General features: G+C 46.4%; 55 protein-coding genes, 3 tRNA genes, 1 other RNA gene and 2 pseudogenes (2 of these 61 running past the window's edge). 37 read left to right on the forward strand and 24 right to left on the reverse strand.

Annotation, left to right across the window (positions count from 1 at the left end):
* Together H3V12_RS09755 and H3V12_RS09760 are read right to left on the reverse strand one after the other, a co-directional pair.
* Window positions 1-455 carry the 5' portion of an FAD-binding oxidoreductase gene (locus H3V12_RS09755; RefSeq protein WP_246787546.1) on the reverse strand. Its footprint begins 982 nt before the window's first position, so the window shows 455 of its 1437 coding nt (coding positions 1-455); it begins with the start codon at window positions 453-455; its stop codon lies off the left edge, out of view.
* The gene (locus tag H3V12_RS09760) at window positions 391-2184 is read right to left on the reverse strand and encodes an ABC transporter transmembrane domain-containing protein (protein ID WP_246787547.1); all 1794 of its coding nucleotides are present in this window, start codon (window positions 2182-2184) and stop codon (window positions 391-393) included. Before H3V12_RS09760 ends, H3V12_RS09755 begins: the two co-directional genes overlap by 65 nt.
* 168 nt (window positions 2185-2352) lie before the next feature.
* Between H3V12_RS09760 and rpmE the strand changes: the two genes are divergently transcribed.
* Window positions 2353-2574: a 50S ribosomal protein L31 gene (gene rpmE, locus H3V12_RS09765; protein WP_075869314.1), complete on the forward strand. Its 222-nt coding sequence runs from the start codon at window positions 2353-2355 to the stop codon at window positions 2572-2574.
* Window positions 2575-2963: 389 nt separating this feature from the next.
* Here rpmE and H3V12_RS09770 read toward each other — a convergent pair whose 3' ends face one another.
* The 9 genes from H3V12_RS09770 to H3V12_RS09810 form a co-directional block, all read right to left on the reverse strand.
* Window positions 2964-3713, reverse strand: coding sequence for a YebC/PmpR family DNA-binding transcriptional regulator (locus H3V12_RS09770; RefSeq protein ID WP_075869313.1), 750 nt, complete (start codon window positions 3711-3713; stop codon window positions 2964-2966).
* A 133-nt stretch (window positions 3714-3846) separates the two neighbouring features.
* Window positions 3847-4668: a TIGR00282 family metallophosphoesterase gene (locus H3V12_RS09775; RefSeq protein ID WP_198214501.1), complete on the reverse strand. Its 822-nt coding sequence runs from the start codon at window positions 4666-4668 to the stop codon at window positions 3847-3849.
* A gap of 20 nt (window positions 4669-4688) precedes the next feature.
* The gene (locus tag H3V12_RS09780) at window positions 4689-5255 is read right to left on the reverse strand and encodes a 5-formyltetrahydrofolate cyclo-ligase (protein WP_198214502.1); all 567 of its coding nucleotides are present in this window, start codon (window positions 5253-5255) and stop codon (window positions 4689-4691) included.
* A gap of 608 nt (window positions 5256-5863) precedes the next feature.
* A non-coding RNA gene (gene ssrS, locus H3V12_RS09785) (6S RNA) lies at window positions 5864-6025 on the reverse strand.
* Between the two features lie 103 nt (window positions 6026-6128).
* The gene (locus H3V12_RS09790) at window positions 6129-6830 is read right to left on the reverse strand and encodes a tetratricopeptide repeat protein (RefSeq protein ID WP_246787548.1); all 702 of its coding nucleotides are present in this window, start codon (window positions 6828-6830) and stop codon (window positions 6129-6131) included.
* A 206-nt stretch (window positions 6831-7036) separates the two neighbouring features.
* Complete coding sequence (gene ykgO, locus H3V12_RS09795; RefSeq protein WP_075869311.1) at window positions 7037-7162, reverse strand: type B 50S ribosomal protein L36; 126 nt, start codon at window positions 7160-7162, stop codon at window positions 7037-7039.
* A gap of 193 nt (window positions 7163-7355) precedes the next feature.
* Entirely contained in the window at window positions 7356-8435 is a 1080-nt protein-coding gene (locus H3V12_RS09800; protein WP_198214503.1) for a 5-(carboxyamino)imidazole ribonucleotide synthase, read from the reverse strand.
* Window positions 8432-8935, reverse strand: coding sequence for a 5-(carboxyamino)imidazole ribonucleotide mutase (purE, locus tag H3V12_RS09805; RefSeq protein ID WP_198214504.1), 504 nt, complete (start codon window positions 8933-8935; stop codon window positions 8432-8434). The genes H3V12_RS09800 and purE overlap by 4 nt, the downstream gene beginning before the upstream one ends.
* Window positions 8936-8956: 21 nt before the next feature.
* On the reverse strand, window positions 8957-9160 hold the full coding sequence (locus H3V12_RS09810) for a DUF465 domain-containing protein (protein WP_077993980.1): 204 nt from the start codon (window positions 9158-9160) through the stop codon (window positions 8957-8959).
* A 237-nt stretch (window positions 9161-9397) separates the two neighbouring features.
* On the opposite strand from H3V12_RS09810, the gene H3V12_RS09815 reads away from it, so the two are divergent.
* The 14 genes and pseudogenes from H3V12_RS09815 to H3V12_RS09875 all read left to right on the forward strand — a co-directional run bounded on the left by H3V12_RS09815 (window position 9398) and on the right by H3V12_RS09875 (window position 24796).
* Window positions 9398-9565, forward strand: a complete 168-nt coding sequence (locus H3V12_RS09815) for a DUF465 domain-containing protein (protein WP_075869888.1) — start codon at window positions 9398-9400, stop codon at window positions 9563-9565.
* Window positions 9566-9997: 432 nt separating this feature from the next.
* Window positions 9998-10999, forward strand: a complete 1002-nt coding sequence (locus H3V12_RS09820) for an NAD(P)H-quinone oxidoreductase (RefSeq protein ID WP_246787549.1) — start codon at window positions 9998-10000, stop codon at window positions 10997-10999.
* 131 nt (window positions 11000-11130) lie between these two features.
* Window positions 11131-11826, forward strand: a complete 696-nt coding sequence (locus tag H3V12_RS09825) for a DUF1013 domain-containing protein (RefSeq protein WP_198214505.1) — start codon at window positions 11131-11133, stop codon at window positions 11824-11826.
* 811 nt (window positions 11827-12637) lie between these two features.
* Window positions 12638-13351: a protein TolQ gene (gene tolQ, locus H3V12_RS09830; protein ID WP_075913894.1), complete on the forward strand. Its 714-nt coding sequence runs from the start codon at window positions 12638-12640 to the stop codon at window positions 13349-13351.
* Window positions 13352-13364: 13 nt separating this feature from the next.
* Window positions 13365-13826, forward strand: a complete 462-nt coding sequence (gene tolR / locus H3V12_RS09835; protein ID WP_075869306.1) for a protein TolR — start codon at window positions 13365-13367, stop codon at window positions 13824-13826.
* Window positions 13827-13847: 21 nt separating this feature from the next.
* Window positions 13848-14900: a hypothetical protein gene (locus H3V12_RS09840; protein ID WP_198214506.1), complete on the forward strand. Its 1053-nt coding sequence runs from the start codon at window positions 13848-13850 to the stop codon at window positions 14898-14900.
* 124 nt (window positions 14901-15024) lie between these two features.
* Complete coding sequence (locus H3V12_RS11285) at window positions 15025-15159, forward strand: hypothetical protein (protein WP_255520363.1); 135 nt, start codon at window positions 15025-15027, stop codon at window positions 15157-15159.
* 232 nt (window positions 15160-15391) lie between these two features.
* Window positions 15392-16633: pseudogene (tolB, locus tag H3V12_RS09845) on the forward strand (Tol-Pal system beta propeller repeat protein TolB); the annotation flags it as partial.
* A gap of 381 nt (window positions 16634-17014) precedes the next feature.
* Entirely contained in the window at window positions 17015-17506 is a 492-nt protein-coding gene (pal, locus tag H3V12_RS09850; protein WP_075869304.1) for a peptidoglycan-associated lipoprotein Pal, read from the forward strand.
* 122 nt (window positions 17507-17628) lie between these two features.
* Complete coding sequence (gene ybgF / locus H3V12_RS09855) at window positions 17629-18684, forward strand: tol-pal system protein YbgF (RefSeq protein WP_198214507.1); 1056 nt, start codon at window positions 17629-17631, stop codon at window positions 18682-18684.
* The gene (gene tilS, locus H3V12_RS09860) at window positions 18675-20024 is read left to right on the forward strand and encodes a tRNA lysidine(34) synthetase TilS (protein WP_198214508.1); all 1350 of its coding nucleotides are present in this window, start codon (window positions 18675-18677) and stop codon (window positions 20022-20024) included. Before ybgF ends, tilS begins: the two co-directional genes overlap by 10 nt.
* Window positions 20025-20124: 100 nt before the next feature.
* Window positions 20125-22266: an ATP-dependent zinc metalloprotease FtsH gene (gene ftsH / locus H3V12_RS09865; RefSeq protein WP_198214509.1), complete on the forward strand. Its 2142-nt coding sequence runs from the start codon at window positions 20125-20127 to the stop codon at window positions 22264-22266.
* A 231-nt stretch (window positions 22267-22497) separates the two neighbouring features.
* Window positions 22498-23850: a phosphoglucosamine mutase gene (glmM, locus tag H3V12_RS09870; protein ID WP_198214510.1), complete on the forward strand. Its 1353-nt coding sequence runs from the start codon at window positions 22498-22500 to the stop codon at window positions 23848-23850.
* Between the two features lie 217 nt (window positions 23851-24067).
* Window positions 24068-24796: an outer membrane beta-barrel protein gene (locus H3V12_RS09875; RefSeq protein ID WP_198214511.1), complete on the forward strand. Its 729-nt coding sequence runs from the start codon at window positions 24068-24070 to the stop codon at window positions 24794-24796.
* A 72-nt stretch (window positions 24797-24868) separates the two neighbouring features.
* Here the strand turns inward: H3V12_RS09875 and H3V12_RS09880 are convergent, their stop codons facing one another.
* Both H3V12_RS09880 and H3V12_RS09885 read right to left on the reverse strand, forming a co-directional pair.
* Window positions 24869-25306, reverse strand: a complete 438-nt coding sequence (locus tag H3V12_RS09880) for a phage holin family protein (RefSeq protein WP_198214512.1) — start codon at window positions 25304-25306, stop codon at window positions 24869-24871.
* A gap of 3 nt (window positions 25307-25309) precedes the next feature.
* Window positions 25310-25621, reverse strand: coding sequence for a DUF883 family protein (locus H3V12_RS09885; protein WP_198214513.1), 312 nt, complete (start codon window positions 25619-25621; stop codon window positions 25310-25312).
* 183 nt (window positions 25622-25804) lie between these two features.
* On the opposite strand from H3V12_RS09885, the gene H3V12_RS09890 reads away from it, so the two are divergent.
* From H3V12_RS09890 to H3V12_RS09920, 7 genes are all read left to right on the forward strand, one after another.
* Window positions 25805-27085: a glycerate kinase gene (locus tag H3V12_RS09890; protein ID WP_198214514.1), complete on the forward strand. Its 1281-nt coding sequence runs from the start codon at window positions 25805-25807 to the stop codon at window positions 27083-27085.
* A 142-nt stretch (window positions 27086-27227) separates the two neighbouring features.
* Window positions 27228-28250, forward strand: a complete 1023-nt coding sequence (exbB, locus tag H3V12_RS09895) for a tonB-system energizer ExbB (RefSeq protein WP_246787550.1) — start codon at window positions 27228-27230, stop codon at window positions 28248-28250.
* A 6-nt stretch (window positions 28251-28256) separates the two neighbouring features.
* Window positions 28257-28688, forward strand: a complete 432-nt coding sequence (gene exbD / locus H3V12_RS09900) for a TonB system transport protein ExbD (RefSeq protein WP_075869294.1) — start codon at window positions 28257-28259, stop codon at window positions 28686-28688.
* A 285-nt stretch (window positions 28689-28973) separates the two neighbouring features.
* A complete protein-coding gene (fdhE, locus tag H3V12_RS09905; RefSeq protein WP_198214515.1) occupies window positions 28974-29888 on the forward strand; it encodes a formate dehydrogenase accessory protein FdhE in 915 nt (304 codons plus the stop codon).
* A complete protein-coding gene (selA, locus tag H3V12_RS09910) occupies window positions 29888-31270 on the forward strand; it encodes an L-seryl-tRNA(Sec) selenium transferase (protein WP_198214516.1) in 1383 nt (460 codons plus the stop codon). Before fdhE ends, selA begins: the two co-directional genes overlap by 1 nt.
* Window positions 31267-33195: a selenocysteine-specific translation elongation factor gene (selB, locus tag H3V12_RS09915; RefSeq protein WP_198214517.1), complete on the forward strand. Its 1929-nt coding sequence runs from the start codon at window positions 31267-31269 to the stop codon at window positions 33193-33195. The genes selA and selB overlap by 4 nt, the downstream gene beginning before the upstream one ends.
* A gap of 37 nt (window positions 33196-33232) precedes the next feature.
* Window positions 33233-33328: transfer RNA gene (locus tag H3V12_RS09920), tRNA-Sec, on the forward strand.
* A gap of 490 nt (window positions 33329-33818) precedes the next feature.
* On the opposite strand, the pseudogene H3V12_RS09925 reads toward H3V12_RS09920, so the two are convergent.
* A pseudogene (locus H3V12_RS09925) lies at window positions 33819-34379 on the reverse strand (DUF4167 domain-containing protein); the annotation flags it as partial.
* Window positions 34380-34750: 371 nt separating this feature from the next.
* Window positions 34751-35794 (reverse strand): selenide, water dikinase SelD, encoded by a 1044-nt coding sequence (selD, locus tag H3V12_RS09930; protein ID WP_198214518.1) that lies wholly within the window; start codon window positions 35792-35794, stop codon window positions 34751-34753.
* Window positions 35795-36140: 346 nt separating this feature from the next.
* Here selD and fdnG point away from each other — a divergent pair, with 346 nt between their 5' ends.
* The 3 genes from fdnG to H3V12_RS09945 are packed head-to-tail and all read left to right on the forward strand — an operon-like array spanning window position 36141 to window position 40850.
* Entirely contained in the window at window positions 36141-39239 is a 3099-nt protein-coding gene (fdnG, locus tag H3V12_RS09935) for a formate dehydrogenase-N subunit alpha (RefSeq protein ID WP_198214519.1), read from the forward strand.
* Window positions 39236-40180 carry a formate dehydrogenase subunit beta gene (gene fdxH, locus H3V12_RS09940; RefSeq protein ID WP_198214520.1) on the forward strand — a complete coding sequence of 315 codons (945 nt, stop codon included), beginning with the start codon at window positions 39236-39238 and terminating at the stop codon, window positions 40178-40180. Before fdnG ends, fdxH begins: the two co-directional genes overlap by 4 nt.
* Window positions 40170-40850: a formate dehydrogenase subunit gamma gene (locus H3V12_RS09945; RefSeq protein ID WP_075913908.1), complete on the forward strand. Its 681-nt coding sequence runs from the start codon at window positions 40170-40172 to the stop codon at window positions 40848-40850. The genes fdxH and H3V12_RS09945 overlap by 11 nt, the downstream gene beginning before the upstream one ends.
* Window positions 40851-41064: 214 nt before the next feature.
* On the opposite strand, the gene dut is transcribed toward H3V12_RS09945, so the two are convergent.
* The 6 genes from dut to H3V12_RS09975 form a co-directional block, all read right to left on the reverse strand.
* A complete protein-coding gene (gene dut, locus H3V12_RS09950) occupies window positions 41065-41535 on the reverse strand; it encodes a dUTP diphosphatase (protein WP_198214521.1) in 471 nt (156 codons plus the stop codon).
* Between the two features lie 86 nt (window positions 41536-41621).
* Entirely contained in the window at window positions 41622-42608 is a 987-nt protein-coding gene (gene mbfA, locus H3V12_RS09955; protein WP_198214522.1) for an iron exporter MbfA, read from the reverse strand.
* A 631-nt stretch (window positions 42609-43239) separates the two neighbouring features.
* Window positions 43240-43731, reverse strand: a complete 492-nt coding sequence (locus H3V12_RS09960; protein WP_198214523.1) for a GNAT family N-acetyltransferase — start codon at window positions 43729-43731, stop codon at window positions 43240-43242.
* Between the two features lie 81 nt (window positions 43732-43812).
* Window positions 43813-44688, reverse strand: a complete 876-nt coding sequence (gene gluQRS, locus H3V12_RS09965; protein WP_343211723.1) for a tRNA glutamyl-Q(34) synthetase GluQRS — start codon at window positions 44686-44688, stop codon at window positions 43813-43815.
* A complete protein-coding gene (locus tag H3V12_RS09970) occupies window positions 44678-45157 on the reverse strand; it encodes a disulfide bond formation protein B (RefSeq protein ID WP_198214562.1) in 480 nt (159 codons plus the stop codon). Before H3V12_RS09970 ends, gluQRS begins: the two co-directional genes overlap by 11 nt.
* Before the next feature lie 74 nt (window positions 45158-45231).
* Window positions 45232-45819: a YqaA family protein gene (locus H3V12_RS09975; RefSeq protein WP_198214525.1), complete on the reverse strand. Its 588-nt coding sequence runs from the start codon at window positions 45817-45819 to the stop codon at window positions 45232-45234.
* Window positions 45820-45987: 168 nt separating this feature from the next.
* Here H3V12_RS09975 and H3V12_RS09980 point away from each other — a divergent pair.
* Together H3V12_RS09980 and arsC are read left to right on the forward strand one after the other, a co-directional pair.
* Window positions 45988-46073, forward strand: a tRNA-Leu gene (locus H3V12_RS09980).
* Between the two features lie 447 nt (window positions 46074-46520).
* Window positions 46521-46892 (forward strand): arsenate reductase (glutaredoxin), encoded by a 372-nt coding sequence (arsC, locus tag H3V12_RS09985; RefSeq protein WP_075869282.1) that lies wholly within the window; start codon window positions 46521-46523, stop codon window positions 46890-46892.
* Window positions 46893-47192: 300 nt separating this feature from the next.
* On the opposite strand, the gene H3V12_RS09990 is transcribed toward arsC, so the two are convergent.
* The gene (locus H3V12_RS09990) at window positions 47193-47909 is read right to left on the reverse strand and encodes an NAD-dependent deacylase (RefSeq protein WP_198214526.1); all 717 of its coding nucleotides are present in this window, start codon (window positions 47907-47909) and stop codon (window positions 47193-47195) included.
* 85 nt (window positions 47910-47994) lie between these two features.
* On the opposite strand from H3V12_RS09990, the gene H3V12_RS09995 reads away from it, so the two are divergent.
* Window positions 47995-49992, forward strand: coding sequence for a hypothetical protein (locus H3V12_RS09995; RefSeq protein WP_198214527.1), 1998 nt, complete (start codon window positions 47995-47997; stop codon window positions 49990-49992).
* A gap of 47 nt (window positions 49993-50039) precedes the next feature.
* Here the strand turns inward: H3V12_RS09995 and H3V12_RS10000 are convergent, their stop codons facing one another.
* Together H3V12_RS10000 and H3V12_RS10005 are read right to left on the reverse strand one after the other, a co-directional pair.
* Complete coding sequence (locus H3V12_RS10000) at window positions 50040-51356, reverse strand: L,D-transpeptidase (protein WP_198214528.1); 1317 nt, start codon at window positions 51354-51356, stop codon at window positions 50040-50042.
* 466 nt (window positions 51357-51822) lie between these two features.
* Window positions 51823-51897, reverse strand: a tRNA-Thr gene (locus H3V12_RS10005).
* A gap of 168 nt (window positions 51898-52065) precedes the next feature.
* On the opposite strand from H3V12_RS10005, the gene H3V12_RS10010 reads away from it, so the two are divergent.
* The 9 genes from H3V12_RS10010 to yacG all read left to right on the forward strand — a co-directional run.
* Complete coding sequence (locus H3V12_RS10010) at window positions 52066-52227, forward strand: hypothetical protein (RefSeq protein WP_198214529.1); 162 nt, start codon at window positions 52066-52068, stop codon at window positions 52225-52227.
* Window positions 52228-52407: 180 nt separating this feature from the next.
* On the forward strand, window positions 52408-53697 hold the full coding sequence (gene murA, locus H3V12_RS10015; protein ID WP_198214530.1) for a UDP-N-acetylglucosamine 1-carboxyvinyltransferase: 1290 nt from the start codon (window positions 52408-52410) through the stop codon (window positions 53695-53697).
* Window positions 53698-53753: 56 nt separating this feature from the next.
* Complete coding sequence (locus H3V12_RS10020; protein ID WP_075913918.1) at window positions 53754-54197, forward strand: DUF2948 family protein; 444 nt, start codon at window positions 53754-53756, stop codon at window positions 54195-54197.
* 19 nt (window positions 54198-54216) lie between these two features.
* Window positions 54217-55509: a histidinol dehydrogenase gene (gene hisD, locus H3V12_RS10025; RefSeq protein WP_198214531.1), complete on the forward strand. Its 1293-nt coding sequence runs from the start codon at window positions 54217-54219 to the stop codon at window positions 55507-55509.
* A gap of 1 nt (window position 55510) precedes the next feature.
* Window positions 55511-55999 (forward strand): UPF0262 family protein, encoded by a 489-nt coding sequence (locus tag H3V12_RS10030; RefSeq protein WP_198214532.1) that lies wholly within the window; start codon window positions 55511-55513, stop codon window positions 55997-55999.
* Between the two features lie 2 nt (window positions 56000-56001).
* Window positions 56002-56448 (forward strand): low molecular weight phosphatase family protein, encoded by a 447-nt coding sequence (locus H3V12_RS10035; RefSeq protein WP_075869274.1) that lies wholly within the window; start codon window positions 56002-56004, stop codon window positions 56446-56448.
* 158 nt (window positions 56449-56606) lie between these two features.
* Window positions 56607-56825, forward strand: coding sequence for a translation initiation factor IF-1 (gene infA / locus H3V12_RS10040; protein ID WP_075869273.1), 219 nt, complete (start codon window positions 56607-56609; stop codon window positions 56823-56825).
* Window positions 56826-56829: 4 nt separating this feature from the next.
* Window positions 56830-57486, forward strand: a complete 657-nt coding sequence (locus H3V12_RS10045) for a Maf family nucleotide pyrophosphatase (protein ID WP_246787555.1) — start codon at window positions 56830-56832, stop codon at window positions 57484-57486.
* A gap of 2 nt (window positions 57487-57488) precedes the next feature.
* A protein-coding gene (yacG, locus tag H3V12_RS10050) for a DNA gyrase inhibitor YacG (protein WP_075869272.1) crosses the window boundary here: on the forward strand, window positions 57489-57671 show its 5' portion. Its footprint extends 30 nt past the window's final position; the window shows 183 of its 213 coding nt (coding positions 1-183); its start codon is at window positions 57489-57491; its stop codon lies beyond the right edge, outside the window.

Genomic DNA, 57671 nt, shown 5'->3' on the forward strand with positions numbered 1-57671 from the left:
CGCTTTATGGCAAATTTATTCAATGCATAAAGCCGCCGGTCATGATCGGGGGTTGTTTTGCCGCCATCCACATTGTGTGGAACATCAATGATAAAGCCGGCATTTCGTCCCGAAGTTCCTTCGCCGATTCTGAGTGCATCAATGACAGCAATTTTTGCATCGGGTTGCCGTTCGGAGAGCCGATGAGCCAATGAAAGGCCGATAAAGCCCGCTCCGATAATCACAAAATCAAAGTTTTTATCTTCTTCAAAATTTTTGCCAATTGTTATTCCATGATCGGGCGATGTGGCAAACCAACCTGAAACGCCGTCGATTTTCGGCTCCACGCGAATCTGAACCATAGTCTGGCCTGTTTTTAAATTCCTGTATTTTCTTTTCCCGTAATTGTCGTCAATGCGAGAATTGGAGTTTCGCCAAGCGCGCATAAAGGCCGTTTTGAGCAACGAGCTCGTCATGCGTGCCTTCTTCGACAATAGCACCTTTATCAAGAACAACAATTCTGTCAGCTTTCAAAACTGTTGCCAAACGGTGCGCAATAACCAGTGTTGTGCGATTTTTCATTAAGCCTTCAAGTGCTCTTTGTACAAGCATTTCGTTTTCCGCGTCGAGTGCGGATGTTGCTTCGTCAAGAAGCAGAAGTGGTGCATTGCGCAAAATTGCACGTGCAATGGCTATGCGTTGTTTTTGTCCGCCTGAAAGGGTAATGCCACGCTCGCCAACTTGCGTGTCAAAACCATCTTTCAAATTGTGGATGAAGTCGAGTGCATGGGCAGCCTCTGCCGCTTCTTCGATAGCTTTATTATCGGCCAAAGGATTACCAAAAGCGATATTTTCCCGCAACGTTCCATCAAAAATGGCGACATCCTGCGGTACATAGGCAATGCGTGAGCGTAAATCCTCGAGCTTGACTTTGGAAATTTCTGTATCATCAAAAGTAACATTGCCGCTATCAGGATCATAAAAGCGCAAGATCAATGAAAAAATTGTACTTTTGCCGCCGCCGGACGGGCCAACAAAAGCTACCGTCTCTCCGGCTTTGATGGAAAATGTCAAATTGTGTAAGACAGGTTGGGATTTTCTGGTCGGATAGGCAAAATCGACATGATTGAAGTCGATCGCACCCCGTGCCGGTTCCGGCAGTTTCAACGGGGCGGCGGGAACAGTAATTGTAGTTTTTTCAACAAGCAATTCGGCAAGTCTTTCGGCAGCCCCTGTTGCCTGTGCAAGTTCTGCACCAACTTCCGATAACTGACCGAATGCACTTGCACCGAAAACCGCATAAAGAACGAATTGCCCTAATGTTCCGGCAGTCATGGTTTTGTCCAGAACATCATTCGAGCCAATCCACAACACGGCTACAACACTACCAAAGACAAGAAAAATAGCAAAAGCGGTTAAAAATGCACGCGATAAAATCGACCCGCGTGCCGATTGGAAAGCGCGTTCGATCAATTGGGAAAACCGTTTATTGACATTTTGTTCAGCCGTAAAAGCCTGAATGGTGCGGATAGCGCTTACCTGTTCGGAAGCAAGTGCTGTCGCGTCGGCAAGACGGTCTTGTGCAAGGCGGGTTCTTTTGCGCACTTTGCGACCGAAAACAATGAGCGGAATAACAACAATGGGAATTGCCACAAGCACCATTGCCGACAGTTTCGGACTGGTTACAATCATCATGATAATGGCGCCAACAGCCATGATAATATTGCGTAAGAAAACCGAAGCTGTAGCACCGACAGCCGATTTTACTTGTGTTGTATCGGCTGACAAGCGCGAGATAATTTCACCGGAACGGGATTTATCAAAAAATTCCGGTGACAGACTGATAATATGGGAAAAAACATCACGCCGGAGATCCGCCACCACATGTTCACCCAAAGTAATCACCGAATAATAACGACCGGCTGAAGCAAGAGCCAGAATTGCAGCAAGCAGAAAGAGCACCGCAAAATAGGAATTGATCATGGTGCCGTTGCTTAAACTAAAGCCATGATCGAGCATACGGCGGATTGCAATGGGAAGCGCCAGCATGACAAGGGCAGCAACAATCAAAGAAACAGCAGCCGAAAAGGCAAGTTTTTTATAGCGGAATACATAAGGTTGCAGTGCTGATAATGGACGCAAACTATGTTTTTTCGGGGCAGATAGTCTTTTTTCGCCATTTTCCATGCTGTTCTTCTTATCCATATTCTATTGTGCCCTTGTGCTATCGTTCGTGCTGTTGTATAGGCAACACCAGATTTTTATCGAAGTCCGGCCACGCCCGGGCTTTGTTTACCAAATTGAAGAACGGATGGCATCATGAAAATACACCATGTAACCGTTCGTTACCGTTAGAAGCAGGAAGTTCGCGTCATGAAAGCTGATATTCATCCCGATTACCACACCATCAAGGTTGTGATGACAGATGGCACCGAGTATTTCACCCGCTCCACTTGGGGCAAAGAGGGTGATACCATGAATCTTGATATTGATCCGAGAACACATCCGGCTTGGACTGGTGGTTCACAGACTCTCGTTGATCGCGGTGGTCGTGTTTCCAAGTTCAAAAACCGTTTTGGCAATCTCGGCCTTTAATAAGTTTCTATTTCCCTTTAAAACCCGCCAATCCGGCGGGTTTTTTATTTTTTTAAACATCACAGTTATTCTGATAGTTACGGTATTGTCTAACTGCACATCTGAAACGGTTGTTGAAAGACTTGGTTGTCACCGCAAACAAGAAGCTAAAGGTCGAGAAAAATTATAACTATCTTGAGGTAAAAATCTGCCCTCGAAAAGAAGCTACTTTTTAAAAAGCAACTGACTTTTGAGCAGGAGATAAATCCGACGATTGGAAGATAAATTCACCGTCTCAATAAAATCCTGTGAACGGGAGATAAATCCGTCGCCTCAATAAAAAACCGGCTTTCAGGGGGTACCCCCCCCGAAAGCCGGTACAATTCAGTTTGAAAAACTTAAAGAATAATTTATTCGGCGGCAAGCTTTGCCATGACTTCGTCACTGACCTCGAAATTGGCATAGACGTTTTGAACGTCATCATCTTCTTCCAAAGTGGAAATCAGACGAAGAACCGATTCGGCTTTTTCTTCATCAATCGGCGTTGTTGTTGTCGGCTTCCAGACAACTTTGACCGATTCGGCTTCGCCAAGTGCGGCTTCAAGTGCTTTGGAAACTTCGCCGACATTTTCAAAAGCACAGGTAATGACGTGGCCATCTTCATCAGACTGGACATCATCGGCACCGGCTTCAATAGCGGCTTCCATAACTTTATCCGCGTCACCGGCTTCCGGTTTATAAACAATTTCGCCAACGCGATTGAACATGAAGCCGACCGAACCTGTTTCACCCAACGCACCACCTGCTTTGGTGAAAGCGGCACGAACATTGGAGGCTGTACGGTTGCGATTATCTGTCAAAGCTTCGACAATAACAGCAACGCCGGCCGGGCCGTAACCCTCGTAGCGGACTTCTTCATAATTTTCACCATCATTACCGGCAGCCTTTTTAATCGCCCGTTCGATATTATCTTTCGGCATGGACTGGGCTCTCGCATTTTGCACAGCCAAGCGTAAACGGGCGTTCATCGCAGGATCCGGCACACCAAGCTTGGCCGCAACTGTAATTTCGCGGGCGAGTTTGGAAAACATCTTCGAGCGCATCGCATCCTGACGACCTTTGCGATGCATAATATTCTTAAACTGTGAATGGCCTGACATAGATCACCTTTCGGTTTTCACCGACAGCGAGCCTTGGAATGATCGAAGTATCCTGTCGGACAATGTTCTAATAAAAATCTGAATGAGCGCCTTATACGGAAAACGAGTGAAAAGGTAAAGAGTTGCCCGTCTTTCACCAAAAATCCGGCAAGCATTCTTCCAATCGCGGTCCAAGACGCAAGGCGGATACTTTTTCTGCAAGCCCTGTACGGTCGGAAATTTCAACCGCAAGCCCACAAATGGTTGCAGGCCCGCTTGCCGGTTCATAGCGGCCACGCGATATTTTGGTAACAAAACGGTTGAGCGGCTCTTCTTTATCCATACCAAGTGACGAATCATAATCACCACACATACCGGCATCCGACATAAACGCCGTACCGCCGTTAAAAATCTGATAATCGGCTGTCGGAACATGGGTATGAGTGCCCACCACCACACTGGCGCGGCCATCAAGAAAATGGCCAAAACATTGTTTTTCGCTTGTGGCTTCGGCATGGAAATCAAAAATCACGGCATCGGCCTGCTCGCCGAGCGGACATTCGCCGACAATGCGTTCGGCTGCCTCGAACGGGTCATCAAGATCAGGATGCATGAATACCCGCCCCATAACATTGGCAACAAGCACACGCGCACCGTTTTTGGCAATATAGACACCTGAACCTTTGCCTGCAGTCCCTTTCGGGAAATTTGCGGGTCTTAAAAACCGGTCGGCATGATCGGCATAATTTAAAGTTTCTTTCTGGTCGAAAGCATGGTTACCGGTGGTAACAACATTTGCACCAGCTTCCAGTGTTTCATTATAGATTTTTTCGGTAATGCCAAAACCGGAAGCAGCGTTTTCTCCGTTGACGACGACAAAGTCGAGTTTAAGACCGGATATCAGGCCTGGTAACTTCTGGAACACTGCCGTGCGGCCGGATTTACCAACCATGTCACCTAAAAATAAAAATCTCATAATTTAACTCTAAACATCTCTTAAAACGATCTTAAACCACTTTCGGTGAGTACCATTGCCAATTTTTGATCGTGTGGTTCGGCCGGAATTGACAAAACTTCCTGACAATCGAAAGCAAGTCCTATCAATAAAGGGTTATGCCCGTTTTCTCGCATGCTTGCAATTGCCCGATCATAGTAACCGGCACCATAACCAATCCTGTTTCCTGTGCTATCAAAAGCCGAAAGCGGAACGAGAAGTGTTTCGGGCTCGACCATTTTTGCTTCTTCAGAGGGTCCCACCGTACCAAAGCCCATATCAACGAGTTTTCTGTCATCATCGAAAATTCTGAAAACCATTGTTGTTTTATCAATGATCGCAGGTAAAGCCAGTGTAAAGCCATGTTCTTTTAGCGCCAACATGATCGGACGCGGGTCGATTTCGCTTTTGATTGGCCAGAACCCTGCAACAGTTTTGCCTTTTAAAATGGCAAGCAGCTTTTGAAGCTCATCGACAAGCTTTTGTGAAATGATAGTGCGTTGTTCTTGCCGCATCCGGTCGCGTCTTGCCAGTGCTTCCTGTCGAAGTGTTTTTTTGCTGATTGTCATATTTCCAGAAACTATTTGCATTTATGACGATTTCTTCAAAAACTGCCGGATGATTTGCAGGTCAAAATTCGGTTTAATGTTAACGATAATGGACGATCATCCGGTTTTGTCAAAGTTGTTTTACAAAATCTTGCCAAGAGAACAGTGGAAACCGGCAAAGCTTATTGAATGATTGGTCATACAACATTGTTAGTTGGCAGTTGTTCGGGACATTACGATGGTGTCACAAAGCGGACAACTGTCTGGCAGCAAGCCGCATAATATTCCATCATTTTGGAAGACAGTAATTTTTAAACGACACACGAATTATTTGTTTCGACAAACATAAAAGGGAAATTTGTTTATTGTTTTGAATGTTTTTTCATAAATTTCGGAATTCTCTCAAGAAATACCGACAAGGAAATAATCGGAAAATTGGCAATTCGATGGATAATTACGGCAATGGATAATGATGACAGGACGGAACAGCCGGTTACATCAAGTGCCTACGGAAAACATCAAGGTTCAAGTGAGCGGATAGAAGAAAACTTACGGAACCTGAAACGGGAAAGAACCTATGAGGGTAACCGAATGATTACTTGTAAGGAGAGCAATTTGAAAGAAGAAAGTGGCGATCCGCAGCAACCGGTGGAATGTATTTGATCCCGGGAAACCTACAACGTAGGTGGGCGCCATATGAAAAGGCCCACGAGCCTAATCAGGGACAGCTCCCTTAGAGATCAATAAGGCCCCAGGGATGCAGTTATTCCTGTCGAGAAGAGCAGAACGCCTCGGCCAATATAGGTCAAGTCAATGCTTGTTACCAGTCTGCTATGAGCTTTTTGAAGAGTAATTTTCATTCGCCTCTTCACCTTGTCTGATTTGACGGAAAAATCAGATGGCTTGTCCTGTCTGGTCTTCAAGAATATCGGCGACATGTTTTTGTGCGCGTTGCATTTGCGGGTAAATTTTCAAGGCATCCTCATAAGCATGAAGCGCAAGTTTATTGCGTCCGGTCATTTCCAGAATCGATCCGACAAGAAACAGAGCGTTATAATTTCGGGGCTCCAGTGCAAGTGACCGCTGCAAATCGCTCATTGCGAGTTTCAGGTCATTCAATTGTACATGAACTGCCGCACGACGCGCCCATCCTTCGGCATAATCGGGCTTCAAGGCAACCACATTATCAAGAAAATCAAGCGCCATGGCGTAATCTTGTTCGTTAATTGCATCTTCCGCCCATTGCATCAGAAGATCAATCGTATCACTTCCCGATTGCGCCCATAGGCCCTGAATCTGGCGGCTTAACTTTGCCGCTTCCTTGTAATTGGGGGTTCGTTTCAAAACAGCAAGCAAACGGTCAAGCTCGGCCTGTTTTTTTTGTGCCGCATTCTGATCTTTTCCTAGATCAGGCAATGCTTCTTCCTGAGATGGCTTTTCGGGAATCATATCCTCCGGTGACAAAGGCGGGGAATCAGGGTCTTCTTGTGGCGGTAGTTCCGGAAGACCTTGGGAAAAAGTGAAAGAGGGCGACAAAGAAATCGCGATTGACAGCGACATAATGAAAAAACGAATTTTCAATCTGTTCAACATCATTTCCTCTGTCGCAGCCGTTTCTTTTCAGGTTTCATGAAGCCCGTGGCATATGATTTTGCCATAGAACGTTTGCAGCAATATCAAGGACTGCAACTATATCTGGCTTCAATCTTATATGGAGGAAAGAATTGAAGCAATGCTTGAAAAATCGAGGGTAATAAAAAAGGCTCCCGAAAGGAGCCTTTTTTAAACAATATGTCGAATAATCAACCCTGACGGGCTTTAAAGCGCGGGTTGGTCTTATTAATGATGTAAATACGACCTTTGCGGCGAACCATGCGGTTGTCGCGGTGACGACCCTTAAGCGCTCTGAGCGAATTTTTAATTTTCATTTCAATCACCGTTTGTATAACCCGTCGCCGGGTAAAAGGATTGGACCCCTTGACAGGGCTTGAATTTCGTCGGTCAAATAGCCTGACGATAGAGGGTTTGTCAACTCTAAATCACGCAAAAATAGTGTTTCTATTGTCAAACTCTATCACGAATTAAGCTTTCGGCGCGTTTATGCGTGCTTTTTATCCATTATCAGGCACGACCGGTCAGTCGGACGATATGTCCCATTTTCCTTCCGCTTCTTACCTCCGCTTTACCATAAAGGTCGATGAAGGTTTGCGGTTCGGCTAATAAATCGGGCAAGCGTTTCACATCTTCGCCAATCAGATTTTCCATAACACAATTGCTATGCCGCGTTGTTTTCCCCAAGGGAAGACCGGTGACCGCCCGTATATGCTGCTCGAATTGCGAGACAAGGCAGGCAGCCTCTGTCCAATGGCCGGAATTGTGAACACGCGGTGCCAATTCATTGGCTATGACCGAGCCATCTTTGAGAACAAAAAATTCCACCCCGATCACACCGATATAATCGAGTTCGTGAAGAATCGTTTCTGCTGCCTTTTGCGCCGCATCAGCGGTTTTTTTGTCAATAGAAGCGGGAACGGTGGATGTCCTTAAAATTCCATCACGGTGAACATTTTCAGGGCAATCGTAAAAGGCAACGTGTCCGTTGAAATCACGTGCTGCAATAACCGAAATTTCTTTTTTGAACGGAACAAATCCTTCAAGAATGGCAGGCGCATTCCCGATATCGGCAAGCGCTTGATCAATTTCTTCTTCGGTCGGATTATCAAGCCGCACCTGTCCTTTGCCATCATAACCGAATCGGCGTGACTTCAGAATGCCTTTGCCGCCAACATTGCCGAGACCGGCAATCAGCATTTGACGATTGTCGACAAGAAACCACGGAGCCGTTTTAATTCCGCTATCATTCAGAAATTTCTTTTCGGTAAAACGATCCTGAGAAACTTCGAGTGCTGCCGGTTTTGGCAAAACAGTGGCTTTTTTAGCAAGCCGGTCAACGGCACGTGCCGGAACATTCTCGAATTCGTAAGTGATCACATCGGATAAATTGGCGAGTTCATCCAATGCTTTTTCATCATCATAATCTGCAACAATTTGACGATTGGCTGTTTGTGCGGCGGGGCAATCCGGCGTGGGTTCAAGAATAATTGTATGAAATCCAAGCCGTGCAGCAGCACTCGCCATCATCCGCCCGAGCTGGCCACCACCGATGATGCCGATTGTATCCCCTGGTTCAAGACTTTTCATTTTTTTACCTCATCGACCGGAAATTCCGGAACATTTGCTGTCTGATTGGCACGCCATTCGTCAAGCCGTTCGGCAAGTGCTTTGTCATTCAAGGCCAGCACCGAGGCGGCAAGGAGTGCCGCATTAATGGCACCGGCTTTGCCAATGGCGAGCGTTCCGACAGGTATTCCTGCCGGCATTTGCACAATTGAAAGGAGCGAATCCTGCCCCGATAATGCATGCGATTGAACAGGAACGCCAAATACTGGCAGACTTGTCATTGCTGCGGTCATTCCCGGCAAGTGGGCAGCGCCTCCCGCACCGGCAATAATAATCTTGAAACCGGCTTTTTTTGCGCCTTTGGCAAAATTGAACAAACGATCGGGAGTGCGGTGCGCCGAAACAATTCTTGCTTCATAGTCAATATCAAGACTTTTCAGCGTATCGGCTGCATGATGCATTGTCTCCCAATCGGATTGGCTACCCATAATAATGGCTACATCATGTTGTTTCGCGCTCATGGCTTTTCCTGTCACTTTATTTTATGCGATGATATCGGGAATAATACGATCTTCAAGTTTTTGCAGCTGATCTTTAATTGCCAGTTTTTTCTTTTTCATCCGCTGGATTTGCAATTGGTCACAGCCTGCTTTTATCATTGCATCGATAGCTGCATCATAATCAGCATGTTCCTGCTTCAGTTTGGCAACGGCCAACTTGACATCAACCTGTTCCTGTTCTGACATTCTATGGCCGTCCTATTTTGGCATGGAGCTTGTTCATCGGGCAGTCTTTAAAGCTTTCCATCAATTTTTTCGCCTATACCACGAAAGGAAAGTTGCGGAAATGTTTAATTGTCAAAATCTGTGGCAATTGATTTTGAAGTCGACAATTAATCTTAAAGATGTCAAGTTGTTTTTTGCCGATTGAAAAAGGTTTCGCAAGAAATATGAAGTTAATATCAAAGAATAAGGAGCATGGTTATGGCAACTGAAGCACATCTGGAATCTTTGGAACGCAAACACCAGCAGCTTGAAAGCGAAATTGACAAAGCCATGGCTTCGCCTTCTGCCGATGATCTTGCTATCAACGAACTCAAGCGCAAGAAGCTTGCACTCAAGGACGAGATCGAAAAGCTGAAAAATTTGTAAGCTCCATTATTCGCTTCTCTCTAACGGGGCACGAAGTTGTGTTCCAAACAAGATATGCCTGAGACAAACGGCATAGGCCGAAGCATGGACTTGAAACATGTTCTATTTTTGAAAGTTGAACGATATTTTCCAATTGCCAAGCCGAGGTTTTTGAAAAATTTCACAAATCACTCGATTTGAGGGATGATCGGGGGGCGTTGATAAAAGGTAAAAAGCATGTTTCAACGCGCTATTTTACATTTACAAAATGTGCACAGACTGAAAGTCTAACGCCGTATCGCGTCAAAGATAGGGAAGCTTTTTTAAAAAATCGGATATTCCGGTATAAATCCGGTCTATCGGAAATAGATGTGATGAAGGGCATTTCCGAAAGCTAAAGCAAACGCCGGAAAATTGACAAAAAGCGCAATCAATTCAAAGAAAGGGAACACAATGACTTTCTCTAAAAAGACAATGAGGGCTATTGAAATTGCCGGTAAGGGCGGGCCTGAAGTGCTGAAACTGGTTGAAGTCAATGTCCCCGATATCAAAGATAATGAAATTCTTGTGCGTGTTCATGCCGCCGGTGTGAACCGTCCGGATGTTTTCCAAAGGCAGGGAAGTTATCCGCCGCCGGAAGGAGCCTCGCCACTTCCGGGCTTGGAAATTGCCGGTGAAATTGTCGAACTCGGTGTTGCAGTCAAACAATGGAAGATTGGTGACAAAGTCACGGCGCTGATTGCCGGTGGCGGTTATGCGGAATATGCGTCAGTTGCTTTCGATAATGCTTTGCCTGTTCCGGAAGGCTATGATTTTATCAAAGCAGCCGCATTGCCTGAAACTTTCTTTACAGTTTGGAGCAATGTGTTTGATCGCGCCCATTTAAAATCGGGCGAAGTTTTTCTTGTTCATGGTGGTACTTCCGGCATCGGAACGACAGCTATCCAATTGGCAAAAGCTTTCGGTGCCAAGGTGATTACAACAGCGGGGACCGATGACAAATGCGAAGCCTGTTTGAAACTCGGCGCCGATCTTGCAATCAATTACCGGACAGAGGACTTTGTCAGCAAGGCTCAGGAATTTACCAATAAAAAAGGTGTCAACGTAATCCTTGATATGGTCGGGGGAGACTATGTCAACAAGAACTACAAAATCGCTGCACCTGACGGGCGCATTGTCCAGATTGCCAATCTTTCCGGCTCTATGGCAACCGTCAATCTCAACTACATTTTTGTAAAACGGCTTATTCATACCGGCTCGACCCTGCGGGCACGTGACACAGCCTTCAAAGCTGCCATTGCCGTCCAATTGCAAGAAAAAGTCTGGCCGCTTCTTGAAGCAGAAAAAGTTCATCCGGTTATTGATATGGTTTTTCCGCTTGAAGAGGCAGCAAAAGCCCATGAACGCATCGAATCGAGCACCCATATTGGCAAAATAATTCTCGAAATCGATTGATCGGCTGCCGAGTTTTACCTGATGTCTTGTCGTTTTATAAAATTCGGTTTATAAGGCTTGGCGAATTCCCGGAAAATGTGGTCTATTCCACGTCCCGCCTCACCGGAGCGGGCGAACGAGAGGATAATGTTATGGCAACACAACTATTGATGCCCAAAGCCACAGCTGTTTGGCTGATTGATAATACGGCGCTTTCTTTTGACCAGATTGCCGCTTTTTGCAAGTTGCATCCATTGGAAGTCAAAGCGATTGCCGATGGAGAATCAGCACAAGGCATCAAAGGGCTCGATCCGATTATTACCGGCCAGTTGACGCGTGATGAAATTGAGCGCGGCGAAAAGAATAACGATTACCGTCTGAAAATTTCCGAACCCAAGGTTCGCCTTCCGGAAAACAAGCGTAAAGGACCGCGCTATACCCCGCTTTCAAAGCGTCAGGATCGTCCGAATGCCATTTTGTGGCTGGTGCGCAATCATCCCGAACTGAAAGATGCGCAGATTTCCCGTCTGATTGGCACAACCAAGTCGACAATTGAACAAATCCGTAATCGTACCCATTGGAATTCCGCAAACTTGACTCCGATGGATCCGGTAACATTGGGGCTTTGCTCGCAAATCGAACTCGACATTGAAGTTGATAAGGCTGCCAAAAACCGTCCGGCTGTTACAGCTGAAGACGGTACTTTGTTACCTGCATCGGCAACCGAAAATCTCGAAGTCAATGAAAATAAGGATGAAGAGCTGGATGCCGACAAGGTTTTTGCCAAACTTTCATCTCTCAAAAGTAATACTGACGACCAGACAGGTGATAACCGCGACGACAAATAGGCTCTGAAAAATTGTACAGTTTTATTTGCTGTTTAACTTGCTTGAGCAATGAATGAATGCAAAAGTAGGGTCTTGGCATGTGACACAATAAAATGATGTCGGATAAAAGGATGCCGCGTTTAAAGATGTCTGAGTTATCAGAAGTTTGATTGTTTTGAATGACCCGCAATTTTTCAAATTGCGGGTTTTGTTTATTCTCGTATTACTGGTTTTATTTTTTTGGAAGAAATGCCTGTTTTTTTGAAGAATTTATGTCGACGTGAATCGGATAATAAAAATTATCAATCTCGTTCTGGAAAGGTAATTGAAACGGGAAAGCCGAAAAAATCAATAAAGTCAACAATTAGCTTGATCGGAATAAAAACAATTAAAATTCTTTGCCCTTATTAACCGTTGAGAAATACGATTGAGCAAACCGATTGAATTATTAATTTTCATCGGCAGTTTTATTTTTTGCGCTATTTTTACAATATTTGAATATCGGCATGAGGAATAGCTATCCGATCCCGCCAATATGACAATGCAAAAAGGTAAATCTGTAATATTTATAGCATTATCGAATTCGCATTGGATCAATAAAAAATTACCAAAAATTAACCATCTTTGTCTATCTATAGCGAGGAAGCGGAGGCACCGGAATCTTCCAGTCTTGGCCTTTGTTTCACCAAATTTAAACGTCATAGAAATGTCGTGAAGCACTATTAATAGAATTTTTTTGAATGCTTCGGGCGTTTAGACAGGAATTGAAGAGTTTTGCTAAAGGCCGCCCGGTAAAAGATGCCGGGCGTTTGGATTCAGGGATTAACACATTATGCCGGGAATAGAATTAGCAAGTCCAGCGTCGGTAGGAATCTGGAGCCTGTTCATGCAGGCCAATTGGGTTGTAAAAGCTGTCATGATCGGCTTGCTATTGGCATCTATCTGGAGTTGGGCAATTATTATTGATAAATTGATTGCCTATAGTCGCATTCGTCATGCGATGAACCGTTTCGAGCAGATTTTCTGGTCCGGACAATCGCTTGAAGATCTTTACAGAAATCTGAATGACCGACGGGTTTTTGGAATGGGAGCCATTTTTATGGCCGCCATGCGGGAATGGAAGAAGTCGCTTGAGAAGGGGGCACGTTCACCTATGGGCTTGCAAAGCCGAATTGATAAAGCGATGGATGTTGCACTCGCCCGCGAGAGTGACAGAATGGAATCGCGTTTGGGGTTTCTCGCAACAGTCGGTTCGGCAGGGCCATTTATCGGCTTGTTCGGAACGGTTGTCGGTATTATGAGTTCTTTCCAGTCCATTGCTGCATCAAAAAATACCTCTCTTGCCGTTGTTGCACCCGGTATTGCGGAAGCCTTGCTGGCAACGGCCATTGGCCTTCTTGCGGCTATTCCGGCAGTTATTGCATTCAATAAATTGTCGGGAGACGCGGGGAAAATCACCGGACGTCTTGAAGGCTTTGCCGATGAATTTTCAGCCATTCTTTCCCGTCAAATCGATGAGAAATTGACTTCTCGCCAGTCTTACTAAAAGGAATTCTGAGATGGGTATGGCTGTAGGAAGTTCCGGTGGTTCGAGACGGCGTGGTCGCCGTGGCGGCGCACCGCGTCGTGGCTTGATGAGCGAAATCAACGTGACACCATTTGTCGATGTGATGCTGGTTCTGTTGATTATTTTCATGGTTTCGGCACCATTGCTTGTCAATGGTGTGCCGCTTGATTTGCCAAAGACGCAAGCCGGCCCCGTCAATACCGAAACAAAACCTTTGACAGTTTCTATTAACGATCAGGGGCGCCTTGCTGTTAACGAAGAATATTATGATACGCCCGATGAGGTTGTCGCAAAATTGAAAGCTGTGACAGAATCAGGCGGTGACGCTTCCAAGCAACGTATTTTTGTTCGCGGGGCAAAAACAGTAGAATACCAGAAGGTTCTTGACCTTCTTGCAATCATTCAGAAAGCGGGCTTTACCAATGTTGCATTGGCAAGTCTGCCACAACAGTAAAATTGGCGATAGACTGATATTATGAAAGCAGGTCTGGCAACATCGGTAGCGGCACATGCCCTGATTCTTACCTGGGGGCTTATCAGCCTTTCCTCGCCGGCCGATTTTAATGCAGAGGTAACCGAAGCTTTGCCGGTTTCTCTGGTGCCGATTGCCGAAACAACTTCGATACAAAAAGGCGAATTGACTGCATCCAAAGAGAATAAAGCCGCGCCGAAGCCGACCACAAAACCGGTTGAAAAGCCTGACGCCGAGCATGTCGGTGATGGCAAAGTTGATAATGAAGCACCATTAAAGCCCAAGGAAAAGGATCGCGATGTGGATGCAACACCGCCGCCTTCAGGCACACCCGACGCGGATCCGAATCCTGTTCCACCTACAAAAACACCGGAAACAAAACCGGATAATACGCCAAAACCTGAAGAAAAACCGAAGGTAGAAGAACAAAAGCCGGAAGAAAGTTCAAAACCGGATCAGGCAGAGCCGAAGCCGCAAGAATCAGCTGATGCGAGTGAGCCTGCAAGTGAACCGAAGAAGGATCCTTTCCCGAATCTGCCTGAAAAGGCACCTTTGCCGACAGCAAAACCGAAACCGGCAGAACCAAAGCCTGCTGTAAAAGCCAAAGGTGAGAGTGTCGATGATATTCTGGCAATGAATGAAAAGGCCTTGATAGATAAAACGCGCACATCCGGAGGTGGTGCTGCCCGTTCACAAGGGCCTGCGGGGTTTGGCGCCAAGAAAAATATCGGCAATGGTCAGGATGTTGGACAGACACTCGTTAATGCGGCAACAAGTTGTATCACCAAAAACTTGAAATTGGCAGCTCTTGGCGGCGGAGTTGCCGGAGAAAATCCGGTTGCAGAAGCCAAGTTTAATTTGAGCATTGAGGGCAAAGTTGTCGGTGAACCGATTATTACCGGAATGAGCGGTAACCCCAATAAAGTGGACTTGCTGATCAACCAGACACGTGCGGCCATATTTGCCTGTCAGCCGTTCGAGGATTTGCCACGTGACCAATACGACAAATGGGGTCAGGGATTTGATTTGAAAATCGACCCGTTCAATTCGTTCTGATTGTGTCGACGTATTTTGTGACGGGATTAAAGAAGGTAAAAAACTTTAGGGGAGATGACCGACTTTGCTATTCACCAATGGTGTTGATGAAATAATTTCTTCATGATGGCGGAAGACAGTTTCGATGTTCATGTTGTTTTCGGTTGCACATCCGGTTTCCGGCCTAACAAAATTATCTCATGGCAATGATGATAGTGGCAGAGGACAAGGCGTTGCTCGAAAATGGTTTGAAGATATCGGGCAGTTGGTAACAATCTGATGCAAAAAGGCTTGGAACCGGTTTTTCAAAAAAGTCTTGTCATGATTGAAAAGCGGTTCATGCAATTGGAATAAACATCCGGAATTTTTACTATTCCGATACGAAAAAGACGTAACGTGGAATGCTTCAAGGCAACGGAAAGAAAATGGTTTCTTCGATGATTAAGAAAAATAAGCGCCTTTATATTTTTGTTTTTTTGTCAATGGTTTTGCCATTTTTAAGCTGGCATACCGCTTTTGCGCAATTGAAGGGAACTGTCTCGTCAGCCGATTTCAATCCAATCCCCATTGCGGTTACCGATTTTATCGCGGGTGACCAGATGGGGGTGCAAATTTCTTCAGTGGTGACCGCCGATCTTGAACGTTCAGGGCTTTTCAAGCCGATTGACAAATCGTCATTTCTGGAACGTATTTCCAATCCGGATGTACAACCGCGGTTTCCCGATTGGCAACAAATCAACGCACAGGGTCTGGTAACCGGCCGTGTGACAAAAGAAGCAGATGGACGACTGCGCGTAGAATTCCGCTTGTGGGATGTCTATGGTGGCAAACAACTCGAAGGCCGCCAGTTCTATGCAACGCCCCAAACCTGGCGCCGCGTTGCCCATATTATCGCCGATGCCATTTACACAAAGATGACCGGTGAAAAGGGGTATTTCGATACACGCATCGTATTCGTTGATGAAACAGGTGCAGCAAATGCACGTGTCAAACGTCTTGCCATTATGGATCAGGATGGAGCAAACCTCACTTATATCTCGAACGGCCGTGAACTCGTTTTAACACCGCGTTTTTCACCAAGCCGTCAGGAAATTACCTATATGGCTTATGCCGGTAACAATGTCCCGAAGGTTTATTTGCAACAGATTGAAACAGGCCAGCGTGAACTTGTCGGTACTTTCCCGAATATGACCATTGCACCACGTTTTTCACCTGATGGTCAAAAAGTGATTATGAGCCTCTTGCAGGATAATGGCAGTGCCAATCTTTACACTATGGATTTGCGCTCCCGTTCGACAACTCGCCTCACGACAACACCGGCCATTGATACATCGGCTTCCTATTCGCCCGATGGTACGCAGATTGTTTTTGAATCCGATCGCGGAGGAAAACCGCAAATCTATGTTATGAATACCGATGGCAGTAACCAGCACCGTATTTCATTCGGCGATGGTAGCTATTCGACACCGGTGTGGTCACCTCGTGGCGATTATATTGCCTTCACCAAACAGTCGCAGGGGCAGTTTTCAATCGGTGTCATGAAGCCTGACGGGCAGGGTGAACGCTTGTTGACATCGGGCTTTCATAATGAAGGACCGACATGGGCACCGAATGGTCGCGTTATCATGTTCTTCCGGCAAAATCAGGGACAGCAGCCAAAGCTCTATACAATAGATATTACCGGACGCAATGAACGTGCTTTACCAACTCCCAATGGAGCCTCCGATCCGGCCTGGTCGCCGCTTCTTGACTAGCAGGAATACTGCTATCTATCTTACTGCTATCTATCTAAAGAGGGCTTCAAGGTTTTATAATTCGGAGTTTTTCGGTTGATTGACCTTGTTAGCCTGAACAAGAAAAGAAATTGGTTTCAACGCCGCTTTGAAAGTTTTAAAGCGGCGTTTTTATTTAACGGCTTTTCCGTTTAACTTGCTATTGGACTTTTTACTCATTTCGCGCTAAGGAAAATCACATCTGCCGTCTTTCCGCCTCAATCAGCGAGCAACCGGTGGATTTGTATTTTTTATAAAAAGTGATGCGTAAGTATTCATTAACCATGCGTGTTGAGAGCTTTTTAAGCAAATCAAGCTAAAAGCCTTGAAAATCAACCGCTAACTTTTAAGGAGTCTCGGCACATGGGCCGTTTCCAAAAACTTGCTCGCAATCCGCTTGCTATAGCATTTGTCTTATCGCTAACTCTCGCTGGCTGCGCCAAACACGGCCTGAATGATCCCAATGCGCTTGGACTGAACAACGCAAAACCGGGATCAGCGCAGGACTTTACAGTCAACGTTGGTGACCGCGTATTCTTTGATCTTGATTCATCCAGCATTCGTGCAGATGCCCAGCAGACATTGACCCGTCAGGCACAATGGTTGCAGCGTTATCCGCAATACACCATTACTGTTGAAGGTCATGCCGACGAACGTGGTACACGCGAATACAATATCGCACTTGGCCAGCGCCGTGCTGTTGCCGCACGTGATTATTTGATTTCACAGGGTGTTGCCGCCAACCGTATGCGGACCATTTCTTATGGTAAGGAACGTCCGGTTGCAGTTTGCGATGCTCCGCAGTGCTGGAACCAGAACCGTCGTGCTGTTACAGTCCTGAACAACGCACGCTGATTTAAAGTTTTATTCACATTTGAAAACGGCCCTTTAAGAGGGCCGTTTTTTTGTGACAAATTTCCGCCGAAGTTGGCTGCTAACGGTTTTAATGACGCGAACATAAATAAAAGGACAGCGCAATGGGTTTTCTTTTTTCCCCCCGTTTATTGACATGTTCGGTAAAACGTCTGGTTATTACAGCAGCTTTTGTACCGGCATTGTCATTTGCCGTACTCTCCCCCTGCTATAGTGCATCTGCCGATCAGGGTGGATCGTCTTTTGCAAACGGGCTTTTTCCATTCGGCAAGAAAAAAACTGTCGAAAGCCAGACAGTGCAGATGTCGCCCCAGCCGGATAGCCGTGTAACCGATCTTCAACAACAGGTGCGTGAACTTACCGGAAAAGTTGAAGAACTGAATTTCATGGTTCTGCAAATGCAGGAACAGTTGCGCCAATTGCAGCAAGGTGGCGGGGCAGCAGCGCCTTCACAGCAACCGGCACAGGAACCGAAAAAACAGTCACAGGCGGTGGAACCGCAATCGCCCGCAAGTGAAACCGGTGCCAAACAGGAAATGCCACGGGCGGCAAGTACAACTCAAAGTGCACCGGCACTTCCGGGTGTGGGGGCAGAAAAAAACGCCGAACAAAAGAATATAAATGCTGAAGAAGCGCCGAAAGATTTGGGGTCGATCGAATTTGACAAAAATGGCAATATCCTTAACGGGAGTGTCAACCAGAATGCGGTAGCAACGGGAGGCCAAAGGCAAGCTGCACAGACTGGCTCGGCTTTGCCAACTGCACCACAAACAACAAGCGCAAAAGAACTTTATGACATTGGTTATAAAAATATTCTATCCGGCGATTATCGTGCTGCGGAAGCAGATTTTCGAGCTTTTCAGGAGCGTTATCCGACCGATTCGCAAATTGCCGATGCAAGTTTCTGGCTTGGTGAATCTCTTTTTGGACAGAAGCGCTATCGCGAAGCGGCACAAGCTTATATTGATGTGCAGCGTAATTACAAAGATTCTCCACGCGGGCCCGAAAACCTTTTAAAACTTGGAATGAGCATGGCTCATCTTGATGAACAGAAAGTGGCTTGCGCAACCTTTGCCGAAGTGACAAAACGTTACAAAACTGTAGATCCGGCAGTTCTGAAACGTGTCAAGGACGAGCAAAGTCGCAACAAGTGTCAATAATAGATTTCAAAAAACTCTTTCAGCCATCAGATTTCGAAAACTGCAAAATTGTCATTGCCGCTGTTTCAGGTGGCGGGGATTCGACGTCTCTTTTATTTCTTCTGCGCGATTATTTGAAAGAACTGGAAAATCCGCCCGAACTCATCGCTGTCACAGTTGATCACCGTCTGCGTCCCGAATCTGCGGCCGAGGCCGAAGAAGTCGGAAAACTGTGTGAGCGTCTTAACGTGAAACATGAGACCGTTTGCTGGGCAGATGCAAAGCCGCAAACCGCCTTGTCGCATGAAGCACGGATCGCCCGTTATGGCTTACTCTTTTCTGTTGCCGAGAAAGTCGGGGCAAGCGTTATCATGACCGGCCACACTTTGAATGATCAGGCCGAGACATATGAAATGCGATTGCATCGCGGTAGTCATCGCGGTCTTGCCTGTATGCCGCGTGAATCACTTCTTATGCGCAAAATACGCTTGATCCGGCCGCTTTTGGGAGTGAAGAGACAAGCATTACGGGAATATTTGCGCTCGATCAACCAGGATTGGATTGACGATCCGACGAATGAAAACCCGCATTATGAACGGGTGCGCATCCGCAAACGTTTGAAGGATGAAGATGTCGACGCTATTGCAAAAAAAGTCGAAGAGGCGGCAACTTTCAGGCGCGCTCAAAGTAAAGCTGCCGCTCGGCTTATTGATAAACTCGGCATAACAATGCAACATGCCTTATGTACGATAAGCGAAGTGTCGGACGAACAGTTGAATGATCCGCAATTTCCTTTTGTTATGGGTGTTCTTGCGTCAATCATCGGCGGCTCGCAAGTTCTTGCAAGTGATTCACAAGTCGATTTTCTGAAAAACCAGTTCTCGAAGAAACGCACATCTCTTTATCATTTCACGTTGCTTGGAACAGTCATCGAGCTCAACGGTAAAAATATCAGATTGTGGCGTGAGGCAAGAAACCAGACAGCAAGTGTTGCCGGTGCCCATTCTTCGATCATCTGGGATGGTCGCTATCGAGTTGATAACCGGTCGGATAATGCTATACGGGTGAATGTTCCTTCACTTTGCGATATAAAAGCGGTGGCTCAAGAACAAAATATCAACAATCGGTCGGTCCATTTTCTCTCGCTACAGACAGCGCTAGCGATTTTCAGCCGGTCGGGAATTGATATTCCGGCTCTTACCGGAAAACTTGTTCATGCAGAAAATCTCACCTGTAAAAGATTTATGCGTCCTTTCGGTTGGCTCATCTCGTCGGATGATTATCCGCTTTTTAAAATATTGAGCCGTTTTTTCGAAATCACCTTGTCGACATCGCAAGAAAATGACCAAAAAGCTGGATGAAACATCATGAAAGCTCATCTTCAGCCTTGGCAAGGCAACTTCAAGCACATATGTTACATTAAATTATCCAATAGAGCGTAATAGATCGAGTGGACCTAATATGAATCCAAATTATCGTTCCTTCCTGATATGGGGGATCATTGCACTCTTGCTGATTACTTTATTTTCGTTTTTTAACGGCAATAGTCAGCAAGCTGGCGCAGGAGAGATAACGTATTCAGACTTTCTGAAGCGGGTTGATAATAAAGAAATCAAAACCGTTACCATGCAGGGACAACGGTTGACCGCTGTTACAACCGATAACAGAACAGTTCTTTCTTTCGCTCCTAATGATCCCGGTCTTGTCGAACGTCTTGAAAGCAAGAACGTCAATGTCAGGGCGCAACCTGAAAGCACCGGAAACAGCACGTTTATGAATTTGCTTTTCTCGCTTTTGCCGGTTGTCATCCTGATCGGCGTATGGATTTTCTTCATGCGCCAGATGCAAGGCGGATCGCGCGGAGCGATGGGGTTCGGCAAATCCAAGGCAAAACTGCTCACTGAGGCGCATGGCCGCGTAACATTCAAGGATGTTGCGGGTGTCGATGAAGCAAAACAGGATCTGCAGGAAATTGTCGAATTTCTGCGTGAACCGCAAAAATTCCAGCGTCTTGGTGGTCGTATCCCGCGGGGTGTCCTGCTTGTTGGCCCGCCCGGAACAGGTAAAACATTGCTTGCCCGTTCGGTCGCCGGTGAAGCCAATGTGCCGTTTTTCACAATTTCCGGTTCGGATTTTGTTGAAATGTTTGTCGGCGTTGGTGCAAGCCGTGTTCGCGACATGTTCGAACAGGCAAAAAAGAATGCGCCATGTATCATTTTCATTGATGAAATTGATGCCGTCGGCCGTCATCGCGGTGCCGGTTTTGGCGGTGGCAATGATGAACGTGAGCAGACGCTGAACCAGCTTCTTGTCGAGATGGACGGGTTCGAGCCGAATGAAAGCATTATTCTTATTGCCGCAACCAACCGTCCTGATGTGCTTGATCCGGCATTGTTGCGTCCGGGTCGTTTTGACCGGCAGGTGGTTGTTCCCAACCCCGATGTTGCAGGGCGCGAGGAAATTCTTAAAGTCCATGTTCGCAATGTGCCTTTGGCGCCGAATGTCGACTTGAAGATTGTGGCGCGCGGTACACCGGGATTTTCCGGTGCCGATTTGATGAACCTTGTCAACGAAGCCGCACTTATGGCAGCACGGCGTGACAAACGTTTGGTCACCATGCAGGAATTCGAGGATGCAAAAGATAAAGTCATGATGGGAGCGGAACGCCATTCCGCCATGACACCGGCAGAAAAAGAGCTGACAGCTTTTCACGAAGCCGGACACGCCATTATCGCTATCAATATGCCGGCAGCCGATCCGGTGCACAAAGCAACGATTGTCCCGCGTGGTCGTGCACTCGGTATGGTTATGCAATTGCCGGAAGGTGACAAATATTCGATGAGTTACCGCTACATGATTTCGCGTCTGGCAATTATGATGGGTGGTCGTGTCGCCGAAGAATTGAAGTTCGGTAAGGATAACATCACTTCCGGAGCTTCCTCCGACATTGAACAGGCAACAAAGCTTGCCCGTGCGATGGTCACACGCTGGGGCTTTTCCGACGAACTCGGCAAGGTTACCTATGGCGAAAGTCAGGAAGATATGTATCTTCAGGGTGGCGGGCGTAACCAACAGGTTTCAGAAGAGACCGCAAGGGTTATTGATTCCGAAATTCGCCGTCTTATCGACGAAGCCTATCAGACAGCAAAACAAACCTTGACGTCAAAAAAGAAACAATGGGTTGCTCTTGCCGAAGGTTTGCTTGAATACGAGACCCTAACCGGAGCCGAAATTCAGGAAGTCATCAATGGCAAACCGCCTTCACGCGATATGGGCAAGGATTCACCGACACCCCATGTATCAAGTGTTCCGAAAGCCGGAAAAACACCTGAAAAACCTAAAGCCGATCATTCAAAGTCGGTTGTTGTAAGGGCAAAAGCTGTTTCCAATCCGGCCGACACGGTCAATGAAAAGCGAGAGGCTTCCGATAAGTCCGAAACAGTAAAAACTGCGGTTGAGAAAAAGCCGACAAGGACCAGAAAGACGACGAAAACGTCAAAGTCTCTAAAGTTCGAAAAAACGGTAAAAAAAGCTGAAAAGCCATCAAACAAATCGGCTGAAACAGAAACGGACACCGACAATCCGGATGACAAAAAGGCCTGAACTTTATTTTAAAAACTTTGAAGCGGCTTGATAAACTCAAGTCGCTTTTATTTTGTTCAAGCGCTGTTATGTTAACCGTGTCTTGATAATTCCGGCCTTTATAACCTTTGTTTGGTGAAGCAATGATTGGTTTTCTTGCTAAAAATTGTTAATCGGAACAAAAGAGACTGGTATATGAGTGGCTGACAGAATTTTATCGAACTTGGAATTTTGTCGAAAAAGGAAAATATAATGGCGTTTAAATATTTCGGTACCGATGGAATAAGGGGGAAAGCCAATACATTTCCGATGACCGCGGATGTGGCTATGAAGGTCGGTATGGCGGTGGGTATTCTTTTTCGCAGCCAGGGGCGGCCGGGAAGAGTGGTGATCGGGAAAGATACACGTCTTTCGGGCTATATGCTGGAAAATGCAATGGTTGCAGGCTTTACAGCAAGTGGCATGGAAGTGTTTCTTCTGGGGCCAATTCCCACACCTGCCGTCGCAATGCTTTGCCGTTCGCTGCGTGCCGATGTTGGCGTTATGATTTCGGCTTCACACAATCCTTTTTTCGATAATGGTATAAAATTATTTGGTCCCGATGGTTTCAAGCTTTCCGACGAAATCGAGTTGAAGATCGAGAAACTTATTGAAACCGATATGACCAACGAGCTTGCCGGCCAATCGCAAATCGGTCGGGCAAAACGTGTTGAAGGTGACATTTATCGCTATATAGAATTTGCCAAACGTACATTGCCGCGCGATGTCCGGCTGGACGGTATGCGGATTGTTGTCGATTGTGCCAATGGTGCGGCCTATAAAGCAGCGCCGCTTGCTTTGTGGGAACTCGGTGCGGAAGTTGTGACACTAAGCGATAAGCCGACAGGTACAAATATCAACGAAGACTGCGGTTCGACCCACCCGATTGCTTTGATGCGTAAAGTTCATGAAGTCAGGGCGGATGCGGGCATCGCACTTGATGGCGATGGTGACCGCGTGGTGATGGTTGATGAAACCGGTGCCATTATCGACGGAGACCAGTTGATGGCTGTCGTTGCCGAACGTTGGCTGGAAAATGGTCTGTTAAGAGGGGGCGGCATCGTTGCAACAGTGATGTCCAATCTCGGACTTGAAAGGTTTCTCGCCAAAAAAGGGTTGACCATGGCAAGGACCAAGGTTGGCGACCGTTACGTTGTTGAATATATGCGCCAGCATGGCTTCAATGTCGGTGGCGAACAATCGGGTCATATCGTGCTATCCGATTACGGCACAACCGGAGATGGTTTGGTGACATCGCTACAAATACTGGGATGTGCGAAAGAATCTCAAAAACCGATGAGCGAGCTTTGCCATCGCTTCGAGCCGGTTCCGCAAGTCTTGAAGAATGTTCGTGTTTCTGAAGGTAAGCCCCTTGAAGAAGCCCATGTCAAAGACGTTATTAAAAACGCCGAAAAGCGTTTGGGGAAAAATGGCCGTCTGGTTATCCGTCCGTCGGGAACCGAGCCGCTCATCCGTGTTATGGCCGAAGGGGATGATGAACGTCTGATCGGTAATGTGGTTGACGAGATTGTTGATGAGCTAAAGAAAGTGAGAGACGCCGCCTGACGGTTTGTGAAGCGCCGAGAAAACCTTCGACATTTGCGAATTTTGAAAAAGCAGCCTTAAAATGGCTGCTTTTTTTATGCTTTTTTGAACCTTCATATGCATCTTATTTATGGAAAATAGATGGTTAAAAATTATGGTTAAGAACGTCTTAACCAATCATGTTTAAAAAGCCTCATGAGAAGATAAAGGCACTTGCATCTTGTTTTGAGGCTTGAAAATGAAATTTTGCTTTGCACTTATTGGAACATTGTCGGTACTTGGTTCAACTCAGGTGCGGGCTGCGGATATCGACCTTGACAAGGTTCCCGAAGTTGCCATTACAGCTGAAACCATTCCCTTCTATGTGAAAGCATATGCCGGCGTAAGTATGGCCGATATCAATAAAGTCGATAAATTCGATTCGGGCGAAGCAAGCGGCAATTATCACTGGAAAAATAAAGGTGATATGGATAACGCCTTTCTTGGCGGGGTCGGTTTGGGTTATCGTCTTAATGATATTGTTCGCGTTGACGGCACAGTCGAATATCGTGCCAAAAATACAACAACTGCACGTGACCGCGATTTTGATACGACAAGAAAATATGAAGGTGATGTGGCCTCAACCGTGTTGATGGCAAATGCTTATGTCGACCTTGTAACTTATCATAATGTCACGCCTTATATCGGGGCAGGCCTTGGGGCAAGTGCCAATCGGGTGAGCAACTTCAAAGTGGATACTTCCAGGCAAAACTATCAAGCAGCATCAAATACCGAATGGGATCTTGCTTTTGCGGTTCATGCCGGCGTCGGTATCAAACTTTCCCGTCGTGTTATTTTCGATATCGGATATAGCTATAGCGATTTGGGCGACGCAAAAACTCAAGATATTTCCGGAAGCGGTTCTCTCAAGCTCGATCACCTGACATCCCACGATGTAAAAGTGGGCATAAGATATGCTTTCAATTAGGTGACCGGAATTGGACCCAAAAAACCGGCTGTTGTACAACCGGTTTTTTAAAAATCATTTTCTATTATAATTTCATGATTTCCGGTCTTTATCTTTATTCCGGAACATCAACGCTGCCAATCCGATTAGTGGAACCGCAAGCGCAAGCGTTTTTTTGTTTTTCAATATGGCAGGAACGGCAGCGACAAGAGATGCAGCCACAAGGTTGAAACGCTCGTCATTCATCTGCTCGTCATAGACTTTGCGCCTTTTGGCAGCGATGGAACGCCCGACTAAAAATACAACGAGCGCAACGATGAGCCAGAAGGCAAAAATAATAGTAGCCGATAAGATAGGCGAGACAACCCAACTCAGTGCAATGAATGCTATAACGCAAAGGAATGTCACTGCAAAAAACAGCGACAATCCGATCAGAAAATAGCAAATTGCCTGATTACGCGTCAATTTGACTGCTGTTTTCACGCTGCCATTTGCCAAACCGCCAATAAGCGGCGCGATAAGCCGCAACATATTTTAACGCCGCATCAAGAGAGCAAGAATAAAGCCGACACCGGCTGCTGCAGCGAGGCTTGCAATCGGTTTTTCACGAATACAATTGCACAATTGTCCTTGTACGTCGCCAATCTTTTCTTTCGCCTGCGAGATAGCTTCTTCACCATTTTCTTTGGCCGATACGTAAAGTTTTTCGGCCTTTCCTTTGGCCGCGGTCATTTTTTCGGACCCTAAGTCATTCAATGAGGAATGGATATTGGAAACCTCTTTCTTCAATTGCTCGAATTGTTCTTGAAGACTTTTTTCGGCTGGTGTCGCATTTTCTTTAGGCATATTGTTTTCTCCTGCTTTTAAGAATGGATGATCGTGCGAGAGTTTTCGGACGATGTACTTTAATTACATAGTTATTGCGTTGGTTTTTTCCACTTTTTTTGCAAATTCGGGCAAGAATAAACTGTAAACGAAAATAAAAATCTGGGAAAAAGAGACGGAGAACTATTTTTCGGGAGGCAATAATTGACAAATACCGACGATCGCAAATTATTGCGCGAACTTTTTGATTGTGCAGTCGCTGCTGCCAATCCCGAATATTTGATGGAAAAATTTTTGCCGAAAAAGCCGAAGGGCAGGACAATTGTTGTCGGAGCTGGAAAAGGCGCGGCCCAAATGGCTTTGGCACTTGAAAAACTATGGGCCAAGGCCGGTTATGGCAAGCTCGAAGGTGCAGTTGTTACCTGCTACGGTTGTGGTGTGGAGCTTCGTTCAATAGAAGTTATGGAGGCCTCTCATCCCCTGCCGGATGAAAACGGGCTAAGGGCTGCAAAAAAGCTGGTCAAACTTGTTCAAGGATTATCATCCGACGACCTTGTGATTGCTCTTATTTGTGGTGGTGGCTCGGCCCTGTTGCCGCTGCCGCTTGAACCTTTGACGCTTGCCGACGAAATCGGGATCAACGAGGCATTATTGAAAAGTGGTGCTCCTATCGGTGCAATGAATGCCATCAGGAAGCATTTGTCACAAATCAAGGGGGGGCGGCTTGCACTTTATGCAGCCCCCGCCCGTGTCATAAGTTTTATTGTGTCGGATATTCCCGGTGACATTGCCTCGCAGGTTGCTTCAGGACCGACAGTTGCCGATTGGTCAACACGAGAAGACGCACTCAAATTTATAAACCAGTACCATATTGCGTTGCCTCGAAAAGCTATTGAAGTTTTGAATAGCAAGTTTTCTGATGCCCCGACCCCTGATAATCCGGCTTTTGAAAGAAATGCAGCCTATATTGTTGCATCGGCTGCGACATCGCTCGAAGCTGCCGCAAAATACGCGCGCAAAGCAGGATTGAATGCCGCTATTCTCTCCGATTCGATAGAAGGTGAAGCAAAAGATATCGCTCTGATGCATGCTGCAATTGCTCGCGAAATTGCTTTGAAAAATCGGCCTTTCGAAAAACCTGTTGTCCTGCTTTCGGGTGGTGAAACGTCTGTTACAATTAAAGATGACCACGGCAAGGGAGGGAGAAACAGTGAATTTCTGCTGTCATTTGCTATGGCAATAGAAGGCAGACAAGAAATTACGGCACTTGCTGCCGATACGGATGGTCGTGACGGAAGCGAATTCAATGCCGGAGCTTTTTGTGATGCTAACACAGTTGTGCGTCTCAAACAGAAAGGCGTTGACCCTGCGATTTTTCTTTCAAAACACGATGCATGGACCGCATTCGATATTCTGGGCGATCTTCTTGAGACAGGCCCGACAGGAACCAATGTTAATGACTTTCGCGCAATTCTTGTCCGGTAGTTTTGACAAAACGGTTCGAGCTTTACATGAAAATTTTGTTCCGCGAGAAAATATGTTCGATAATTATTTAAACATGACTTGATTTATCATATTAAATTTTGTTAATTAATCGCTATCGAATTGAAGTTCAGGAACGAGAGCGATGATGAGATTTTTTAGAAGCCTCGCAATGACTGTAACATTTCTATGTTTGGCAGGCGGCTACGCATCAGCACAAACTGAAGTGACCGGGACGAATAATGCACAGCTATTGCAAGCTGGTGACCAGGCCTTGCAAACCGGCGGAAATGTGTCGCAACCTGCGGCAAGTGCCGCTCAAACCGGTGAAAATGCTTTGAAAGCAGGCGAACAAGCATTGCATTCGGCAGCTTCGCAGAGTTCGAATGCGGCTCAAGCAACGATCGATACAGCCAAGCAGGCAGCTGACCACTTTGCAGCCTCCATTCCCCACGACCTCTCGCCCATCGGTATGTTCGTGAATGCAGACTGGGTCGTTAAAGTGGTCATGGTCGGTTTGGCACTCGCCTCGGTTGCAACGTGGGTTATTTTTATTGTCAAACTCATTGAAGTATCGGCTGTTAAAAGACGTGCAAGAGGAGCTATGCAGCAGGTTAATCGTGCGGGAAGTCTTTCCGAACTTGCCTTGGTAGTCAAAAATGACAAAGGCGTCGGCTCACGCTTGGTACAGGCTGCACAAGATGAAGTAGAAGCGTCGCTGGCAGCTGTGGATTCGGCAGGAACCGATGGTTTGAAAGAAAGGCTGGGTTCGGTTCTCTCGCGCATTATTTCTGCTTCCGGTCGTCATGTAGCATTCGGGACCGGTGTTTTGGCAACAATCGGCGCCATCGGCCCGTTTGTCGGACTTTTCGGAACTGTATGGGGCATTATGAATTCCTTTATCGGTATTTCCCAAGCGCAAACAACCAATCTTGCTGTTGTGGCTCCGGGTATTGCCGAAGCACTTCTTGCAACGGCTATCGGACTTGTTGCAGCCGTACCGGCTGTCATCATTTATAATGTCTTTGCCCGTTTGATTACCGGCTATCGTCAACAACTCATCGATGTCTCTGCAGGGATTGAACGTCTGGTAAGCCGTGATCTCGACTTCCGTAAGGTCAAGCGTGAAACAGCAACAAGACCGAATCTATCAATTGCCGCGGAGTAGGACGAGATGGCGACAAAGCTTTCAGATCTTGACAATGATGAACTTGATGTCAGCCATGAAATCAATGTGACACCGTTTATTGATGTTATTCTGGTTTTGCTCATCATTTTCATGGTTGCTGCACCTCTGGCGACAAGCGATATTCCGGTGCAACTGCCGACATCCTCGACACCTGCGCAACCAAAGCCGGATAAACCGGTCTATATAACATTGCAGCAGGATAAATCACTTTATGTCGGTGAAGAAAAAGCGTCACTGGAAAATCTTAAAGAAACGCTTGATCGGCTCACTTCAAACAATCATGAAGAAAAAATCTTCATTCGGGGTGACGCAAGTGTGGAATATAGCGGCATTGTGGCTCTTCTTAACGAATTGCGCGCGGCCGGCTATACAAAAATAGGTCTTGTCGGTTTGGAAAAAGCGCCGGCAGCACAGTAACGACGCTATCAAGAAACATCGCATTGAACGCTCGCACTTGAAGCTTGGATTGGCTTTAAGTGCGTTTTATTTTCGAGTTATCGAAGTTATATACCCGCTTTACAGCAGAAGCTTTTTGGTGAAAGGCGGCTGAATTTAATTCCTGACCTATTTTTTGAAGGCCGTGTATTGCGACTTTTATAATTTTATAAAGAGTTGATCGCGACTTTTATAGCGAGTCCGTTGGACAAGACCCATTTTCCGGTTATAAAATTGGCTAGATTAGAAAATGGAGTTCAATCAAATATGCCGCGCAATAAAAAATTCGAAGGAGATATGACCGAAGTTGGCCATATGCGCACACCTCCTTTCGTCCGGCTTCCCGATATCAATACGTTATTCGAGGAACGGAGCAAACGTTTTGAAGAGCTTGCTCCTACAAGTCCGGTTAAAGATTACATCGATTTCATGACTGAATTTACCGGAGCACAGCAATTTGTCTGTAACGAGTTTGCTGCAAGCGATATTCCGACAGCCGATCAGGATCAGGCACAAAAATTTACAATGCCTCCGATCGACCGGCAGGCAATTATATCGGCTCCCGTTTTTGGAGAGATTGCCAATAGCTTTTTCAAGGTTCTTGGCAAAAGAAAACTTAAAAGTTCAAGTCTCGTTGCCCTTGAGGATACACAAGCCAACGAGACAAAATGGCAAAACTGGGCGTCCGACATTATTGCGCATAAATTGCCGCAGGAAAACCTCGCCCAGCATATCTATGTGACCGGTGCTTTGCAGATTGCATTGACACTGGCTGCTGCAAAACTTGACCCTAAAAAATTGCAGCCTATAGAAGGCAATCTTTGCCCCTGTTGCGGTGGTACCCATTCGGCTTCAATGATTGTTGGTTGGCCATCATCGGAAGGCATCAGGTTCTGTTCGTGCCTTTATTGCGGATCCATGTGGCGCTATGTACGCATCAAATGCACGTTTTGTGAAGAAACCAAGGGAATCAGTTTCCGCGAGATTGATGAGGGGCCGGGAACGATTCTTGCCGAGACATGTGATACCTGCAAACGCTATTGCAAACAGATGAATCATCAAAAAGACAGCCATTTCGATGTGTTTGCCGATGATATAGGCTCACTGGCACTTGATCTTTTGATGAAAGAGGACGGAACGTTTAAAAGAGGTGCATTCAATCCATTTCTGGCGGGTTATTGATGGTCGCGGATTTTTCCCTTCTACCTCCGGTCAACGCAATTCTTGCCGAACAAGCGGCAAAAGAAGCGGAAGCCAAATTCGGTCATAGTGCAACGGTTGATGCCATCAGGGCAACCCTTGCTGACGAACGAATTCTCATTAAAGCAGGACGCACGCCGCGAACGAGCAATGTACTTGCAATGATGGCGCTTGAACGTCTGGAGGTGGACGCCCAATCGACCATGCGTGCCGTGTTCAACCTCACCGGCACGATATTGCACACCAATTTCGGACGTGCGCAACTGCCGGAAGTTGCAATTGAAAATGCCGTTAATGCCATGCGCAACGCCGTTTCGCTGGAATATGACCTTGAAAGTGGCGAGAGGGGAGAACGTGACGACCATTTGCGCGAATTGATTTGCGAGCTTACTGGTGCGGAAGATGCAACCCTCGTCAACAATAATGCGGCAGCCGTTCTTCTGGTGTTGAATACGCTGGCTGGTAAACAGGGGGAAAGCATTATTTCGCGTGGCGAACTCATCGAAATCGGCGGTGCTTTCCGTATGCCGGACATTATGGAAAGTGCCGGTTGCAAGTTGATAGAAGTGGGAACAACCAATCGCACACACCTTGCCGATTATGAAAAAGCAATCAATGAGGAAACCGCGCTTTTATTGAAAGTGCACACATCGAACTATCGTATCGAAGGATTTTCTTCGTCAGTTACCACAAAAGAGCTTGCGGCATTGGCTGCAACGAAACATGTACCTTTCATGGAAGATCTTGGTTCGGGAACGCTTGTCAATCTCGTTGCTTTCGGTCTTCCCTATGAGCCGACCGTTCAGGACGTTATTAAAGCCGGTGCGGATATTGTCACTTTTTCCGGCGACAAATTATTGGGGGGCGTACAGGCGGGCTTTATTATCGGCAAGCAGGAATTTGTTGCACGGGTCAATAAAAACCCCATGAAACGTTCGTTGCGTGTGGATAAGGTACGCCTCGCAGCACTGGAAGCGGTCTTGCGGGCCTATCGGAACGAAGAAAAACGGAATGCAACTATTCCGACCTTGCGTTATCTTTCGCGAACCCAAAGTGATATTGCCCATCAGGCAGCCGATTTATGCGCCAAAATTAGCGATTTTTTTCAACCGGCTTATCGCGTGGAAATTTGTTCCTGTAACAGTCAGGTTGGCTCGGGTGCTATGCCAATGGAAACTTTGCCAAGCTATGGCATATCAATAAGCCCGGTTGATCCGGCAGTTTCGTTGACAGAATTGGCGTATCGTTTGCGCCAATTGCCAAAGCCCGTTATCGGACGCATGCATGCCAACCGGCTGGTTTTTGATTTGCGTTGTCTTGATGATACAAACGGTTTTGTTAACAATCTCGAAAAACTATCATGATTATTGGTACTGCCGGTCATATTGACCATGGAAAAACAGCTCTCGTCAGAGCACTGACAGGCATTGATACAGATCGTCTGCCACAGGAAAAACAGCGTGGTATCACTATTGAATTGGGTTTTGCCTATCAGACATTGAAAAATGGCGAGCGTATCGGTTTTGTGGATGTTCCGGGACACGAAAAACTCATTCATACTATGCTGACAGGTGCCGGTAGTATCGATTATGTCTTGCTGGTCGTCGCAGCCGATGACGGCATTATGCCCCAAACGCGTGAACATTTCGAAATATTGAAGCTTATGGGGTTAAAGCACGGGGTTGTTGTCATTACCCGCATCGACCTTGTTGATAAAGAGCGTGTTGAAGCATTGAAAGCGGAATTACACGAATTTCTCAAAGGTTCGTTTCTGGAAAATGCACCGATATTTCCTGTGTCGTCATTGACCGGCGAGGGCATACCGGCCCTTCGGGAAGAGATAGAAAACGCCGCTTTGCATTTGAAAAAACGTGTTTCCTATGGGCGGTTTCGCCATGCGATTGACCGTTGTTTTGTGCTTTCCGGAGCCGGCACAGTGGTGACGGGAACTGTACTTTCTGGCGAAGCATCGACCAATGATCTTATGGTCATTGCACCCGATCACCTGCAAGCTCGGTTACGGTCGATCCATGTACAGGATGAGGTTTCTAATAAAGCAAAAACGGGCGACAGGGCAGCACTCAATATTGTGGGCGACGCTATCAATAAGGATACAGTCAAACGGGGAATGATGGTCATTGACCCGTTTCTTGATAAGCCGAGTCAAAGGTTCGATGTTCGTCTAACGATTCTTCCATCCGAACCAAAGCCTTTGAAACAATGGTTTCCTGTTCACTTGCACCACGGTTCATTGGAAACCAATGCCCGCCTTGTATTTTTGTCGCAAGACACAATGAAGGCCGGTGAAACAGCTTACGTGCAGATTATTTCCGATAAAGCTGTGATTGCGGCAACTGGCGACCGCTTTGTTATTCGGGATACATCGGCAAGCCGCACGATTGGCGGTGGTATTATTCTTGATCCACTGGCACCCGAACGGCAACGTCGCGCGCCGGAGCGTTTCAAATTTCTTGCCGCTATGGAAAAGGAAGATAACCTTCAGGCATTATCGGCAATTCTGGCATTGCCACCCTATGGCATTGACTGGCTTTATTTTTGCCGTGCGCGTAACTTGTCTGAAGTCGAGGCGGGCAAACTTCTTTCGAGCGGTCATTTTGTTGTTCTCGAACATGGTCAAGACCGGTTTGTTATGGAACAACAGCAGGAACAGCGCCTGCAAAAGGCGATTGTCGATTATCTTGTCGAATTTCATAAAAACGAGCCTGATCTCTTCGGCGTTGGTCTTGAAAAATTGCGTCGTGACGTTGCTCGCGAAATCCGTGCCCCTTATTTTCGTGATCTGTTACAGAACGAAATTGATAAAGGTCGGCTGAAAATTCGCGGCGCCTGGGTTGGTCTTGCCGGTCATGAAGCTAAATTATCGCCTGAAGATGAAGCAATCTGGCAACGTGTCTATAAAGTTTTAAAGGGTGAGGAACGTTTCCGCCCGCCGCGCACGCGCGATTTTGCGCAAGAACTTGGAATTGACGAAAATCATATGCGACAAATCCTGAAGTCGTGCGCACGGATGGGACGTGTCTATGAAGTGGCGCAAGATTATTTCTTCCCGCGCGAAGTGCTGGCTGAAATTATTATGATTATGCGGGATATTGCCGAAAAAAAGGAAAAGCACGAATTCGTCGCGGCCGATTTGCGTGACCGGCTGAATAATGGCCGCAAGGTTTCCATTTTTCTGCTGGAATTTTTTGACCGCCATGGCGTGACAATCAGAAAAGGCGATATCAGGCGGTTAAATCCGCATCGGCTTGACCTGTTTGCCGATAGTTAGACTTGCAGTTTTTGCCTAAAAGCAGCATAAGACAATCGGAAGGGCTTTTCATCCGGTGATGGATGCGGCCTTCAAAGCCGTAAGGGGCCGTGAGACGGTCTTTTATGGGTTCGACTCCCATGCTCTTCCGCCAATTATTTTCAATTGAATGACGTCAGTTGAAGCACATTGCTTGTCATTACTGTTTCCGGATTGTTTTTATTGCCGTGACACATCAAGCGTCAGGAAAGGCATAAGCTATTGAGCGTCGGGAAAAAAGAAAAACAACGAACGTTAGATACGTGTTCGGCCAAGTTCGTCATCTGCAAAGCAGTATCCATCATTTGAGTATTTGAAATCGGCGGAGTGTGCGTCTGCAAAATTCTCGAAACTAAAACAGGAAAAACCGGTTTGCCAGCAACAGGAAAGTAGAGAAGGTTAAGCCACAACCAAAAAGGCAAAAAAGGCAGGCAATAAGCAAAGAGCACGAGAAAACAAAAAAGACGGGCAATGACCCGTCTTTTTAATCAATATCATAGAGTGGCTCAGGCTTCCTCTTCCGCCTTTTCCACTTTAGGCTTTGTAGTGCGTCTGCGACGCGGCTTCTTTTCAACAACCTCTTCGGCTTCAACCGTCTTTTCAACCGATGCTTCAGGAGCCTTCGCTTTTTCTTTTGCTTCCTCTGCGGCTTCGTTTTCGCCAGCATCATCAGAACGATTTACTGGAGCACTGCGACGACGCGGTGCACGACGGGTTTTCTTGAGTTCAACGACTTTCCCGACTTCCCCGGTATCTTCCGAAAGAGCGACTTCGGCAGGGACCCCCTGAATTTCCGGTTGCGGGCCACTTCCCGCAGCTTCATGTTCCTCATTCAATTCCAAAGACACAACCGGGGAGTTCTCATCCTCTTCATCGTCATCAATCAGTTCTTCACGCTGGATCGGCTGAGGCATTTGTGCTTGGGCCGCCAGAATAATGCGAACATAGTGTTCGGCATGTTGAAGGTAATTTTCTGCCATAACTCTGTCGCCGGCAGCCTGAGCATCCCGTGCCAGAGCGGTATATTTATCTGCTATATGTTGTGCATTACCACGAATTTTTACATCCGGTCCGTTGCTTTCATAATTGCGTGAAAGAGGATTTGGACCGCGACGATTATTATTATTGTTGCGTCCACGGATGCGCCTATTTTGTTGTGGCCTCATAATGATCTCTTTAAGAATATGTTTTATCTAATTTTATTCAGTTGATTTTCAGACAAGAATATTATGGCGTTCGCGCCAATATCCGTTTTGATTATGCTTGTTGACAAGCCATCAAGCTCAAATCAATTTTTTGAAAATCTCAAAAAGCCTATGGAAACGACTCCAACAGCTATGTTCCACGACGATTTATTTGATATCCGGCAAATTAGCGTTCTTCAACCGAATTGCCAAGTATTTTTTTAAAAAATCATCATCTTATTCAAATGAAAAGGGAAATTCGTTTGTGAAATTTGTTCACATCATCGAATTAACGATCATTCGGGCGGGAATTGACAATTGCCAACCCGCCCGTTTGTGAAAAACCACTCGAATCACTCTTCGATCACAACCTTTGGAGTGCCACTGCGCACTTCGCCGATAATGGTGGAAAGCGGATAGCCCTGGCTTTTGGCATAGGCAACGATCGACTGTGCTTTCTCAGGCGAGATTGACACAAGAAGGCCACCGGACGTTTGCGGATCGGTCAACAAAAAGCGTTTATAATCAGGATAATTTTCCGGCAATACAATGTGTTCGCCATAGCTATCCCAATTGCGACGTGAAGCACCGGTAAAGCAACCGTCTTTGGCAAGGGCTTCGGCCTCGGTGAGAAAGGGAATTTTCGAATAATTTATGGCAATCTCGACATTGGAGCCTTGTGCCATTTCAAGGCTATGCCCCAAAATCCCGAAGCCGGTTACATCGGTTAACGCGTGAACATCCGGATTCTTTCCGAGTTCTGTGCCGATTTTATTAAGAAGCGTCATTGACGCAATCATTTCCTGATAGGCTTTGTCAGAAAGTTTTCCGGTTTTGAATGCATGCGAATAAACGCCGACGCCGATACCTTTCATAAGTACCAGTTTGTCGCCCGCATGGGCACGGGCATTCAATTTGATCTCGTCTTTTTTGCAAATGCCGATAACCGCCAAACCATAGACCGGTTCGGGATTGTCGATAGAATGGCCACCGGCTACAGCAATTCCGGCTTCGGCCGCTTTTTGTCGCCCGCCTTTTAAAATCTCACCGACAATTGCCGGATCGATTTTATCAACCGGCATGCCAAGGATTGCGAGCGACATGATAGGCTTTCCGCCCATAGCATAAACGTCGGAAATAGCATTGGTCGCAGCAATTTGGCCAAATGTGACGGGATCATCCACCATCGGCATGAAAAAGTCTGTGGTAGCAATAACACAAGTGCCGTCGTCAAGCTCATAAATCGCAGCGTCGTCACTTGTTTCGGTTCCTACCAATAGATGTTCAAATGGTCCATACTCCGGCTGGTTTTTCAGCATTTTCTGCAAAACGGAGGGTGCCAGTTTACAACCGCAACCCCCACCGTGAGCAAGACTTGTCAAACGGAAGGGTGTCATCGAAGTTTCCTTTTTAAATATTCAATTTTGTGTGGGTATCAAAGATATCCAACAGTTTGACAATATTAGCATTTGTCAAACATACGTGCAATGTAGCTCATTTTTATCACGATCATTCGCCTGTGTTCACAAAAACGTCAACGTCATCGGGAAAGCGATTGCATTATTGTCTTTCAGGATCCATATGAAAAAGCTGCGAATGATCTTCCCCGATCAATAGAATCCGCTTTTGTAACAACAGGGCATCAAGCAGACTTGTTTGAAGCTTGATTGGTTGCTATGGAACGATTGTTGATCTAAAATAAACAGCGTGTGGGACGATCAAAAATACAAGAGGAATGCCCGTATGAATATAGAGATATCGCGTCGCGCCTTTTTAAAGGGTGCTGGTGCGGGTGTCGGCGCAACAGCATTGGGTGCGCTCGGTTTTAGTGAGGCTGAAGCAACAGTTGTTTCGGCTATAAAACCTTTCAGGTTAGCTTCAACAACCCAGACCCGACAGACCTGTACTTATTGTTCGGTTGCTTGTGGCATTATCCTTTATTCGAAAGGATCAATGAAAGACGGCACTGCGAAAGTTATCCACGTTGAAGGGGATGTTGATCACCCGACCAATCATGGTACTCTGTGCCCGAAAGGTGCAGCCCTTCTTGATACAATCCATTCAAAAAACCGTTTGACGAAACCGAAGGTTCGTCGCCCCGGTTCCGATCACTTTGAAGAAATCACATGGGACGAGGCACTTGATAAAATTGCCCGCTACATGAAAGATGACCGCGACGCCAATTTCGTCCAGAAAAACGAAAAAGGCCAGACAGTCAATCGCTGGTTGACAACAGGATTTCTTGCAGCCTCTGCAGCAACAAACGAAACCGCATTTGCGACTTACAAGGTCGTACGTTCATGCGGTATGCTGGCATTCGATAACCAAGCACGCGTTTGACACGGCCCCACGGTGTCCAGTCTGGGCCCAACATTTGGTCGTGGCGCGATGACAAATCCATGGACGGATATCCGGTCAACGGATCTCGTCATTATCATGGGTGGTAATGCTGCCGAAGCACATCCTTGTGGCTTCAAATGGGTTACTTATGCAAAAGAGCATCGCGGTGCAAAGCTGATCGTCGTTGATCCGCGCTTTACCCGTTCGGCTTCGGTTGCCGATTTTTATGCACCGATCCGTCAGGGAACCGATATTGCCTTTTTGTCCGGTGTCATTAACTACTGCATAACGCATGACAAAGTTCAGTATGAATATGTCAAACATTTCACCAATGCCGGTTTGATCGTCAATGAAGGTTTCGGTTTCAAAGATGGTCTGTTTACCGGATATGATGAAGCCAAACGTGATTATGACCGTTCGACCTGGTCCTATGAAATGGACGAGAACGGTTATGCCAAGAATGACGAGACTTTGACGCATCCGCGTTCGGTCTGGCAGCTTCTTAAAAAACATGTTTCGGTTTACACGCCTGAAATGGTTGAAAGAATTTGCGGCACTCCAAAGGATAAGTTCCTCAAAATCTGCGAGATGATTGCAGAATGTTCGAGCCCGACAAAGGCGATGACATCCATGTATGCTCTCGGTTGGACACAACACTCCAAGGGTGCGCAGAACATTCGCACAATGTGCATGTTGCAGCTTATTCTCGGTGATATCGGTGTACGTGGTGGCGGTGTGAATGCACTGCGTGGCCACTCCAACATTCAAGGCCTTACAGATGTCGGACTGATGTCCAACCTCATTCCGGGCTACATGAATATTCCGATGGAAAACGAGACAAATCTCGAGACTTATCTCTCGAAACGCAAGTTCACGCCAACGCGACCGAATCAGGTCAGCTACTGGCAGAATTATGATAAGTTCTTCATCTCGTTCATGAAGGCAATGTGGGGCAAAGCCGCAACAAAAGAAAACGACTTCGCCTATGATTATCTGCCGAAGCTTGATATCGCCAATTACGATATTCTTAAAGCTGTCGACATGATGGATCATAACCAGATGAACGGCTATTTCTGCCAAGGGTTCAATCCTGTTCTTGCTTTCCCGAACCGTAAAAAGGTCGAGCGTGGCTTGAGCAAGTTGAAATTCCTTGTCGTGATGGATCCGTTGGAAACAGAGACGGCACGGTTCTGGGAAAACCACGGTGATTTCAATGATGTCAATACATCCGAAATCAAAACGGAAGTTTTCCAATTGCCGACAAGCTGCTTTGCCGAAGATGAAGGAGCTGTTGTCAATTCGGGTCGCTGGTTGCAGTGGCACTGGGCAGGGCAAAATCCGCCGGGTGACGCAAAGCACGACACATGGATCATGGCGCAACTTTGGTTAAGGCTGAAGAAGCTTTATGAAAAAGAAGGCGGCGTGTTCCCCGATCCTATTGTCAATCTTCATTGGCCATATAAGGATGCAAGCGAGCCTCAGCCGGCAGAACTTGCCAAGGAAATGAACGGTTATGCTGTCGAAGATCTTTATGATCCGAAAGACCCGACCAAGAAGATCCTTGAAAAAGGCAAACAGGTTCCAGGCTTTGCTTCGTTGAAAGCCGACGGAAGCACTGCTTCGGGCTGCTGGATTTATTCAGGCAGCTTTACTGAAGACGGAAACATGATGGCACGGCGTGATAACACCGACTATGATGGTGCCGGACTTTATCCGAAGTGGACATTTGCATGGCCTGCAAACCGTCGTATTCTTTATAATCGCGCATCAGCCGATTTTGACGGTAAGGCTTGGGATCCGGAGCGTAAAGTTATCGAATGGAATGGCGAGAAATGGACGGGATTTGATGTTCCGGATATTCCGCCGGCATCCGATCCGCACGCTGTCGGTCCGTTTATCATGAATGCGGAAGGCACTGGCCGGCTCTTCACGCTTGCCGGACTTCGTGACGGTCCGTTCCCGGTTCACTACGAACCGTTCGAATCGCCGATCGTCAACCCGATTGCTCCGAATGTCCGTGGTAATCCGGCTGCTCGTATCTTTGATGAAGATCTTGCACAATTGGGAACAAGTGATGAATTCCCATATGCAGCGACTTCCTATCGGTTGACCGAGCACTTCCACTATTGGACGAAGAACAACCGGATCAACGCTGCTTTGCAGCCGCAATTCTTTGTCGAGATTTCGGAAGAACTGGCTGCTGAAAAAGGCGTTGTAAAAGGTGATTGGGTCAGAGTCTGGAACAAACGCGGGCAGGTTTTTGCCAAAGCGCTGGTTACCAAACGTATCCGTCCTATCATTTGCGATGGAAAGCCTGTTCATGTCATAGGCATTCCACTGCATTGGGGCTTTATCGGTGAGGCGAAGAAAGGTTTTGGGCCTAACTCGCTCACACCATTTGTTGGCGATGCCAATTCCCAGACGCCTGAATTCAAGGCATTTCTGGTGAATATGGAAAAATCGAAGGCACCGGTCGATGAGAATGGAAAGGCGGAACAATGATTAATATCAATCCTCCAACCCAGGACAAAATCGAACCGCAGATTGGTCCGGATGACTACATCCGGATTTCTGCCTCGCCAGCGCCGAAGCCGAAGCGCAAATTGGAAGAAATCGCCAAGCTCATTGATGTTTCACGCTGCATCGGTTGTAAAGCTTGCCAATCGGCCTGTTCGGAATGGAACGAATTGAACCCCGAAATTGGTGACAATGTCGGTGTTTATGACAACCCGCGTGATCTTTCTCCGGATGCGTTCACAATCATGCGGTTTACGGAATGGGTTAATCCCGAGACCGATACACTTGAATGGCTTATCCGCAAGGATGGCTGCATGCATTGTTCGGAACCGGGATGTCTGGCTGCTTGCCCGTCACCCGGTGCGATTGTGCAATATTCAAACGGTATTGTGGATTTTATCCATGATAAATGCATCGGTTGCGGTTATTGCATAAAAGGCTGTCCGTTCAATATTCCTCGGGTTTCGCAAGTTACCCACAGAGCCTATAAATGCACTTTGTGCTCTGACCGTGTTGCTGTCGGGCAAAAACCTGCTTGTGCAAAAACCTGCCCGACCGAAGCGATTATGTTCGGAACAAAGGCCGAGCTTAAAGAGCACGCCAAGGAACGCATTGCCGATCTGAAAGCCCGCGGTTACAAGAACGCCGGTCTCTATGACCCGCAAGGCGTTGGCGGAACGCACGTCATGTATGTTCTTCACCATGCCGATCAACCAAGCATTTATGCAAACCTGCCGGAAGACCCGCATATTTCACCGATTGTGAAAACGTGGAAGGGCATTTCCAAATATTTCGGGCTTGGTGCTATCGCTGCTGCTATCCTCGGAGCAGCTGCACATGGTATCTTTATCGGACGTACAAGAGTAACCAAGCACGATGAAGAACGTGCCGAGAAAACCTTGAAGGATATCGACCATGACGCATAAGCTTTATGAAAAATACGATTATGTCCATAAAGGTGACCCGATTATAGTCGACCGCTATACAAAAGGCGCACGCATCAACCACTGGATTGGTGCCATTTCTATGATTCTTTTGGCATTTACCGGTCTGATGATGTATTGGCCGCCGCTTTTCCCGCTTGCAAATCTTATTGGAGGCGGGCAGGTGGTGCGCACCATTCACCCTTATATCGGTGTTGTCATGGTTATCAGTTTTGCTGGACTTTTCTTCCGCTTCTGGCGCCTCAATATCTGGGAAAATTCCGATTTGAAATGGATTGTCGATATCAAGGATGTCCTTGAAGGCGATGAAGAAAGACTGCCGATGATCGGAAAATATAATTTTGGTCAAAAATGTATTTTCTGGTCGATGTCTATAGGGCTCATCATATTGATTGTGAGCGGCTTTATGGTTTGGCAGGCTTATTTTGCACCTTTTGTTCCGATTGAATGGCAGCGTTATGCACTGCTCACCCATTCACTGGTTGCCGCATGCATTATCGCTGTATGGATTTTCCATGTTTATGCAGGCTATTGGGTTGCCGGTTCGATCGGCGCCATGATCAAGGGCAAAATTTCAGGCGGCTTTGCATGGGCTCACCATCGCAAATGGTATATTGCGCTTTTGCGCGCAAACCGTATTAAAGACCGCTAAGTTTTATTTTAAGGCTTCAATAAATTTAACCGCAATGTTTGGAGAAAAACATTGCGGTTTTATTTTTCTGCGTTGTTTATCCGTTGATGATGCAAACGCAATATCAGCAATGGCAAAAGTGTGATTAAAAGGAGCTCATGAGCTAAAGCGAATCAGCCGATTGCACCTTTCTTCACAATTATTATCTTAAAAAATCTTGATGGATTTCGGTTCTCTAGTTGTGTCCGGTCGAACCGAACCCTTTTGTGCCACGAATTGTTTCGGAAAGGGTTGTGGTTTCCACGATGGCAATTTGAGGTGCCGGAGAAATGACAGTTTGTGCGATCCGCATACCGCGGGTAATTTTGAATGGTTCTTGCCCGAGATTGATGAGTAAAACTTTTATTTCCCCGCGATAATCACTGTCGATTGTGCCGGGTGTATTCAAGCAGGTAATCCCATTTTTGAAAGCAAGACCAGAACGCGGGCGAATTTGCGCTTCGTAACCTTCCGGCAATTCGAATATCAAACCGGTAGGGACGAGCGCACGTTCACCGGGAGAAAGAACAATTTCTGTTCCCTCTTCCAATGCTGCCCTTAAATCCATTCCGGCCGAGCCAGCAGTTTCATAGGCAGGCAATTTCAGCCCTTCAGAATGAGGGAGCCGATGGATAGCAAGTGTTACAGGGCAATCTTTATGCGACATGAAGAGCCTTCAAAACGAAATAATTATTTAAAATCTTTTTAAAGAGGATGGCCGAAAGTTACAAGTTCCCTTGAAGCCGGTCTTTTTCAGGCACTACCGATAAGAATACCGGTAGCAAAAACCAATGCCCCACCGACCACCACCTGCAATGCCGCACGCCAGAACGGCGTTTCCATGAACTTGTTCTGGATCCATGCAATCGCCCATAATTCAAAGAACACAACCGCAAATGCAATGGCAATCGCAATATGAAAATCGGGAATGAGAAACGGCAGCGCGTGGCCGAGGCCACCCAGAGACGTCATAACACCATTGGCAATGCCGCGTTTGATGGGCGAGCCGCGGCCGGATAACTTTCCGTCATCATGGGCAGCTTCTGTAAAGCCCATTGATATACCGGCGCCGAGTGAAGCCGATAAACCGACGAGAAAAGTCTGTCTTGTGTCACCGGTGGCAAAGGCAGCAGCAAAAATCGGTGCCAAAGTTGAAACGGAACCATCCATCAAGCCGGCGAGACCCGGCTGGATCCAGGTAAGAAGTGTTTGCTTGCGTTCTTTTGCCCGTTCCTGATCTGCAACAGATTTAGGCGTGTATTTTTTTTCAAGCTCGATCGCCACATTTTCGTGGTGCTTTTCTTCAAGAGCGAGATCGCCGAGGAGCTTGCGTATTTCGGCGTCTTTAGCCCGATCGGCGGCTTGTTCATAAAACCGCGCCGACTGGTCTTCCATTTGTGCAACCGAATCACGCACTTTATCAATTCCGAGCGGTCGTATAAGCCAGTCAGGCTTGCGTTCGTAAAAACCGCTGACATGTTCACGCCGGATAAGCGGAATCATTTTGCCAAAGCGTTTTTCAAAAATCTTTATTAACCTATCGCGGTGGCTATGTTCCTCATCGGCCATTTTCTCAAAAATTTTGGCCGTTGCCGGAAACTCGTCACGCAAACCGTCGGCATAGTTGAGATAGATGCGTTCATCATCTTCCTCTGAAGAAATGGCAAGTGCGAGAATTTCCTTTTCGCTAAGTGAGGAAAATGGCTTTTGATAGGACGATGCAAAGAGCTTTGAAAACATGGGAGACCTATAATTTAGAATTGTTCTAAACTAATAGAGTTGTAGGAAAATTCAATCGCAAAAATATGTCATGCACTTGAACGTGAATTGTTTTGTTTTTCAAAATCGCCGATCCATATTGTTTGTGATGACAGGCGATTTTGAAAGAGTGGAGCGAAAACGTTGCGCGTTTCTATCTTGATACTGTGATAATTAATCCGGATAGCCTCCTCATTTTCTGCCAATCATTCGTTTTGACAAGTTTTGTTACCCTTATCTTTTCCAGTCCATTTTGGCTGGAATTTCCTTGCATCCGGTTGTTACAAAAATGACAGGAAAAGTCACCTTCTAAATTTCAAAAAAACTATTCCGGATTATTTTATAAGCCCGTCAGGCACGCAGATGAAGCCATATATGCAGGCAAATAGTTGCCGCCATATTCCAGGAATATGCGAAAGAATAGGTACCGAAACCATTTTTTGTTAAGTGCAGGAACGACGTGAATATCATCTGGCAACCGTCTAGAGTGTGGAAGACAAGAGTGGTTTTCAAGGCCATGAGCGGTGGAATGAATACACGGAACAAAAAATCTGTTCGAACCGGCGACGAACTTTTATATCTACAACACTTACAACTTGACCGAATAACGTTTTTATAAAATTCTCTGCATCAACACGAGATTTAGCCATTGTCCGGCTTTTCTGCCGACCTCGGGCATATGTCCAGTGATTGTAAAACCGAAGGCTTTATGGATGGCAATGGATGCCTTGTTTCCCGCTTCAATGCCGGCAACAAGCACATGGATATGGTTTTGTTCGGCATGGGTAATCAAAGCGCCGAGGAGTTTTTTGCCAATACCTTTGCCACGTTCGGTTTTTTCAATATAAATGGATATTTCAGCAGAATAACGATATCCTTCGAATGGTCTGAACGGGCCATAGCTCGCATAGCCAACTGTTTTGCCATTATCTTCTGCAACGAGAACAGGATATCCTGCGGCATTTCTTGTTTTCAGCCATTCCCGACGGTTATCAAGATCGACAGTTTTCTCATTCCAGATAGCAAGGGTATTCTTTACCGCATCGTTATAAATATCTGTGATCTCTTCAAGATCATGTTCTTCTGCCGGTCTTATGGTAATCATTTTTAAAATCCAACGAATATTATGATTTCAAACCCTAATCGCTTTTTAAAAGCGTGGGAAGAGGGGGAATCATTGCAACGACTAAAATTCCGGCAAGAGAGAAATGATATCTTGAGGCGTAAACCCCCGTTTGCGTAACGAGCGCAAACTTGTATCCCTGTTGGATTTTGATAATTTGTGTCCGTCATCACCAAGAACGAGCGGGTGATGGTAGTAAAGCGGCGGTTCATAGCCGAGAATCATCTGCAACAACCGATGAACCGAAGTTGCTTGAAAAAGATCGGCTCCTCTTACGACATGGGTGATCTTCTGAAGAGCATCATCAACAACCACCGATAAATGATAACTTGTGGGGATGTCTTTGCGCGCGATGATAACGTCGCCCCAAAGTTCCGGACGGGCTATAATCTTCTTTGTTTGATTGCCATGAAATTCGTACCAAAAAAGATGACCGCCTGCAAAATCGATTGCAAGGTCCATATTGAGCCGCCAGGAAAAAGGCATACCAGCGGCAATCATCTCGCGTGCTTTTATTTTTGAAAGCGAACGTTCATCAGTCGGATAAAGTGGAGTGCCATCAGGGTCACGCGGCCAATTCTTTCCCTGTCGTTCAGTCGTAACAATTTTTTCTTTTACTTCTCCCCGCGTTAAAAATGCGGGATAGACAAGGCCGAGTTGTTCAAGTTTATCTAGTGCTTTCTGATAATCTGAAAAATGTTCCGACTGTCGGCGGAAGGGCGTTTGAAAATCAAATCCCAGCCATGAAAGGTCTTCAACGATTGCATCTTCAAATTCTGTTTTGCAACGAGTTATATCAATGTTTTCCATGCGCAAAACGAGTTCGCCATTTAGTTTTCCGGCAATCTGCCGGTTAACAAGTGCAGAATAGGCGTGCCCCAGATGCAGATATCCATTGGGACTAGGGGCGAAACGTAACCTTATCGATTTAACGTTCACCACTTTTCCCGAAAGCACAAAATGCGCCGGCAAATCCCAGAATAGCCAGAAAGAGACTTGCAACACCATTCCATCCGGCAAAGGAAAGACCGAGAAAATATCCCAATGCTTTATCGCAAGCGGGAGGGCGTTTGCTGTTCAAATTGGCAAGCAGATCATTTGCATCAGTGGTAATTGCGGTAACGGCAGCCGAGCAGTCGGTTGGTCCTGGCCAGAATTTATATTCTGCGCCAGCGTGATAGACAGATAACCCGAAATTATAAAGCATCAGAAGCGCGGTGATTAGAAACAGCGCACGGATGAGAAGACCGGGCTTCCCCTTTAAAGACAGGGCAAATGTTACAATCATCAAAGGGATGCCGGTATAATAGGGGATGCGTTCTTCGAGGCATAATTTGCACGGCATAAAGCCGCCAATATGTTCGAAGCCGAGTGCGGTTCCGATAGCGATCACCATAAAGATTAGCATCAACCACGACAGGATAGTTTGAAGTTTTCCGGATCGATGAATGGGTGAAGCGAAAGTAATCACACAAAATCCCCCTAGACCAGTATTTTATAAAAAATATAGGCAATTATCAGGATAGTGCAAGCAATGGCGATAACCCATTTCAATCTCGGCAAGAGATATTCGAGCACCGTCGCACCATAACGGCTTATCAACCAGGCGAGAGCATAGAACCGTGCACTGCGAGCGATAATTGCTGACAGGATGAAAATCCATATATTCATGCCCACGACACCGGCGAGAATTGTAACTACCTTGATTGGTGGAAGGTGTGATATTCCCGAAGTAATGAGCAACAGCAAAATAATTTCCATGCTGGTATTGTTGCGCAATGCTTCGAAAGTCTCGAATTTTCCGTAAAACTCAAGAACCGGTTTTGCTATAGCTTCATAGGCAAAATGGCCGATCAGCCAACCGGCTATTCCGCCAAGGACTGAAAAGAGCGAAGCGATAAACGCATAACGGTAGGTCTTTTCTTTATTGATAAGCGACATCGGGATAAAAAGGACGTCAGCCGGAATGAGAAAGACAGAACTTTCTACAAAAGCGATAAATGCCAGCCAGTATTCGGCCGAGCGGCGTCCGGCTAGAGATAATGTCCAGTCTCCAAGCTTTTTGAGCATTTTTCATTCCTTGTCAATGACGCTACCTCTAATGGGGGTTAAAGCGTTAATCCAGTAGCTTGAACAAATTTTTTAAGATAATTGTGTGTAAGGCAGTTGACGAGACCTCGGTTCTTAATATAACTCAACAAATCCGTGACACATGGTTTGTGTCCTCACTTCATCGATGCGGGTGTGGTGGAACTGGTAGACGCGCCAGACTCAAAATCTGGTTCCCAAAAGGAGTGTCGGTTCGATTCCGACCACCCGCACCATTTTGACTTTCCTTCTCCTTTATATTTTCTTTTATTCCTTCTTTAGCGGTGTTTTTTGGAAAGTTCCTCGAAACAAATTTCTTATTTATAACTACCGGGTTGTTAATAATTTTATCTGGGCCAAGAAAACAGATGTTTTCGCTTCGAGCTATCCGGTCTATTTGCTACCTGTCTATCTGTTAAAACGGAATCACCGATGATCCGCATTTCTTTGTACTTTCAGGTTAATTACGGAATATCCGGTTTATTTTTTCCCTATTATTTTCGTCCAACCGGCGGTTTTGATGAAAAAGCATGTTGAAAACATAACTTTCGATGCCACAAATGGTGCAAATGAAAACACGAGCCGGTTTCACCTAAAAAATTGAAAAAGAATATCTTCACCAAATCTCCTTAGTCCATGTTAAAGCTATTGGTGAAATATTAAAATCAGCAAAGGGCCAATTCATGCAAAATACCGATGTCATTATTTATCATAACCCGCGTTGTGCAACCTCACGCAATGTAGTCGGTCTTGTGCGTGCCATGGGTTATGAACCCCATATTATTGAATATCTGAAGACGCCGCCGACACCGGAAATGCTCCTTTGGCTCGCCAGCCGCGCCAATGTTTCCATCCGCGATTTTTTAAGGACAAAAGAGCCTGCTTATAAAAAGCAAGGGCTGGACGATGAAACATTGCCGGATAATGTGATTGCCAAAAAAATGCACGATCATCCAGAACTCATCAACCGGCCGATTGTTGTTTGCGCTAAAGGTGTTCAACTGTGCCGTCCGGCAGAAACAGTAACAAACCTTCTGATTTTGCCTGAAGACTGAATTTTTCGAAAAAAAGATTTTTTAAAAGATAAAGAAAGCTCATACGGGCTTTCTTTATCGCTGCCAACTTTATTGCTGCCAATATGATTTTTAGTACATTCACTATAAAAATTATCAGAATATCAATATTCTGAATTCAAACATTAAAAATTCATGTAATATTTTAATTATTATATAATTTAATAATGTAATTGTAATTTTATAGAGAAGAATAGATATAACGAATTTGAATGCAATCGCAAAATCATAAATATTGTTTTATTGAAACGATAACGGTTTATTTAAAATTTAAAAAGCCTGTCATTTCCCATATTTTTTAAGCAGCATATTTACAAAATCCGGCACTGTTTTTGTTGCCGGTCCAGAAATGATTTCATCAAATAATGAATAGGAATTCGGGTTGGCCGCAAGGTTGAGTTCGAAACATTCGGCACCCGCCTGTTGTGCAAGCACTACAAAACCAGCGGCCGGATAAACGACACCTGACGTGCCGATTGCAGCAAAAATGTCGGCTTCAGCCAATGCCTTTTCGATTTGTTCCATATGAAAGGGAATTTCACCGAACCAGACAATATCGGGTCTTAGCTTTGCCTTGGCATGACAATGGGGACAGATGCTTTCTTCTGTCACATCCCCTTTCCATTTTGCTTTTTCATGACAGGAAAGGCATAAAACGTGGTCGAGGGTGCCATGCATGTGCAGAACATTTCGTGATCCTGCTTGTTCATGCAGATTGTCGACATTCTGGGTAACAAGCAGGAAACAATCGGGAAAATGCTTTTCGAGTGTTGCAAGTGCCAGATGCGCTTTGTTGGGGCGCGCTTTCGCCGCATCGCGGCGGCGTTCGTTATAGAAATCATTGACGAGACGCGGTGATCGTGCAAAACCTTCAGGTGTCGCGACATCTTCGACCTTATATTTGTTCCACGTGCCATCGCTGCCACGAAAGGTTTCCAAGCCGGATTCTGCGGATATACCGGCACCGGTTAAAATGACAATGTTGGGTGATTTATTCATTTGTTACTCGTTCGTGACAAGGGTATTTCTGTTTAATAAACAATGCATATGCTACAAGGGTTTTTAAATAAAAGGAATCGTTCACTTGGCCTTGGATAGTGATAGCAAAAAAACACTCCGCCAGAAGGTTGAGGATGCAGATTTGGCATTGTCACTCAAACAACGTGCCAAAAACGATACGTCATGGGCTGAAGCCCAGATAGAACTTTCCGAAGCACTATTGGCACTGGCCGATGCGGAAGAAAATGAAGATGATGCGCTAACCCATTATAGCGAAGCTGCATCCGGTTTTGAAAAAGCTTTACAGGTTTTTACTCGCAAAAGCAATTTCACCCGTTGGGGAGGAATTGTTGTTTCCTATGTGAGGTGTTTACGTAACTATTCCTTGCGTGAAGGTGGCGAAATTGCTGTTTTGCGATTGAAACGCGGACTTTCTTTACTCGACCAGGTCTATAAAGCTTTGCCGAAGAAGAAAGGCGCCTTTGATCGGGCACTCATTCTAACGGAAAAAGGCCACGTCTATCGTGCTTTGTCCGATATTGATCTGGCAAGACCTCGTGCAGAAAGACTGAAATTGGCAATGGAAGCATTTGATGAAGCCATTGCTATTTTACGGGAAAAAGAAAATTTCCATTATTGGTCTCTCGCCGTTTCTGCAAGTGCGCTGGTGGCAGCAGAATTGGCACGGATTGAGCCCGCTGAAAAAGTTCGTGGATATCTGGAACTTGCAATCGAACGATTCGAGACAGCACTTGTATTTTTTAGCGGGGATGATGCGCCGCAAGACCTTTCCTATGTTTATTTTGAAATGGGGCGGACATTGATGCAGCTTGCAACAATAAATAGTCCCGCAAACGTAGATCTTTTGGAAAAAACACTGATAGCCTTCGACAAAGCGAGTGACGCATTGAACGAAGATAGTGGAACTCAGGCTCTCTTTCGGCTTCAAAGTGAAACGGCATTGGCACTTTCACTTCTTGCCCAGCAAAAAGATCGCGAGAGTGCAATTGTGCTTTTGGAAAAATCGGCTTCACTCTATCGGTCGAATATAGCTTTGATCAAAGACCAGAACGAAGCTTTAGGGCTTGCCATTGCTTACGGCAATTTGGGAAAAGATCTAACGCAATTAGCGAATCTGGCTGCTTCACCTGCAATGGAACTTGAAAAAAGATATGAAGCAATTTCCGCTTTGCGAAATGCAATCGGCAAAGAAATAAAACTTGCCCGTCCGCTTGACTGGCTTTCCTTCTTTATCGAGTTGGGAGCAGCCCTTCAGGCGGCTGCGAATGTCGAAGTGCCGGAAAAACGTGGGCAATTGTTGCAGGAAGCGGTCAAGTTTTATAATGAAGTTCTCGAGACGATCAAAGGTCAAAAGAATGACAAACTCGTCAACCGGATTTTGCAGTGGCGCGCGCTAGCCCGCGCCCGGCTTGGTGAAGATGAAAAAAGTCGTCAGGGTTTGATCTGGTTAAAACAGGCGGAACTCGATTTCCGTCTGGCAATTTCCAAGCTCGACCTTGAAAAGGATAAAAGTGATCTTTTCCGGCTTTATAGCAATCTGTCTCACGTTCTCTATTCTATGGCCAGACGGAAAGATTCCGAAATACCGGTTGATTTGTTGAAATCTGCCAATATTGCTGTTGAAACGGCTTTTCAACTTGCCGGAGAGGGAGCTTCCAATAACGATAACGAGAAATTGGAGGCCCGTTCCCATCAGGCGCTCATTTTGTGGCGCTTGGGATCTTTTGGCGGCGTGCTTGATGCTTTTGAGAAATCACAAGCAATTTACGAGGAACTGCTTGTCTCGCCTCTAATGGAAAGCAAACAAGGCAAGCTTGCAAATATAAAAATCAATTACGCTTTGATGTTGAAAGACCGGGCACAAAAATTACCGGCGACACAAGCCCGTCCACTGCTTGAAAAAGCTTCAAAGCTGATTGGTGAACTGAAAGAACAGGCACACGATAATAATGATAAGAAAGCACTCGTCCGGTATGATGAAGTGTTGACAGATATCAAGTCGAGCAGCGATGCACTTGCCAAAAAGCGGTTTTTCAACTTTTGGCCATTCAGCCGCAAATAACAGCTTTATATTTTGTGTATGGATAGCCATGATTGATGCTTCAAGCATCAATCGGTAAAGTGCACAACAACACCGGGTTTAACCAGTTTTGCCAGCTCTTCCGCATCCCAATTTGTCAAACGGATGCAACCGTGACTGGAGGTCTTTCCGATTCGTGAGGGATCGGGTGTGCCATGAATGCCATAAGTCGGCTTCGAAAGTGCTATCCAGACTGTTCCAACCGGTCCGTTTGGTCCCGGTGGAATGGTCAGAATTTCATTGTTGCTTCCCTGCTTGAAATTGACTTTCGGGTTATAAGTGTAATTCGGGTTGAATGCGATGCGTTCAACCTGCACTGTTCCTGATGGGGATGGATTATCGGTCGAACCGATTGTTGCCGGATATGCCACAACAAGCCGACCTTCAGCATTATAGCCGCGTACCTGTTTGCGTGCCTTGTCGGCGACAATCCGGTCTACACTTTGCCGTTTCGGCAATTCCAGATTCGGAACCTTGATGGTTTCTCCGGCATGGGAAAAATGCGCCTGCGGATTGAGCTCTTGTAAAAAACTCTCATCAATATGGAAGCGTTCGGCCAACATTTCTCTTACGGATGTGTAAGCCATGGCAGGCATTTGTGCCTTCATCGCGTAATCGGCGGGAATCGAAGAGACATATTGTCGGTTTATATCGGCTTCGGTGATCGTATATTGGGTAAAAGCCGGACCGCCGGTTGCTTGCAGGGCCGAATCAAGGCGTTGTTTGTCATTCGGGTCGATAAAACGACCACTAATTTCGCTGGCCGCTGCTGCCGCCTTGTCGAAATTGCTTCCCGCCAGACCATCAATTGCTCCCGGAGAGGATCCGAGGCGGTCCATCAGAATTTGTACGGCTGCAACCGTTTCACGTCCCTTCGGAACGTTGATTGCCGGCGTATGTTCGGACGGCATTTCACCGGCCTGATAACGAGGAGGATTTTTTCTGTAGGAACGCGGATTAACTTGTCCGTTGTCATGATAGGGCTTCGCGTCGGGTGCTTCCGGAACATCCCGATCATCATAAGGGGCACCGCCTTCCATTGGTCCCTGATTATTGGTTCCATAAGGCGGTGGTGTAACACCTTGCGGATAATTCTGCGGTTCTTCTACCCTTACAACCCGTCCATTTTCATCAACATAAATACGTCTTCCATATTGGTCCTGATAAATGCGCAATTGTTGATGGTGACGGGGTAAATCGGCAGGGTCATAAAGTTGCGCCAGTTCTATTGTTTCGTTTCTTTCTGCGCCACTTGAAAAAGCGGATGCCGTCGACGTCAGGAAGACAACGATCGTCAGGTAGGAAACTGAAGACATGTGGGAAGAAATGGAAGACATATGCAACATAAAAACCGCACGAACCTATACTGGCAAAACCCGGTTGATAAGACGAATTGGCATTTCTAGACCAATTTGACGGCAGGAAAAAGGCAAGTTTTATGCTCTTGCCGTTAAATTATTTTAATTGATTACGTTTTTATCAATAGGCCGTGCAAAAGGTAAAATGTATTTCTGGAAGAAAAGCGTGAATTTTGTTTAAAGCAAAATGCATCGGTCCCTGACCGGTAACATTTTTCAATGTTTCATGCTTTGTTTTGAACCATGAACGGTTTTTTAAAGCCATTTGAAAACTGGAGTGATCTTTTGAAAAAGCCGGTAAATTGTCGTTTGATGTAAAGGATTTGGCTTTTGTCAGGCATGGTTCTTTCCGGTTCATGCCGATATCGCTTTAATGACGACAATTGAATAACAATACTGGTGAACAAAAATACTGGTGAAGAGAAATTCAGGCTTGACGGAGTTCAGGAAATTCTGGTGCTGCGAGAGAGGATTGAACTCTCGACCTCTCCCTTACCAAGGGAGTGCTCTACCACTGAGCTACCGCAGCTAAGAAAAATAGTTTTCGGCCGGCGTTCTGCCACATTGTAAAGAAATAGGCAAGCGGACATTCACTTTTCTTATAAGAAAAATCACGCTGATATTCTTTGGCTGGCAATTTTTTAAACATGGTGTTATGACCGGAACCGTTTTTTTGAATATTCAACAGGTTTGAAGGATGGCAGATTCAATCGCGCAGCAACGTCGGCAAATGCGGCTGGCACAACAATTGCGCGCCAATCTTTTGCGACGCAAGCAACAGGCACGGGAACGCGACGGGGCAAATGAAGTTGAACACCACGAAAAGGCGGACGAACCCCGACATTCATCGGCAAAATAAGTTTGAAACGCCTTGTTGATCGACCGCTTTCTGTCCGGTTTGATCCTATTTTAAATATTATAGAAACCGTTTTCGGATAAATGTGTATCGAGTCCAGTTTACGCCACGTTTTGTTACTAAAGGCTAATTGGATAAACCGACAATAATCACTAATTGAAACCTCAGGAAAGGTCTTTCGGTATGGATCGTATCAAAATTATCGGCGGGAACCGTTTGAATGGTGTGATACCCATTTCAGGTGCAAAAAATGCAGCATTACCGTTGATGATTGCCTCTTTGCTTACCGATGATACATTGACGCTGGATAACGTTCCCCACCTTGCCGATGTCGAACAACTGATCAGGATTCTCGGCAATCACGGTGTCGACTATTCGGTGAATGGTCGTCGGCAACATCAGGATGGCGCCTATTCCCGCACGGTTCATTTTACCGCACGCCAGATTGTTACAACGCGCGCGCCCTATGAGCTTGTATCAAAAATGCGTGCAAGCTTCTGGGTAATTGCACCATTGCTCGCACGTATGGGGGAAGCTTGTGTCTCGCTCCCCGGTGGCTGCGCAATCGGAACGCGTCCGGTCGACTTTATCCTGCAGGGACTTGAAGCGCTGGGTGCAGAAATCAATATCGAGAATGGTTATGTCCATGCCAAGGCACCGAAAGGATTGAGCGGAACGGAATTTACTTTTCCAAAAGTGACAGTTGGTGGCACCCATACCATGCTGATGGCAGCAAGTTTGGCAAAAGGCGAAACCGTTCTTCACAATGCTGCTTGCGAGCCGGAGGTGGTCAACCTTGCAGAATGTCTCAACGCAATGGGAGCAAAAATAAAGGGTGCCGGTACACCGACTATTTATATCAAAGGTGTTGACGGGCTTTCGGGCGCCCGTATCAAGGTGATTTCCGATCGTATTGAGGCCGGCACCTATGCAATGGCTGTTGCCATGACCGGCGGTGATGTGATGCTCAAGGATGCACGTCCCGATTACTTGCGTTCGGTGCTTGATACGCTTGCCAAGACCGGCCTTGAAATCAAAGAAAGCGACGAGGGCATCCGTGTTGCAAGAAATGGTCTTGATATTGTTCCGACCGATATTGAAACACAGCCTTTCCCCGGTTTTCCGACAGATTTACAGGCGCAATTTATGGGGTTGATGACACGTGCAAAAGGTGTTTCCCACATTACCGAGACAATTTTTGAAAACCGGTTTATGCATGTTCAGGAACTGGCACGGCTCGGCGCCCATATTTCGCTATCAGGGCAGACCGCAACGGTTGAAGGCGTTGAACGGCTGTTAGGCGCACAGGTTATGGCAACCGATTTGCGCGCTTCGGTTTCTCTCGTTATTGCGGGGCTTGCCGCCGAGGGGGTTACAACAGTCAACCGTGTCTACCATCTTGATCGCGGTTTTGAACGGCTTGAAGAGAAGCTTTCAAATTGTGGTGCGCAGATTGAACGCATCAGTGGATAATGCCAATATCTTTCCTGTATGAAGAAGGATAATATAAAACAGAATGGGGTTGTAGGATGCCGCTTTTGAAATTGATAGCCATGGATGATGAAGATCTCGAGATCTTGTCAGCGCATTTGCAGGATGCGGTGGTCAAGGTTGCCGATCTTGATTGGCGTTGTGGTGAAAAGCGTTTTATTGCGGCACTTAACCGTTTTGCCTGGGAAGAACAGATGAAGGGCGGGCTGTTTTCGCGTGCGAAAACCGGCGAGCGCCATCGCACGGCTCTGCGTTTTGATCGTGTTTTAAGTGTCAAAACCCGCGGGTTCGATCGCGAGAAAAAAGACAATGTTTTGTCACTTTTAACAATGCAATTTCAACCGACAACAGCCCCCGCCGGCATTGTAACGCTGATTTTTTCTGGTGAAGCGGCAATCCGCCTTGAAGTGGAATGTATTGAAGCGCAACTGACCGACCTTGGTCCCGTTTGGCAAGCCAAGGCCAATCCCCATCACAGATAATTTTTTGACAGGAAAAAGAATGGCTCAAATTCTTCGTCAATCATCGGCAAATTTCGAAAACGAATTTCGAAAATTCCTTGATTCAAAACGTGAAGTTTCCCAAAGTGTTGATGACACTGTGCGCGACATTATCAAAACGGTTCGCGATGAGGGTGATCAGGCTTTGATCGACTTATCGGCTAAATTCGATCACGTAGACCTTAAAGAAAAAGGTTTGAAAATCATCGAGAATGAAATTGATGAAGCGATGAAGCGCGTTTCACCAAAGACACTTGACGCTTTGAAGCTTGCCCATGATCGTATTGTTGTCTACCACCAGAAACAACTGCCAAAGGATGAGCGCTTTGTTGATCCTCTCGGTGTCGAACTCGGTTGGCGTTGGACAGCAGTCCAATCGGTCGGACTTTATGTGCCAGGCGGCACAGCAAGCTATCCAAGTTCGGTGCTGATGAACGCTGTTCCTGCTAAAGTCGCCGGTGTCGAGCGTATTGTTATGGTGGTGCCGACACCGGAGGGACATCTCAATCCGCTGGTTCTTGCCGCAGCCAAACTTGGTGGTGTGAGCGAGATTTATCGTGTTGGCGGGGCACAGGCTGTCGCAGCCCTTGCCTATGGTACAAAAACCATAAAACCGGTGGCAAAAATTGTCGGGCCTGGTAACGCTTTTGTTGCTGCTGCAAAAAGGCAGGTGTTCGGAAAAGTCGGCATTGATATGATTGCCGGACCTTCCGAAGTGCTGGTGATTGCCGATAAACTTAACGATGCCGACTGGATTGCCGCTGATCTTCTGGCACAAGCCGAACATGATACGGCTGCCCAGTCAATTCTCATGACCGATGATGAAGCTTTTGCAAACGAGGTCATGAAAGCGGTTCAAACGCAATTGAAGACATTGAAACGCGGCAAAACCGCTTCTTCAAGCTGGCAGGATTTTGGTGCGGTTATTCTTGTCAACGATCTTGAAAACGCCTTTCCGCTTGCCAATCGCATCGCACCGGAACACCTTGAACTGGCGGTTGAAAATCCTGATCGGTATTTACCTCTCGTTCGTAATGCCGGAGCCATTTTTGTGGGGCGCTATACACCGGAAGTAATTGGCGATTATGTTGGCGGTTCCAACCACGTTTTGCCAACCGCCCGTTCGGCAAGATTTTCATCGGGCCTTTCCGTCCTTGACTATATGAAACGAAGCTCCATTCTGAAACTTGGTGCAAATGAATTGCGCAAACTCGGGCCGTCGGCAATAGAACTTGCCAATGCCGAAGGGCTGGAAGCACATGGACGGTCCGTTGCAATAAGGTTGAATCTATAGCTTGTCGGGGAGGGGGAGTGTGGAGAAGGCGCGGCTCATTGATGTCGAACTTGATGAAACCATCGGGCGCTCGACGCCGGAGATCGAACATGAACGTGCGGTCGCTATTTTCGATCTTATTGAGGAAAATAGTTTCATGCCTGTGGGTGACACAGGAAGCGGCCCCTATAAACTGAAATTATCATTGGTTGACAGAAGGCTGGTTTTTGACATTTTTCGTGAAAATGGCGACCAGGTTGCCACCCACATTCTGTCGCTTGGACCATTCCGCCGCATTGTCAAGGATTACTACCTTATTTGTGACAGCTATTACGAGGCTATACGCTCTGCTTCTTTGTCAAAAATCGAAGCCATCGATATGGGGCGTCGGGGCTTGCATAACGAAGGTTCAACAACCCTGCAGGAACGTTTACGCGGTAAAATAGATATGGATTTGAAAACTGCACGGCGCCTTTTCACCCTCCTTTGCGTTTTATATTGGAAAGGGTGACAATGTCTGACAACCAGTTTCCGGCGAGCAAGCATCCCTCATCTGTTCTTTATGTCTGCGGGCAGAATTCTATACGCTCGCCAATTGCGGAAGCATTGACGCGTAAAATGTTTCCCGACATTTATGTTGCTTCTGCAGGCGTTGTAAAAGGCAATCGTGATCCTTTTGCAGCCGCGGTTATTGCCGAAGACGGGCTTTCCATGGAAGACCATAACCCGCGCGGATTGGAGGAATTGTCGGACGGATTTTTTGATCTTGTCATCACTCTTACCCCGCAAGCCCATCATGCGGTTCTTGAACGTATGCGGGGTTTTTCGGTCGATGTCGAATATTGGCCGACACCTGATCCGGCACTTGCAACGGGTTCGCGCGAGCAAATTCTTGATGCTTATCGTGATATCAGGAAAAATTTGAAGAAAAGGATATCTGAACGATTTGGCAGTAAATAACGCCCATACACTTAAAAAACCGGCATAAACTATGATGGCCTTTTGATTCAGATGTTCACAAATGGCCGAGAATAGGGTAGGTTTGCCGCCGTTGGATGGGCAGTTCAAGCTGCCTGTCGGATTTTGATCAAAATAAACAGTCTAGAAACAGGTAATTTATGGCCAAAGAAGAAGTCTTGGAATTTTCCGGCGTGATTACAGAGCTTTTACCCAATGCGATGTTTCGCGTAAAACTCGATAATGATCACGAAATCATCGCCCACACGGCAGGACGCATGCGCAAAAACCGTATCAGGGTACTCGCAGGCGATAAGGTTATGGTGGAAATGACACCTTATGACCTGACAAAGGGTAGGATTACTTACCGTTACAAATAAAATGATGACAGATTCTGTTATGCCGGAAGAAGATACGTTGGCAAAAACCAAGCTTGTTCTTGCTTCGGCTTCTCCGAGGCGTTTGGCATTGCTCCGTCAGATCGGTGTTTTCCCCGATCATTTACATCCCGCCGATATTGATGAAACGCCACACCTTCTTGAACATCCACGTTTTCTGGCACGGCGTCTGGCGAAAGAAAAAGCTGAAAGAGGTGCCAAGCTCGTTCGCAGTCTGCCCGGATTGGAAGAGGCTCTCGTTCTTGCTGCCGATACGGTGGTTGCTGTCGGGCGCAGAATTCTTCCCAAACCCGCCGACGAAGATGAAGCACGCGAATGTTTGCGCCTTTTGTCGGGACGTACCCATAAGGTTTATACAGGTGTTTGTCTTATCAATGCGAAGGGCAAAAGCCGTCATAAGCTTGTAGAAAGCAGAGTGCGTTTCGAGCGTCTTGGACGCGAAGTTATAGAAGCCTATCTTCTGTCGGGCGAATGGCAGGGTAAGGCCGGAGGTTACGCCATTCAGGGGCGGGCCGGTTGTTTTGCCTTGCAAATATCCGGTTCCTATAGCGGCATTGTCGGGTTACCGCTTGCCGAAACAGTAGAATTGTTGACGACGCAGAATTATCCCGTATTTGAACGTTGGCAGAAAGATGAGGTCTGAAAATGGCTACATCGGATAAAGACGAATCCCGGGCAACCGCAAAAGTGTATCCGCTGCGCCCGCCAAGGCCGTGTCCGGAATGTGGTAAACCTTCAATCCGTGAAGCCTATCCGTTCTGTTCGGATCGTTGTCGCGCAATTGACCTTAACCGGTGGCTCAAAGGCGCTTATGTTTTACCGGGTAAG

The sequence above is a fragment of the Bartonella sp. W8167 genome, from assembly GCF_016100335.1.
GTDB lineage: Bacteria > Pseudomonadota > Alphaproteobacteria > Rhizobiales > Rhizobiaceae > Bartonella > Bartonella apis.

Excerpts from the sequence above, each read along its gene's own strand:
- H3V12_RS09760 (WP_246787547.1), bottom strand. The coding sequence starts at position 2,184 with ATGGATAAGAAGAACAGCATGGAAAATGGCGAAAAAAGACTATCTGCC.
- rpmE (WP_075869314.1), top strand. The coding sequence starts at position 2,353 with ATGAAAGCTGATATTCATCCCGATTACCACACCATCAAGGTTGTGATG.
- H3V12_RS09770 (WP_075869313.1), bottom strand. The coding sequence starts at position 3,713 with ATGTCAGGCCATTCACAGTTTAAGAATATTATGCATCGCAAAGGTCGT.
- H3V12_RS09775 (WP_198214501.1), bottom strand. The coding sequence starts at position 4,668 with ATGAGATTTTTATTTTTAGGTGACATGGTTGGTAAATCCGGCCGCACG.
- H3V12_RS09780 (WP_198214502.1), bottom strand. The coding sequence starts at position 5,255 with ATGACAATCAGCAAAAAAACACTTCGACAGGAAGCACTGGCAAGACGC.
- H3V12_RS09790 (WP_246787548.1), bottom strand. The coding sequence starts at position 6,830 with ATGATGTTGAACAGATTGAAAATTCGTTTTTTCATTATGTCGCTGTCA.
- ykgO (WP_075869311.1), bottom strand. The coding sequence starts at position 7,162 with ATGAAAATTAAAAATTCGCTCAGAGCGCTTAAGGGTCGTCACCGCGAC.
- H3V12_RS09800 (WP_198214503.1), bottom strand. The coding sequence starts at position 8,435 with ATGAAAAGTCTTGAACCAGGGGATACAATCGGCATCATCGGTGGTGGC.
- purE (WP_198214504.1), bottom strand. The coding sequence starts at position 8,935 with ATGAGCGCGAAACAACATGATGTAGCCATTATTATGGGTAGCCAATCC.
- H3V12_RS09810 (WP_077993980.1), bottom strand. The coding sequence starts at position 9,160 with ATGTCAGAACAGGAACAGGTTGATGTCAAGTTGGCCGTTGCCAAACTG.
- H3V12_RS09815 (WP_075869888.1), top strand. The coding sequence starts at position 9,398 with ATGGCAACTGAAGCACATCTGGAATCTTTGGAACGCAAACACCAGCAG.
- H3V12_RS09820 (WP_246787549.1), top strand. The coding sequence starts at position 9,998 with ATGACTTTCTCTAAAAAGACAATGAGGGCTATTGAAATTGCCGGTAAG.
- H3V12_RS09825 (WP_198214505.1), top strand. The coding sequence starts at position 11,131 with ATGGCAACACAACTATTGATGCCCAAAGCCACAGCTGTTTGGCTGATT.
- tolQ (WP_075913894.1), top strand. The coding sequence starts at position 12,638 with ATGCCGGGAATAGAATTAGCAAGTCCAGCGTCGGTAGGAATCTGGAGC.
- tolR (WP_075869306.1), top strand. The coding sequence starts at position 13,365 with ATGGGTATGGCTGTAGGAAGTTCCGGTGGTTCGAGACGGCGTGGTCGC.
- H3V12_RS09840 (WP_198214506.1), top strand. The coding sequence starts at position 13,848 with ATGAAAGCAGGTCTGGCAACATCGGTAGCGGCACATGCCCTGATTCTT.
- H3V12_RS11285 (WP_255520363.1), top strand. The coding sequence starts at position 15,025 with ATGTTCATGTTGTTTTCGGTTGCACATCCGGTTTCCGGCCTAACAAAA.
- pal (WP_075869304.1), top strand. The coding sequence starts at position 17,015 with ATGGGCCGTTTCCAAAAACTTGCTCGCAATCCGCTTGCTATAGCATTT.
- ybgF (WP_198214507.1), top strand. The coding sequence starts at position 17,629 with ATGGGTTTTCTTTTTTCCCCCCGTTTATTGACATGTTCGGTAAAACGT.
- ftsH (WP_198214509.1), top strand. The coding sequence starts at position 20,125 with ATGAATCCAAATTATCGTTCCTTCCTGATATGGGGGATCATTGCACTC.
- glmM (WP_198214510.1), top strand. The coding sequence starts at position 22,498 with ATGGCGTTTAAATATTTCGGTACCGATGGAATAAGGGGGAAAGCCAAT.
- H3V12_RS09875 (WP_198214511.1), top strand. The coding sequence starts at position 24,068 with ATGAAATTTTGCTTTGCACTTATTGGAACATTGTCGGTACTTGGTTCA.
- H3V12_RS09880 (WP_198214512.1), bottom strand. The coding sequence starts at position 25,306 with ATGTTGCGGCTTATCGCGCCGCTTATTGGCGGTTTGGCAAATGGCAGC.
- H3V12_RS09885 (WP_198214513.1), bottom strand. The coding sequence starts at position 25,621 with ATGCCTAAAGAAAATGCGACACCAGCCGAAAAAAGTCTTCAAGAACAA.
- exbB (WP_246787550.1), top strand. The coding sequence starts at position 27,228 with ATGATGAGATTTTTTAGAAGCCTCGCAATGACTGTAACATTTCTATGT.
- exbD (WP_075869294.1), top strand. The coding sequence starts at position 28,257 with ATGGCGACAAAGCTTTCAGATCTTGACAATGATGAACTTGATGTCAGC.
- fdhE (WP_198214515.1), top strand. The coding sequence starts at position 28,974 with ATGCCGCGCAATAAAAAATTCGAAGGAGATATGACCGAAGTTGGCCAT.
- selA (WP_198214516.1), top strand. The coding sequence starts at position 29,888 with ATGGTCGCGGATTTTTCCCTTCTACCTCCGGTCAACGCAATTCTTGCC.
- selB (WP_198214517.1), top strand. The coding sequence starts at position 31,267 with ATGATTATTGGTACTGCCGGTCATATTGACCATGGAAAAACAGCTCTC.
- selD (WP_198214518.1), bottom strand. The coding sequence starts at position 35,794 with ATGACACCCTTCCGTTTGACAAGTCTTGCTCACGGTGGGGGTTGCGGT.
- fdxH (WP_198214520.1), top strand. The coding sequence starts at position 39,236 with ATGATTAATATCAATCCTCCAACCCAGGACAAAATCGAACCGCAGATT.
- H3V12_RS09945 (WP_075913908.1), top strand. The coding sequence starts at position 40,170 with ATGACGCATAAGCTTTATGAAAAATACGATTATGTCCATAAAGGTGAC.
- dut (WP_198214521.1), bottom strand. The coding sequence starts at position 41,535 with ATGTCGCATAAAGATTGCCCTGTAACACTTGCTATCCATCGGCTCCCT.
- mbfA (WP_198214522.1), bottom strand. The coding sequence starts at position 42,608 with ATGTTTTCAAAGCTCTTTGCATCGTCCTATCAAAAGCCATTTTCCTCA.
- H3V12_RS09960 (WP_198214523.1), bottom strand. The coding sequence starts at position 43,731 with ATGATTACCATAAGACCGGCAGAAGAACATGATCTTGAAGAGATCACA.
- H3V12_RS09970 (WP_198214562.1), bottom strand. The coding sequence starts at position 45,157 with ATGCTAATCTTTATGGTGATCGCTATCGGAACCGCACTCGGCTTCGAA.
- H3V12_RS09975 (WP_198214525.1), bottom strand. The coding sequence starts at position 45,819 with ATGCTCAAAAAGCTTGGAGACTGGACATTATCTCTAGCCGGACGCCGC.
- arsC (WP_075869282.1), top strand. The coding sequence starts at position 46,521 with ATGCAAAATACCGATGTCATTATTTATCATAACCCGCGTTGTGCAACC.
- H3V12_RS09990 (WP_198214526.1), bottom strand. The coding sequence starts at position 47,909 with ATGAATAAATCACCCAACATTGTCATTTTAACCGGTGCCGGTATATCC.
- H3V12_RS10000 (WP_198214528.1), bottom strand. The coding sequence starts at position 51,356 with ATGTTGCATATGTCTTCCATTTCTTCCCACATGTCTTCAGTTTCCTAC.
- H3V12_RS10010 (WP_198214529.1), top strand. The coding sequence starts at position 52,066 with ATGGCAGATTCAATCGCGCAGCAACGTCGGCAAATGCGGCTGGCACAA.
- murA (WP_198214530.1), top strand. The coding sequence starts at position 52,408 with ATGGATCGTATCAAAATTATCGGCGGGAACCGTTTGAATGGTGTGATA.
- H3V12_RS10020 (WP_075913918.1), top strand. The coding sequence starts at position 53,754 with ATGCCGCTTTTGAAATTGATAGCCATGGATGATGAAGATCTCGAGATC.
- hisD (WP_198214531.1), top strand. The coding sequence starts at position 54,217 with ATGGCTCAAATTCTTCGTCAATCATCGGCAAATTTCGAAAACGAATTT.
- H3V12_RS10035 (WP_075869274.1), top strand. The coding sequence starts at position 56,002 with ATGTCTGACAACCAGTTTCCGGCGAGCAAGCATCCCTCATCTGTTCTT.
- infA (WP_075869273.1), top strand. The coding sequence starts at position 56,607 with ATGGCCAAAGAAGAAGTCTTGGAATTTTCCGGCGTGATTACAGAGCTT.
- H3V12_RS10045 (WP_246787555.1), top strand. The coding sequence starts at position 56,830 with ATGACAGATTCTGTTATGCCGGAAGAAGATACGTTGGCAAAAACCAAG.